Here is a 57,163-nt window from a genome sequence, read left to right as displayed (position 1 = left end):
GTGGGTCCGGTCGTCGGGACCGAGCACGAGGCCGAGCCGGGCCGGGGCCCGGAGGAGGGCCGGCCCACGGGCGAGGCGCTCACCGGTGAGGAGCTGGCCGAGGCGATCGGTGAGGACACCTTCCGGGTGTCGGCACAGGAGAGCGAGGAGGCCCGGCGGGAGCGCTTCGAGCGCGACGCCCTGGGCTACCTGGATCCGATGTACTCGGCGGCGCTGCGCATGACGCGCAACCCCGCGGACGCGGAGGACCTGCTCCAGGAGGCGTTCGCCAAGGCGTACGCGTCCTTCCACCAGTTCCGCGAGGGCACCAACCTCAAGGCCTGGCTGTACCGCATCCTCACCAACACGTTCATCAACTCGTACCGCAAGAAGCAGCGCGAGCCCCAGCGCACGGCGGCGGAGGAGATCGAGGACTGGCAGCTGGCCCGCGCCGAGTCGCACATGTCGACCGGTCTGCGCTCGGCCGAGACCCAGGCGCTCGACCACCTCCCCGACAGCGATGTGAAGGACGCGCTCCAGGCCATTCCGGAGGAATTCCGGATCGCCGTGTACCTCGCGGACGTAGAAGGCTTTGCGTACAAGGAGATCGCGGACATCATGGGTACTCCCATCGGCACGGTGATGTCCCGGCTGCACCGCGGCCGCCGTCAGCTGCGCGGCATGCTGGAGGATTACGCCCGTGAGCGCGGGCTCGTCCCGGCCGGCAGCGGGGCAGGGCAGGAAGCGAAGGGCTCGGGCTCATGAGCTGCGGCGATCCGCACGACACGGAGTGTGGCGAGGTCCTCGACCACCTCTACGAATTCCTCGACAACGAGATGGCCGAGGGCGACTGCGCCAAGCTGCGGGTGCACTTCGAGGAGTGCTCGCCCTGCCTGAAGCAGTACGGGCTGGAGCAGGCGATCAAGGCGCTGATCAAGCGCTCCTGCGGCTGCGACGACACCCCGGCCGACCTGCGCAGCAAGGTGCTGGCCAGGATCGACTCGATCCGGGCGGGGCAGCGTTCGGGCGAGCAGGTGGTGGTCGCCGTCGACACCACGGTCGAGTTGCACGTCGAGACGGACCGGCCGGCGCCGGGCGCCGGCGAGGCCCCGGAGGAGCCGACGGTTCGCGGTGCCGCCGTCGAGGCGGGTGCCCCGGCGGAGTAGCCGGGCGGCCGTTCGACGGCCGTTCAACAGCCGGGCGGAGCAAGCGGACGGGCCTGCCGGCGAGGGCGGGCCGAGCGGTCCGGACACGGAGTCAGACGGCCCCGGGGGCGTGCGCTCCCGGGGCCGCTCCCTTTGTGCTTGCATGCGCCCCTCACTCGTTCGAGTGAGTTGGCGGTGCGCCAGCAGCGTCGTCGCGCCATCATGCGTCCCTGCGCCCGGGTGGCGGCCTATCCTCCTGACGGACGCTCACCGCCGTTCCACCCGGCGAGCTGAGGCAACGCGGGCCCGGACGTCGGGGAGGTCGAGATCGCTGTCGACGGCGAAGACGCGGCCCTGCCGGAGGGGGCGATGCGCTACCTGGTGGCCGTCCCGGTGGCGGCGCTGTGCTGCCTGCTGCCGCTGCTGCCGACGGGTGTGCCGCCCGCGGTCCCGCGCTGGCTCGGCGCCCCGGTGGACTGGCCCAAGGTCGGGCTGCTGGCCTTCCTGCACGGCTGCTGGGAGTCGCTGGCCCAGGGCCTGCCGACGCCCTGCCTGCGTCTGGTCCGCCGGCTGCTGCGCCGCCCGCCGCCGCCCGAGCGGGCGCTCTCCCGCCCCGGGGTCAACGCCTTCTTCCCGGTGCTGTTCGCCGGCGTGCTGATGCTGCCGCCGGCCGCCGCCGCGCTGGTCGCGGTGCCCGCCGCGGTGCTCGGCGGCCCGGCCGGGCGCGACTGCCGGACCCGCCGGCTGTGGAACGGCTCCCAGCTCGCGCTGTGCGCCTTCGCCTCCGCGGCCGCCTTCCACCTGCTGCACGGGCCGCAACTGCTGCTCGGCTCCCGCTTCCCGGCCGCGCTGCTGCCCGGCTTCGCCGCCGTCGTCACGTTCTGCCTGGTCAACGGGGTGCTGGTGGGCGCGATGCTGATGCTCGCGGAGGACCGCCGGCCCGTCGTGCTGCTGCGCGGGGCGGTCGCGGTGTGCGGGCTGCCGGTGCTGGTGCACGCGGCCGGCGGGCTGATGGTGGCCGTGCTCTGGCAGGGCCCGTACGGGGCGTTCGCGGCGCTGCTGGCGCTGCTGCCGCTGTCGATCTCGGCCTGGGTGTTCGCCCAGGGGCAGCGCGAGCGGGACGCCCACCAGGCCACCGTGCAGTCGCTGGTGCAGGCCGTGGAGATCAAGGACTCGTACACCCGCGGGCACAGCGAACGGGTCGGCCGGGCATCGGTGCTGATCGCCGGTCAGCTCGGGATGGAGGCCGAGCGGCTGCGCACCCTGCGCTTCGCGGGGATCCTGCACGACGTCGGCAAGCTGGGCGTGGCCACCGAGTTGCTGCGCAGAAACGGTCCCCTCAGCGAGGCGGAGCGGCGGGCCGTCGAGATCCACCCCGTGTACGGGTACGAGCTGGTGCGCGGGATCGCCTTCCTCGGCGAGGCGCACGCCGGGATCCTGCACCACCACGAGCGGATGGACGGCCGGGGTTACCCGAGCGGGCTGGTCGGCGAGCAGATCCCCGAGTTCGCCCGGATCATCTCGGTCGCCGACGCCTTCGACTCGATGACCTCCACCCGCTCCTACCGGCGCGGCCGCCCGGTCGCCGAGGCCGTGGCGGAGCTGGAGCGCTGCTCGGGCAGCCAGTTCGACCCGGTGATGGTCCGGGCGCTGATCGACGCGCTGGCCGGGCACGACTGGCAGCCGGTGCTGCCGCCGCCCGGGGACGGCATCCGGGCCGTCCCCGACATTCCGCTCGGGGTGCCCGAGCCGGCCCGGGCGGCGCCCGGCCGGGTGCCCGCGCAGGGCGGGAGCGTCCCCACGGCCGGGCAGCCGTGACCGCGGTCGGCCGGGAGGCCCGCGTGGTGCACGCGGCGGCGGCCGCGCTGCTGGTGTTCGCGGTGGGCGCGGTCGCGCTGCGCGGGGTGGCCGGGGCGCGGGTCGCGCTGGCGTTCACGGCGCTGATCGCGCTCGGCGAGTGCGTGCGGATCACCCTTCCGGGCGACCGCGAGCAGGCGCCGATCGGCGCGGCCGGCGCCCTGGCGTACGCCCTGCTCGGGCCGCTGCGCGGGGTGCCCACCGCGCACGGGATGCTCCAGGTGGTCGCGGTGACCGGCGTCGGCCTGCTGCTGGCCTGGCTGCCCGGCCTCGCGCTGCCCTGGCTCAGGGCGTGCCGCCCGGGCCGGGGTCGGCCGGGCCCGGTCCGGCGGGCCCGCACCGGCCGCTCGCACCGGCGCCCGCCCTGGGCCGACCCGGCCCGGCGGGACAGCGCCGCCCGCCGGCTGCTCGGGGTCGGCTTCGCCGCCGCCGTCTTCCAGCCGCTCTACAACGGCGGACTGGTCGACCGCTTCTCGCCCGAGGGCCCGGCGTACGGGGCGTTCCTGACCGCCGTCGCCGCGCTGGCCGCGCTCTGCGACGCGACCCTGGCGGCGCTGCTGCGCCGGTCGGCGGCGGGTCTGGAGGGCGGGCTGCGGTTCCCGGCGGCGCTGGAGGACGAGCTGCGCTCGCTGTTCGGGATCGGCTCGGCGATCGTCGCCACCGGGATGCTGGTCAGCCTGGCGGCCGGCGAGGTCGGGCTGTGGGCGCTGCCGCTGTTCTGCACCCCGCTGCTGCTCGCCCAGGTGTCCTTCCGGCGGGCCGCGGCCGTGCGGGCCACCACCGGGCAGACCATCGCCAGCCTGGCCCGGGCCACCGAGGTGGCCGGCTACACCCCGCACGGGCACGCCCGCCGGGTCGCGGACACGGCGTGCGCGCTGGGGCGCGAGCTGGGGCTGGGCACCCGGGAACTCGCCCTGCTGGAGTACGCGGCGCTGATGCACGACGTGGGCCAGCTGTCGCTGGTCGAGCCGGTGCCGGACGGCGCGACCGCGCTGCTGCCCTGCGCCGAGCAGCAGCGGATCGCCCGGCTGGGCAGCGAGGTGATCCGCCGCACCGGGGTGCCCCGGCAGGTCGCCGAGCAGGTCGCCCGGCTGGCCGATCCGGTGCTCGGCACGGCCGGCGGGGACGGCGCGGTGCCGCTGGCGGCCCGGATCATCCGGGTGGCCAACGCCCACGACGACCTGCTGACGGCGGCCCGCGGCCGCGGGGTCGGCGAGGCGGCGGGCCGGCTGGAGGCGCTGGAGGTGCTGCGGCTGGGGCGCGGCCGGCTGTACGACGCCCGGGTGGTGGACGCGCTGGCCCGGGTGGGCGGCTAGGGCTAGGGCTCGGGCGGGTGCGGGCGCGGGCTTGAGTCCGGGGGCTGACCCGGGCTCCGGCGGAGCGCCGCCGACCGGCGGGCCTGCGCCGGGGTTGAGGCGGGGCGGCCGGGCGGGCAGGCTGGGTAGGGGCGGCCCCAACCTCGGCGGTGGGGAGCGCGGGCGGGGGCGGGCGTGGTTGGATGCGGTCGTAGCGTGGAACACCGACCCGGGGCACCGTGCCCCGGACCCCCGCGGAAGTGGATCCGGACGCGGCGGTACGGGACTTGAGCGGACGACGACGGCAGGGACGAACGTGAGGATCTTCCACCGGGCACGGCACCGGCCGTCCGCCACCTGGCGGCAGACGACCGACCGGGCCTTCACGCTGATCGGCGACGGCCGCTACGAGGACGCCGGCGCGCTGCTGGTGATGGCCGCCGACCTGGAGCCCTGGCTGTCCGACTCCTGGTTCAACCTCGCCCTGCTGCACAAGTTCCGCCGGGACTGGGAGCAGGCCCGCTCGGCCGGACTGCGGGCCGTCGCCCTGCTGGACCGCGAGCACGGCGCCCCCGACTGGTGGAACCTCGGCATCACCGCGACCGCCCTGCAGGACTGGCCGCTGGCCCGCCGCGCCTGGCAGGCGTACGGGCTGAAGCTGCCCGGCGGCCCGGGCGGGCAGCAGGACGGCCCGGTCAGCCTGGACCTCGGCACCACCCCGGTGCGGCTCTCCCCGGACGGCGAGTCCGAGGTGGTGTGGGGCCGCCGGCTGGACCCGGCCCGGATCGAGGTGCTGTCCATCCCGCTGCCGTCCTCCGGCCGCCGCTGGGGCGAGGTGGTGCTGCACGACGGCGCCCCGCACGGCGAGCGGGTCACCGACGGGGTCGCCTACCCGGTGTTCGACGAGATCGAGCTGTGGGCGCCGTCCCCGGTGCCGACCTACGTGGTGCTGCTCCAGGCCGCCACGGCGGGGGACCGGGACGCGCTGGAGCGGGTGGTCGCGGACGCCGGCTACGCGGCGGAGGACTGGACGTCCTCGGTGCGGCTGCTCTGCCGGGCCTGCTCGGAGAGCCGGATGGCCACGGACGACGGGAACACCGCCCACCACGACCCGCACGACGACGGCGACGCCGCGCACCCCGGACACCTCAGCCACCTCAGCCAGGGCGGGGACGCCGGGATGTCCTGGTTGGTGGAGCGGGAGTGCGGGATCGCCGCGCCCGCGCTGCTGGTCCGCTCGCTGCTGGACCGCTGGGCCGCGGCCTCGCCCGGCACGCGGGCGTACCGCGATCTGGAAGAAGTCTGTTGAGCGCGCCGCTTACCCTTGAGCGGTGTACCCGGCGAGAGCCGAATACCTGGACCATTCTCGGAAGCGGAAGCGGATAAGCAGCGATGGCGGAGCAGCAGGACCACCAGCACGACCACGACCATGACCAGGAGTCGGCGGCCGACGAGGCCCCGCTGAAGGTGGTCGGCGAGCAGCCGGACCTCTCCAAGGGCACCGCCCGCCCGATCACCGTGGTGGGCAACCCGGTCCTGCACCGCGAGGTCAAGGACGTCACCGCGTTCGACGGTGAGCTGTCCGCGTTGATCGACGACATGTTCCAGTCGATGTACGCGGCCGAGGGCGTGGGCCTGGCGGCCAATCAGATCGGCGTGGACCTGAAGGTCTTCGTCTACGACTGCCCGGACGACGAGGGCGTGCGCCACATCGGCCACGTGATCAACCCGAAGCTGGAGGAGTACCCGGCGGACCGCCGGCGGGTGCTGGACGACAGCAACGAGGGCTGCCTGTCGGTGCCGGGCGCGTACGCCGAGCTGCCCCGCCCGGAGTACGCGGCGGTGACCGGCGTGGACAAGGACGGCCGGCCGATCCGGGTCGAGGGCACCGGCTTCTTCGCCCGCTGCCTGCAGCACGAGACCGACCACCTGTTCGGCACCCTCTACATCGACAAGCTGTCGAAGCGGGACCGCAAGGACGCGCTGAAGCAGATGGCCGAGGGCACCGCGCGGTACGCGACCGTGGCGAACGACTGACGGACCGCCGAGGGCCGGGGCGCGACGGGCGTCCCGGCCCTTGTCGTTCCCGCTCTTGAGTCCCCGTCGGGTGCGCTCCCGCTCCTGACGCCGCCGGTCGCGCTCGGCCGGTCGTGGCCCGTCAGCCGGGTGCCCGGCCGGTGGACTCGCGGGCGACCAGCTCCGGAGTGAACAGGTAGTCCCGGGCCTGCCCGCCGTGTCCCTCCAGCTGGCGCCACAGGGCCTCGGCGACCGCCGCGCCCATCTCCTGGATCGGCTGGCGCACGGTGGTCAGCGGCGGGTTGCTGTGGGCGGCCAGGTAGCAGTCGTCGTAGCCGACCACGGAGAGGTCGCCGGGCACCGAGCGGCCCGCCTCGCGGGCGGCCTGGGCGACGCCGAGGGCCATCAGGTCGCTGCCGGCGATGACCGCGGTGACGCCCGCGTCGAGCAGCTGGCGGGCGGCCGCGGCGCCGCCGGCGATCGAGTACGAGGACTCGGCGTACCAGTCGGCGGGGGCGTCCTCGCCGAGCAGTTCGCGCATCGCCCGCCGGTAGCCGTCCAGCCGGTTGAGGGAGGGGCGCAGGTAGCCCTGGCCGCCGGCCAGGCCGATCCGGCGGTGGCCGAGTTCGCGCAGGTGGGCGACGGCGATCCGGGCGCCGATCGCCTCGTCGGTGGCGACCGTGGGCACGGCCAGGCCCTCGACCTTGCCGCTGACCAGCACCATCGGGATGCCGCGCTCGTGCAGCAGCCGGTAGAAGCCGTGGTCGGCGTGCGGGTTGGCGTGCCGGCCGGAGACCAGGACCAGTCCGGACACGCCCTTGCGGAGCAGGACGTCGATGTAGCCCAGCTCGGCGGTGCCCTGCCGGGTGGAGGTGCCGACCACGGCGGTCAGGCCGTGCTTGGCGAGCTGCACCTCGATGGCGGAGGCGAGCAGCGGGAAGACCGGGTTGTCGAGCTCGGGGACGACGATGCCGATCAGTGCGCCCTGGTGCGGGTCGTAGCCCTGGTCGGGCTGCCAGCCGAGTTCGCGCATGGCCTCGGCGACCTTGAGGCGGGTGTCGTCGGAGACGCCCGGCCGGTCGTTGATCACCCTGCTCACCGAGGCGGCGCTGACGCCTGCCCGGGCGGCGATGTCCCGTAGTGACGGGCCGCTCAATTGGTCCTCCCGACCTGGTCGAGCCTGCATCTTACAAATCCCCGGACGTGGGCCGACGAGGCCGATGAAACAATCTTAGCAACGTATTGCGCAACGGTTTCATCGCCGTTACGGTTCCCTCGTCGGCCCCGGTAAGCGGAACGCCGCCCTCCATCAGCCTGTTCACCCGACCGAGGAGCTCCATGGACACGGCCCGCAGCCACCGCCTCGCCGCCCGCCACCAGCCGCACCACGACGGCTCCGCGCGGTACGTCGGCGACCTCGCCCCCCGGCTCGGGCAGCAGGTCGACCTGCTGGTCCGGATCCCGGCCGGACAGGAGGTGGAACGGGTCTTCCTGCGCTCCGTCCCCGACGGCGAACCGCACTTCGAGGCCGCCGTACCGGTGCCCGGGCGCGCCGACGCCGACGCGACCTGGTGGCGGGCCCGCCTGACGATGGTCAACCCGGAGATGAACTACCGGTTCTGGCTGCACACCCCCGACGGCGGGCGCTGGCTCACCGCCGCCGGCCTGCACGACCACGACCTGCCCGACGCCACCGACTTCCGCCTCACCACCCACCCGGCCCCGCCCGCCTGGACCGCCGACGCCGTGGTCTACCAGATCTTCCCGGACCGCTACGCCCGCGCCGGCGACGCACCCCTCGCCGCCTGGGCCCGCCCCGCCGACTGGGACACCCCGCTGCACACCGGCGACGCCGCCGCCCTCCAGCAGATGTACGGCGGCGACCTCTGGGGCGTGGCCCGCAGGATCGACCACATCCAGCGCCTCGGCGCCACCGTCATCTACCTCACCCCCTTCTTCGAGGGCCGCTCCAACCACCGCTACGACGCCGTCTCCTTCGACCGCGTCGACCCCGCGCTCGGCGGCGACGAGGCGCTCGTCGCGCTCACCGCCGAGGCCCACCGGCGCGGCATCAAGGTCATCGGCGACATCACGCTCAACCACTCCGGCAGCGATCACGACTGGTTCCGCACCGCGCAGCAGGACCCGCACAGCCCCGAGGCCGGCTTCTACTTCTTCGGCGAAGGCGGCCCGGACGACTACGCCACCTTCCTCGGCGTGCGCACCCTGCCGACCTTCGACCACCGCTCGCCCGAACTGCGCCGCCGCCTCTACGAGGGCCCCGACTCGGTGATCGCCAAGTACCTCAAGGCGCCGTTCCACCTGGACGGCTGGCGGGTCGACGTGGCGCAGATGGCCGGCCGGCGCGGCGAGGTGGAGCTCAACCAGCAGGTCGCCACCACCACCGCGGCCACCGTCCGGGCCGCCAACCCCGACGCCGTCCTGCTCGCCGAGCACCAGCACGACGCCTCGCTCACCCTCAAGGGCGACGGCTGGCAGGGCACCATGAGCTACGCGGGCTTCACCCGCCCGGTGTGGTCCTGGCTCGCCGAGCGGCACGACCAGAAGGACTTCTGGGCGGTGCCCGGGCCGATCCCCGACTACGGCGGCGCCCAGGTGCGGGCCGTGATGACGGCGTTCGGCGCCGCCCTGCCCTGGCGCAGCCGGGTGCACAACCTCACCCTGCTGGACTCGCACGACACCGCCAGGTTCCGCAGCTTCGCCGGCCCCGAGCGCCAACTGCTGGGCGCGGCCCTGCTGTTCACCCTGCCCGGCACCCCGATGGTGTTCTCCGGCGACGAGGTCGGCGTCGAGGGCGAGGGCCTGGAGGAGGGCCGCAAGCCGTTCCCCTGGGACGAGTCCGCCTGGGACCGGCACACCTACCGCACCTACCGCGAGCTGATCCGGCTGCGCCGCAGCCACAGCGCGCTCAGCGGTGGCGGGCTGCGCTGGCTGCTCGCCGAGCGCGACGTCCTGCTGTTCGAGCGCGAGGACGAGCGGGAGCGGATCCTGGTGCAGATCAGCCGGGCCGACCACCCGCCGGTGGCCGGCGAGTGGCACGCCACCCACCTGCTCGGCGGGCCCCAGCTCGTCCCCGGCCGCGACCTGCCCGCCGAGGGCCCGGCCGTGCACGTCTGGTCGGTGGCCCGATGAGCGCCGTGCGCACCACGGGGACCGCCGGGGCCGCCGTGCGCCGCGGCCGGATCGAGCGCATCCCCGGCTTCCGCTCCGAACCGCTCGGCAACGAGCGCGAGTTGCTCGTCCACCTGCCGCCCGGCTACGACGACGACCCGGACGCCGACTACCCGGTGCTCTACCTCCAGGACGGCCAGCAGGTCTTCGACCAGGGGCAGCGGCCCACCTGGGCGCTGGACCGGACGCTGGAGCAGCTGTACGCCGAGGGCCTGATCCCCGAGCTGATCGCGGTCGGCGTGCCCAACGCCGGCGTCGAGCGCGGCACCGAGTACTCGCACGTCGCCGAGTACTGGCGCACGCCCGGCACCCCGCTCAAGGGGCACCGCTACGAGGCGTTCCTCGCCGACGAGGTCAAGCCGTTCGTCGACGCCCGCTACCGGACCAGGACCGGGCCCGAGCACACCGCGGTGATGGGCTCCTCGATGGGCGGCCTGGTCGCCTACCACATGGCCTTCCGCCGCCCCGAGGTCTTCGGCCTGGCCGCCGTCCTCTCGCCGTTCCTCACCCACGTCGACCCGGCCGACCTCGGCGAGAAGGTCGTCCACGAGCGCTACCGGCGACGCGGCCCGCGCCGGCTCTGGCTGGACATCGGCGGCCGGGAGGGCCTGATCATGGCCAGGCCCGCCCGCGAGCTGGCCGTCCAGTTGCTCGACGAGGCCGGCTACACCTCCGGCGCCGACCTCCTCTACTACGAGGACCCGGCCGCGCCGCACCACGAGGACGCCTGGCGACCCCGCTCCCGGCACGCGCTGCTGCACCTGTTCGGCGCCCCCTCGCCGGTCGTCTCGCTCAGCGCCGCCGAGCGGCTGCGGCTCGCCCCCGACGAGACCTGGAGCGCCGTCAACCCGGTCGCCGTCCGGGCCGACGGCGTGCGGTACACCGCCCTGGAGGCCGGCTACCGGGTGGAGCGGCCCGAGGTCGCGGCCGTCTCGCCGCACGGGCTGCTGCGCCCGCTGGCCACCGGGCGCACCGCGCTGACCGTCCGGGCGCACGGCCTGGCCGCGCACTCCGAGATCGAGGTGGCGCCCGAACTGCCCGCGCGGCCCGTCCTGGAGGTGGTCGTCACCGTCCCGGACGGCACCCCGGGTGACGCGCCGGTGATGTTCGGCCCGCTGCCCTGCCGCCCCGACGGCCCCGGGCGCTTCCGCGGCCGGATCGCCGTCCCGCGCGGCACCGGCTTCGACGGCGGCATCTCGCGCGGCTGGGGCCTGGACGCCGTCGACGAGGACGGCCTGCGGGTGATGCACCCGCTGACGGTCGAGCGCGACACCCGTCTCGACCTCACCGTCGACCGCTGGCACCGGCCGGTGGACGGCATCTGACCCGCCGCCCCTCCTCGGGGCCCCGGCCCTTCCCGGGGCTCCGGCCCCTCCCCTCCCAGACGAAGGAGTCTCGGACGATGCGCCACCGCAGACACGCCGCTCTCGGCGTCCTCGCCCTGCTGGTCACGGCCTGCGGCGGCACCTCGCCCGCCGGCGCCCCGCCCGCCGCCGCCCCGTCCGGGAGCGGGGCGGCGGCGGGGGACTCGATGACCGCCCCGCCGATCGCCGGCCCGGAGGGTGACCTGGTGATCTGGGCGCAGACCCAGCAGGCCGCCGCCCTGCAGCCGCTCGCCGACCGGTTCGGCAAGGAGCACGGCGTCAAGGTCACCGTCGCCCCGCAGTCCGTCAACACCCAGCAGGCCTACGTCTCGGCCACCAACGCGGGCAAGGGGCCGGACCTGGTGGTCGGCGCCTCCGACTGGCTGGGCAACCTGGTGCAGAACGGCGTCGTCGCGCCCGTGCCGCTGACGCAGGCGCAGAAGGCCCGGTTCCAGCCCGCCGCGATGGAGGCCGTCAGCTACGACGGCCGGCCGTACGGGCTGCCGTACGCGACCGAGAACCTGGTGCTGTTCCGCAACACCGAGCTCGCGCCGGACGCCCCCGGCACCTTCGAGGACCTGGCCGCCACCGGGCAGGACGCCGTCAAGGCCGGGAAGAGCGACATCCCGCTCGCCCTGCCGATCGGCCAGCAGGGCAACGCGTACGCCCTGCAGCCGCTGTTCACCTCGGCCGGCGGCTACCTGTTCGGCGCCAAGGCGGACGGCGGCTACGACACCGCCGACCTCGGGGTCGGCGGCCCCGGCTCGATCGCGGCCGGCGAACTCTTCAAGCAGTACGGCGAGAAGGGTGCCGGGCTGTTCAACCGTTCGGTGGACACCAACGCCATCGCGCTGTTCACCGGGCGCAGGACGCCGTTCCTGGTGGCCGGACCGTGGGCGCTCGGCCAGCTCAAGCAGGCCGGGGTGCCCTACGCGATCTCGGCCGTGCCCGGGTGGGCGGGCAAGGGCCCGGCCCGCCCGTTCATCGGGGTGCAGAGCTTCTACCTCTCCGCCAAGGCCAGGAACCTGCCGCTGGCCCAGGAGTTCCTGCTGCGCGAGATCGGCGGCGAGGAGGGCCAGCTGGCGCTCTACCGGGCCTCGCCGGAGCCGCCCGCGCTGACCTCCGCACTCGCCGAGGCGTCCGCGAACGACCCGGACATCGGCTCCTTCGCGGCGGCCGGGGCGGGCGGCCAGCCGCTGCCGACGATCCCCGCGATGAACGCGATCTGGGGGCCGCTCGGCCAGGCCGAGGCCAGCATCGTGGCCGGTGCCGACCCGGCCGCGACCATGCGGCAGGCCGGCGACGCGATCCGCGCCGCCCTCGGCCCCGCGCACTGAACACCCGTCGGGCCCGCCCGCCGGGCCCTCGCGTGCCGACCCCCCCGCACGCGCCGACACCCGGACGGCCACCACCGCCGGGCGCCCTCCGGACCAGGGACCCACCCATGACCTCCCCCACCCTTCAGGACAGCAGGCGCCCGGCCGACCGGTCCGCCGGTGCCCCGGACCGCCCTCCCGCCCGCCCGCCCCGCCGGGCGGGCGCCGCCACCGCGCAGCTGGTGAAGATCGCCCTGCTGGCCGGCGTCGCCGCCCTCGCCCTCTACGCGGCGCCCAGGCTCTACGACGACGGGCAGTGGGCCGCGCTCGGCGTACTGGCCGCGGCCGTCGGCGCGACGTTCTGGATCTACCTGTCGCCGCGCCGGCTGCCCGCCAAGTACCTGCTGCCCGCCACCGCGCTCTTCCTGGCCTTCGTGGCCTACCCCGTGCTGTACATCGTCGCGGTCTCCTTCACCGACTACGGCGACGGCCACCTGCTCACCAAGGACCAGGCGGTGCGCAGCCTCGTCGAGCACTCCGTCGAGCCCGCTCCCGGCAGCCCCTCGTACGCGCTCACCATCGCCACCGGCCCGGACGGCGGCTCGCTGGTGCTGCTGCTCACCGACCCGGACACCGGGCAGGTCTCGGCCGGCACCGCGCGCGGCCTGGCCCCCGCCCCCGCCGGGACGGTGACCGGGCCGGACGGCCGGGTGAAGACCGCCCCCGGGCTGAAGCTGCTCACCTTCGGCCAGGTCAACGGCCGGTCCGGCGAGCTGACGGACCTCCGGGTGCCGGTGGACGGCGGGTTCATCGTCAGCCAGGGCCTCTCGATGGCCACCGCGGCACGGCCCACCCTGGTGTACGACCGGCAGGCCGACACCCTGACCGACACCCGAGACCACACCGTCTACCAGCCCCGCGGCGGCCGGTTCACCGCCGCCGACGACTCCGGGCGGACCCTGCCCACCGGCTGGCACCGCACCGTCGGCTTCGCCAACTTCACCGCCGTGCTCACCAGCCCCGCCATCCGCGGGCCCTTCCTCGGCGTCCTCGCCTGGACCTTCGGCTTCGCCCTGCTCTCCACCGGCGCGTCCTTCGCCCTCGGCCTCGGCCTCGCGCTCACCCTGCACCACCCGCGGCTGCGCGGGCAGCGGGTCTACCGCTCGCTGATGCTGCTGCCGTACGCGATGCCCGCGTTCATCGGCATCCTGATCTGGCAGAGCATGTACAACCGGGACTTCGGGCTGCTCAACCAACTGCTGCACGCCAGGGTCGACTGGCTGGGCGACGCCTGGAACGCCCGGTTCGCGGTGCTGCTCACCAGCCTCTGGCTCGGGTTCCCCAACATGCTGCTGATCTGTACGGGCGTGCTGCAGGCGATGCCCGCCGAACTCAACGAGGCCGCCCGGATCGACGGCGCCGGGCCGTGGACGGCGTTCCGGGCGGTCACCTTCCCGCTGCTGCTGGTCGCCGCCGCGCCGGTGCTGATCTCGTCCTTCGCCTTCAACTTCAACAACTTCAACGCGATCCAACTGCTCACCGGCGGTGGGCCGTTCGACGGCGCGGGTGGCACGGCCGGATCCACCGACATCCTGATCAGCTACACCTACCGGCTGGCCTTCGGCGGGCAGGGCGCGCAGTACGGCTTCGCCGCCGCGCTGTCCATCGTCATCTTCCTGCTGGTCGGCCTGATCACGCTGGTGGGCTTCCGCCGCACCCGCGCCCTGGAGGAGCTGAACGCATGACCGCCACCACTGCCCCCGTTGCCCGCGCTGTCGTCCGCTGGCTGCGCCGTTTCGGCTGGCGGCACCTGATCGCCGTGCTCGCCGTCTGCTTCGCGCTGTTCCCGCTGCTGTTCGTGCTGTCCGCGGCGCTGAACCCGCTCGGCACGCTCCAGTCGTCCACGCTGCTGCCCCGGCACGCCTCGCTCGCCAACTTCACCGCGCTGTTCACCAGCGGGCAGTACCCCTTCGCCCGGTGGCTGGGGAACACGGCGCTGGTCTGCGGCACCTTCGCGGTGCTGAACGTGCTGCTCGGGGTGCTGGCCGCGTACGCCTTCTCGCGGTTCCGCTTCCGGGGCCGGCGGATCGGGCTGATGGCGGTCTTCCTGGTGCAGATGTTCCCGCAGTTCCTCGCGGTGATCTCGCTCTACCTGATGTTCGCCAAGATCGGGGACGTCCTGCCGGCGATCGGCCTGGACACCCCGTGGGGCCTGGTGCTGGTCTACCTCGGCGGCGCGATGGGGGTGAACACCTGGCTGATGAAGGGCTACCTGGACACCATCCCGCGCGAGATCGACGAGGCCGCCAAGGTGGACGGCGCCGGGCACGCGCAGATCTTCTTCCGGCTGATCCTGCCGCTCGCCGCGCCGATGCTGGTGGTCATCTCGATCCTGTCGCTGACCGCCGCGCTCAACGACGTGATCCTGGCGAACATCTTCCTGACCTCGAACGACTCCAAGACCGTCGCGGTCGGCCTCTACGGGATCATCTCCGGCCAGCAGGACCAGAACTACGGGCTGTTCGCGGCCGGGGCGCTGGTGACCTCGCTGCCGGTGATCGTCGTCTACCAGTTCCTCCAGCGCTACCTGGCCCAGGGCCTGACCGCCGGGTCGGTCAAGGGCTGATCGGCCGGCCGCCGCCGCCCCGTACGGGAGTTCCGTGCGGGGCGTCGTCGCCGGACGGGGGTGGGGCCGCGGGTTTGTATCCGCCCGGGTATCAGGGGGGCGCGCGGCCTGACGTCGATGTGGGCGAGGAGGCCGATGCGTCCGGTATCTGCCGTATCGCGCCCTTGTCCGTCGCCGCCGCTGACTGCCACCGCCCGCCGGAAACCAACAGCGTCGAAACCCCGACGGGCCCCCGCAGACGGGGCGGCAGCGTCAGCCCGAGACCGGTGGTCGAGCGGTGTGCCGGGTCGGGCACGGGATGTCCGGCCTGGTCTTGTGGGGGCATGCGATCACGTAGTGGCCCGACCAGCGGCTGTCGGACACCCAGTGGGACCACACCACGTCTGCGGCACCCTCCAATTGCTCGACCGCGCGGAGTCGCCGCGCCTCGGTGGGAAGCCGAGGGTCGCCGCCCGGCGCGTGTTCCTCGTATCGTGCCGCAAGCCAGTCGGCCGCGTCGGCCGCCGTCTCCCAGGTGCCCCGGATCTGGGCGGCCGGGCGCAGCAGCCACCAGCCGGTCATCATCGGCGGCAGCTCCGAGAGCCTGAAGCCCGAGCCCTCGACCGGCCGCCGCTCCGACTCCTTCGCCAGCAGCCGGCCGTCACCGGTCCACTCGTAGCCGTGGAAGTGCAACTGTGCTTCTCCTCGGTGGCGTTGGTGCCCCGGCCGCCCGCACGGGACTGCGGGTGGCCGGGGCGGGCTGGGCGGGCTGGGCGGGCGGAGGGTCAGGCCGAGAGCCCGAACCGCGCCGGGTCGATCCCGGCGGCGCTTAGCTCCTCGGCGGTGAACAGCAGGGGCTCGCGGTCGGGACGCTTGCTGTCGCCCAGGGCGTAGACGCCGTGCTCGACCAGGCCGAGGGTCACGCACGACTCGCCGTCGTCGTCGCCGCCCTGGTTGCCGCCGCGCGCGCGGCTGAACTCGATCTGGGAGAGGTCGAGTTCGTACAGGTTGTGGTCAGTCATCGCCTGCACCTTCCGGTATCGCTTCGGGGCGCGGAACGGCCCCGCCCCGCCCAGGACTTGGGCGGAAGAATGAGGGGGAAGCCGCTCCGTCAGCGCCAGAGGCCGATGCGGGTGGTGAGCAGGTCGGCGGGCACCTGGCGCGGCGGCGCATCCGGCTCGAACAGCGGCCGGACGAGGGCGCTGCCGTCCTGTGCGCCCACGATTTCGGCCAGACTTCCGGTCGTCAGGTCCTTTCGGACCGGGTTGTTGTCGATCCGCTCCATGAGTTCCGCGTGCGTACGGCGACGCTTCGGAGGCCGACTCGTGTCGCTCGGTCGTGCGGAATTCGCAGCGGACATGGAAACGCTCCCACGGCTCTCGGATCGTTGTGGCGAGTCACCAAATTACGGGGGAGCTCCGGTGATTTCTGCACGCTTTCCTGTTCCTGAAAGAACTCCTCTGCGGTCCCTTCGGCCGGTGTGTGAATTCGCCTTCCGCGTCAGCTCATGCGCAGGAAGTCGGACCGGCCGACTTCCTGCGCATGAGGGTCTGGCCGGAGTGGGGTTTCTGATGGGGGCATTCGGCCACCGGCAGAGGCACTGGGACGCTCACCGATGGCGGGAAGCCCACTCCTTGAGCCTGGCCCGAGCGTCCCCGCCCCAGAGCGAGTACCCCTCAAAGGTCTGAAACGTGTCCAGATGGGTCCGGACGTCATGGGAGTCACGGAACACGAGCACGCCCGTGGCCACTTCAACGGTGGCCAGGGACGCGTCGTAGACGGTGAAGACGTTCATCGGAGCCTTCGGCATGTGGCCTGCCAGTGGGATGACTCCGAGCCGGACGTTCGGCAGACGGGAGAGCGAGGCCAAGTGGTCGAGCTGCGTCGCCATGGCCTGCGCTGGTACCCGCGGCCAAAGACAGGCCTGCTCCGTCAGGACGAAAGTGAAGCTCTTGGTGGCTTCGCGCAGTAGGGCCTGCCGTTCGAGCTTCTTGGCGATGGCTGCCGAGTGATCGCCGGGGATCAGAGCCAGACTGGCGTCGACGTACTCCGGCGTCGCGATCTGTTCACTTGCCGTGCTCGGCCCACCACTGGGTGAACGGGACGGAGTTCGCCATCGCGACATCGCGGTAGGACTTGAACTGGGCGATCCGGCTGCCGCTGAGGAATTCGGGTCGCAGGTACTTCCCGTTGCCGTCATAGATCATCTCGGCAACTGTCTCGTCATCAAAGAGCCAGAAGTCCGGTGCCTTGGGAACGGGATTTTCCCGGTCTGTGGTGTCGAGGATGAAGAATTCCTCACCAGCCGCCATGTTCCGGTGGTACCCCCAGGCGAGCTCGAACCGGAGATAGTCCGTGAGTGGGCGCGAGAGGACGTGTACGCGGTACATCCGCTTACCGGCCCGAGTGGCATCGGCCACGCTGTTGATCCAGTCGGCGGTCTTGAAGTCGTCCGGCTGCTCCTCGCCCGCGAGGAAGGCGTGATAGGCGCCCACTCCGCCGGACTGGCCGTAGTCGTCCAGCGTTTCCAGCCGGAATGCCTGTCGATTGAACTCCGAGAACCAGTCCCCGAGGGTCCTAGATGTAGTTGTCACGGATGGCCTTTCGGATGAGCTCGATGGGAATTTCGACCAGGGACTCGTGCGCCGGAATCTGAAGAGCATGCTCGGTTAGATGCTCGCCCTGGACGGCGAGGGTGCCTCGATCCGTCAGGTAGAGCGTCGGGCAATCGCCATCTTCACAGGAACCCAAAAGCCGTGTCAGCTCACGTTGCCTCCTCACTAGGTCTCCCTACGATGCTCCCGAGTCGGGCCGGGCGTAGGCAAGAGGTTCACGTTTCCGATACTGGAAATCAGCCCAAATTCGAACAGGCGAGCGCAGGGTTTTTCCCAAGTGGCCCGTTCAAGCTGCCGAGTACTCCCCGAAGGGGACGGCGTGCGCGAGGGCGATGTCTCGGTACCGCTGGATGGGGTGGGCGGTCCAGCTGGTCATCTCGCCGATGTAGCGGGTGACGCTCCAGCGGCCGCCGCGGGCGAGGCAGTAGGCGATGCCCTCGCCGCCGCCGGGCCCGATGCAGAGGCGGATGAAGTCCCGGTGGGCCGCGTGGATCGGGAGTTCGCGGACGCGCTCCCAGAGGACGGGCAACGCGTGGTCGAGGCTCGGGAAGACGGCGGGCAGCATGATGCCGGTGATCCGGGCCCGGATGGCGATCACGCGGCGGTCGCCTCGGGGGAGATGTGACACCAGACGAACTTGCCGATACCGCCGGCGCGCGGGCAGCAGCCCCACTGTGCGGCCAACTCCTCCAAAACAGAGGTGCCCCGCGCGGCCACGGGCCGTGCGGGGCACCTCTGTCAAAAGCCGGTGGCTTAGAAGTCGTCGTCGAAGGCGACGGAGCCCTCGACGGCGACCTGGTACGCCGACACGCGGCGCTCGAAGAAGTTGGTCAGCTCCTGGACGTTCTGGAGCTCCATGAAGCCGAACGGGTTGGTGGACCCGTAGCGGATCGGCAGGCCGAGGCGGGCGAGGCGCTGGTCGGCCACGGCCTCCAGGTACTGGCGCATGGAGTCGGTGTTCATGCCGGCGAGGCCGTCGCCGCACAGGTCCTGGGCGAACTGGAGCTCGGCCTCGACGGCCTCTTCCAGCATCTCGGTGACCTGCTTGGCCATCTCGTCGTCGAAGAGGTCGGGCTCCTCCTCGCGAACCGTGTCGACGACCGACATCGCGAAGTCCATGTGCATGGACTCGTCGCGGAACACCCAGTTGGTGCCGGTGGCCAGGCCGTGCAGCAGGCCGCGCGAGCGGAACCAGTACACGTACGCGAACGCGCCGTAGAAGAAGAGGCCCTCGACGCACGCCGCGAAGCAGATCAGGTTCAGGAGGAACGCGCGGCGGTCCTCCTTGGTCTGCAGCGAGTCGATGTGGTCGACGGCGTTCATGTACTTGAAGCAGAACTGCGCCTTCTGGCGGATGGAGGGGATGTTCTCCACCGCGGCGAAGGCCGCGTTGCGGTCCTCGGGGTCCGGCAGGTAGGTGTCGAGCAGCGTCAGGTAGAACTGGACGTGCACGGCCTCCTCGAACAGCTGGCGCGACAGGTACAGCCGCGCCTCCGGGGAGTTGATGTGCTTGTAGAGGCTCAGCACCACGTTGTTGGAGACGATCGAGTCCCCGGTGGCGAAGAAGGCGACCAGGCGGCCGATGAGGTGGCGCTCGCCCTCGCTGAGCTTGGCCAGGTCGGCGACGTCGGAGTGCAGGTCCACCTCCTCGACGGTCCAGGTGTTCTTGATCGCGTCCCGGTACCGGTCGTAGAACGACGGGTAGCGCATCGGGCGCAGGGTCAGCTCGAAGCCGGGGTCGAGCAGCATCTTCTCGCGGTCGGGGGTGCTCACTGGCAGGCCTCGCAGGACTCGGGGTTCTCCAGGGAGCAGGCCAGTGCGGCCTCCTCCTCCGGGGTGAGGGTCGGGGTGTTCACCGGCACGGGCGCGGGCGCGGCGGCGCGGGCGGTGCCGGAGGCGGCCTGGGCGATCCGGGTCGCCGGGCGCGAGCGCAGGTAGTAGGTGGTCTTGAGACCGACCTTCCACGCGTAGGAGTACATCGAGCTGAGCTTGCCGATGGTCGGCGCCGCCATGAACAGGTTCAGCGACTGGCTCTGGTCGAGGTACGGCATGCGGGCCGCGGCCAGGTCGATCAGCGCGCGCTGGGGCAGCTCCCAGGCGGTGCGGTAGAGCGAGCGGACCTCGGCGGGCAGCCAGCCCAGCTCCTGGACGGAGCCGTTGGCCTCGCGCAGGGCGTCGCGGGTCTGCTGGTCCCAGACGCCGAGCTCCTTGAGCTCGCGCACCAGGTACGGGTTGACCTGGAGGAACTCGCCGGACAGCGTCTCGCGCTTGAACAGGTTGGAGACCTGCGGCTCGATGCACTCGTAGACGCCGGCGATGGACGCGATGGTCGCGGTCGGCGCGATGGCCAGCAGCAGCGAGTTGCGCAGGCCGGTCTCGGCGATGCGGGCGCGCAGCGCGGTCCAGCGGTCGGCCCACTGCGGGGCGGCCGTCGGGAAGTGGTCGATGTGCAGCTCGCCGCGGGCGGCGCGGGTCTCGCCGTAGGCCTCGTGGCGGCCCAGCTGCTCGGCCAGGTCGGCGGAGCGCTCGTACGCGGTGAGCATGATGCGCTCGGCGATGAGGGTGGACAGCCGCGCGGCCTCGGCGGAGTCGAAGTCGATCCGCAGCTTGAAGAAGACGTCCTGGAGGCCCATCACGCCGAGGCCGACCGGGCGCCAGCGGGAGTTGGAGGTGCCGGCCTCGGTGGTCGGGTAGAAGTTGATGTCCACCACGCGGTCGAGGAACGTCACGGCGGTGCGGACGGTGGCGTCGAGGCGCTCCCAGTCCATGGCGCCGAGCAGGTCGTCGACGGAGGCCCCGGGGGCGACGTGGGCGCCGAGGTTGACCGAGCCGAGGTTGCAGACGGCGGTCTCGGAGTCGTCCGTGACCTCCAGGATCTCGGTGCACAGGTTCGAGGAGTGCACCGTGCGGCCGGGCAGCGCGGTCTGGTTGGCGGCGCGGTTGGAGGCGTCCTTGAAGGTCATCCAGCCGTTGCCGGTCTGCGCGAGGGTGCGCATCATCCGGGCGTACAGGGTCTGCGCGGGGATGGTGCGCACGGCCTTGCCGGCCAGCTCGGCCTTGCGGTAGGCCTCGTCGAAGTCGGAGCCCCACAGGTCGACGAGCTCGGGAACGTCGGCGGGGGAGAACAGCGACCAGTCCTCGTTGGCGTTGACCCGGCGCATGAACTCGTCCGGGATCCAGTGCGCCAGGTTGAGGTTGTGGGTGCGCCGCGCCTCTTCGCCGGTGTTGTCGCGGAGCTCCAGGAACTCCTCGATGTCGGCGTGCCAGGTCTCCAGGTAGACGCAGGCCGCGCCCTTGCGGCGGCCGCCCTGGTTGACGGCGGCGACCGAGGAGTCGAGGGTGCGCAGGAACGGGACGATGCCGTTGGACTTGCCGTTGGTGCCGCGGATCAGGCTGCCGCGCGAGCGGATGCGCGAGTAGGACAGGCCGATGCCGCCGGCGTGCTTGGACAGCCGGGCGATCTGCGCGTAGCGGTTGTAGATCGAGTCCAGGTTGTCCAGCGGGGAGTCGAGCAGGTAGCAGCTCGACATCTGCGGGTGCCGGGTGCCGGAGTTGAACAGGGTCGGCGAGGAGGTCAGGTACTCCAGCCGGCTCATCAGGCCGTACAGCTCGGCGACCTCGCGCACGGACTGCTCGCTGTCGCCGACCGCCAGGCCGCAGGCGACGCGGAGCAGGAAGTGCTGCGGGGTCTCGATGACCTTGCGGGTGATCGGGTGGCGCAGCAGGTAGCGGGACTGCACGGTGCGCAGGCCGAAGTACTCGAAGCGGTCGTCGCCGTGCGCGTCGATCAGCGCGTCCAGGGCGGCGGCGTGCTTGGCGACGAAGGCGGCGGTGGTGTCGCCGATCAGGCCCTCGTCGTGGCCGACGGCGATCGAGGCGGCGAAGGAGCGCGAGCCCTGGCTGTTCGCCTCGTCGACGATCTCCAGGGCGAGCAGCCGGGCGGCCAGCTTCGAGTACTGGGGGTCCTCGGCGATCATCGACGCGGCGGCGTCCACGGCCAGCCCGCGCAGCTCGGCGAAGTCCGAGCCGGCGTGGCGGCCGCGCAGCGCGGCGGCGGCGACATGGCCGGGGTCCACCTGGGGGAGATCGACGCTGCGGTCGGTGAGCAGCCGAAGGAGCGCGCCACCGGGGTCGGAGACCGTCGGGTCGGTGGGGGCGGGGCCGGTGCCCTGGGCGGGCAGGGTGGCTGAGGCAGCGGTGGTCAAGGCGCTCTCTCCTGGCGGCGATCGGCGGTGGTGCTCGGGGGGTACCGGGCCGTTCGGGGCAGGGGAGCACGGCACGTACGCAGGAAGCGTCGCGCGACAGTGGCGTCCCCGGCCCGCCCGCGAGGCCCGGAAGGTGGTTCTCGTGCTGGCGCGGCCTCTGCGGGAGGGCCGGTGCGCACACCGTCGGCAGGTACTCGGACTCGCGGGGCGACTGCTGGAGCCGCCCGCTCACCGCTGCGGGGCAGTCCCGGATTCGCACCGGGTTCCCCTGCGTCGACAGCAAGATTGAGCATACATCTAGTGGTGTCTCTCTGATGCGACCCCACATGTAGTGCGGCACGGTGTGTCGGAGCGATAACCGGGGGTGCCGGGAGGGGGCGGCTCGTGGCCTTGGGGCGCCTCGGGTCCGGGCTTCCGGGGCCCTGATTCCGGGCCCCGGCGCCCTGGTTTCGATACGGAACGGTCACCGGGCGGACCGGTCGCCGGGGGCATGCCCTACGATCTGGGCGCATGAGCGAGCGAAGCGCCGAGGGGCGCGTTTCGCGAAGCGATCATCGAGCGAAGCGAGGGGGCGCGTGAGCGACGGAACAGGCGCACCCGGGCAGGGTCCGCAGGGAACGCCTCCCACCGGGCCGGGGGGCGGGCACGGTCAGCCGCCGCCGGTGGTGCCCGGTCCGGTGTTGCCGCCGAGCGGGGGCTTCGGGCCGCCGCCGGCCTCGTACGGGCCCCCGGTGTCGCCCGCGCAGCCGGTGGCCCAGCCGGTGGCGCAGCCGGGACCGCCGGGGCAGCAGGTGCCGCCGCAGTGGCAGCCGAACCCCCAGCCGTATCCCCAGGCACATCCCCAGCCGCACCCCCAGACGCAGCCGTACCCGCAGCCCCAGCCGTACCCGCAGCCCCAGGCGCCGCAGCGCGCCGAGCCGAACTGGGAGGCACTGGCGGACCGCAACGCGGCGGACGGCAAGCGCCGCCGCCGGCTGCGGGCCCTCGGCGTGGCGGTCGGGGTCGTCCTGGTCGGCGGCCTGATCGCGGGCGGGGCGGTGCTGCTGACGAAGGACGGCGGCGACAAGCCGGTCGCCGGGCCGGTCGCCTCGGCCTCCGACCGGCCGTCCTCCGCCGCATCGGGTGCCGCCCAGAGTGCCGCGCCGGGTGCCGCCGCAACCCCGGGTGGGAACCCGTCCGGCACCCCGGGCGGCGCGCCGGACGACCCGTCTAAGCCGATCTGGGAGGCTGCCACCGACCCGGCGCCGCAGGACGCGGGGGCACTGTTCTCCGCGCTCCAGGTGACGGTCAACGGCGCCACCTGGAACCGGACCTTCGTCTCGCTGGACTCGCCCTGCTGGGACGGGAACTCGACGACCGGCGGGCTCGGCAAGGTCCTCGGTGACCAGGGCTGCCAGAAGGTGCTCCGGGCGACCTACGTCTCCGGTGACAGCGCGGTGACCGTCGGCGTCGCGGTCTTCGACCACAAGATCCAGGCCGAGACCTCGATGAAGAGCTACACCGGCCACCTCAAGGGCGCCGTCGCGCCGGGCGCGCCGGCCTTCTGCGCCACTCCGGGCTGCACCAACACGCACAACACCCTGGGCCGGTACGCCTACTTCACGGTCGAGGGCTCGGCGAAGGGCGGCGACACCGCCGACGCCACCGCCACCGCGGCGGCCGCCGGCTTCGGCGAGCACGTGAAGGGCCAGCTGCTCCAGCGCGCCAAGGCCGCGGCCGCGCCGGGTGCGCCGGAGGCCGCCGCGGCCGGCTGATCCGCCGTGAGACCCCGGCCCCGGCGGGTTCGCTCGCCGGGGCCGGGGGAGTGTGGCAGGCTCTCGGGGCAGTCATTCGCACGAGTGTTCCGGTTGTGTCCGCCTGGGCCGGTGCCGGCGACCAACCGGAGGAGCGGTCCGTGGCCCTGCCCAGAGCCCTGCGCGGCAAGCCCGCCGCCCTGGCCGCGGCCGGGGTCGTGGTCGCCGCGGGCGCCGTGGCGCTGTTGCAGCGCGACGGCCGGGCCGACGGCGAACAGCCCGCCCGCGCCCCGGTGACGGTCGGCCTCCCCGGCCGCACCCTGCCGCCGGAGGTCGGCCGTGACCTGCTCGCCCGGGACCCGCAGGCCTCGCCGAACGCCCGGGCCGTCCAGCAGCTGCTCGCCGACCTGGAGGGCCAGGCCCGCACCGGGCAGAGCGGCGGGACGGTGATCGGCCAGCACGTCGAGGCGCACAACGAGCGCAACAACCCCGAGTACGGGGACTACCGCGGCACCAAGCAGGTCGGCTACTACTACAAGAAGGCCGCCGACCTCACCGGCAAGCTGCCCGGCTTCGTCGAGACCGACCTCGGCCCCGGCTACGGCCAGACCGGCTGGGGCGTCGGCGACCCGCGCTCCTACTCGGCCGGCCGGTGGCCCACCTGCCGGGCCGGCTGGCAGTACACCGACGACGCCGTCGACCTGCTCTCCGCCGTCTGGGCCGGCCACCCGCGCGCCGACGACGGCAGCTACGGCACGGCCGGCGTCCAGCACAACTGCGACGGCACCACCACCGAACTGCCCGACAACGGCGGGGGACCGGCCGGGATCGTCGGCATGTCCTTCCACCAGCCCTACCCCGGTTCGGACGTCAAGTCCTTCGAGCAGGTGCTCTGTTCGAACTCCCCGGCCGCCAAGGACAAGAGCTGGTTCGGCCGGGTCGTCGACAGCGCGCACGACACCCCCGAGTACCGCGCGCTGATGACCGACCTGTCCTACCTGGCCGACCACCTGGAGTACCTGGCCGCCCACGACGTGCCGGTGCTACTGCGCCCGTACCACGAGATGAACGTGCAGGACTGCTCCCGCAGGTTCTGGTGGTCGGGCCAGAAGCCGGCCGACTACCAGGCGCTGTGGCGGATCACCTACCGCTACCTGGTGGAGACCAGGGGCCTGCACAACCTGCTGTTCGTCTGGACGCCGGTGTCCTGGGACGGAGCCCCCGGCGCGGATCCGTGGGACTACTACCCGGGCTCGCAGTACGTCGACGTGGTCGGGGTGGACGACTACAGCGGCAGCCCCGCGCACCCGATCGGCACCGGCGAGGTGTGGACCAAGCGGTACTACGACGGGCTCGCCGCCTACGGCAAGCCGCGGATCCTGGCCGAGTCCTTCGCCGTCCCGGTCAACTCCCGCCAGCCGGACACGCTGCGGCGCACGCCCTGGACGATCTGGACGGTCTGGGGGCAGTCGCTCACCTCGGACAACCTGACGCCGGACCAGCCGCGCAACTCCGGCGCCGACGTCAACGCCACCTACCACAGCCCGCTGGCGCTCACCGGTGGCGCCGGACCGTTCGGCGCGAACGTCGACTGGGGCGGCCTGCACGTTCGTTGAGCCGGTCCGCACGTCCGCCGAGCCGCCCCCGCACGTCCGTCGAGCCGGTCGCCGTGAGGTGCGCTATACCGCCGAATTCCGTTGAACGGCCGGAATACCGTGTCCGTTGTGCCGTGTGGCATCCTGTGGCGGCGAAGCCGAGGGCTGAGGCCGGGACGGGCCCGGCGGGGCGGGGGTGCGGGATGGGACAGGCGCGTGCGATGCGCGCGGCCGGCGGCATCGCCGTCGGCTGGGGCGTGCTGCTGCTCGCTTGGGCGGCGTACAACTGCTTCGGCCAGGTCGGGTTCGCGACCTACGTCAAAGGCATCTTCTACTACGGCGGCACCTCGGTGGACGCCGAGACCGGCAGCCTCAACTACGGCCTGATCTACCTGCTTTCGGGAATCCTGCTGCTGCGCGGGCGCACCTGGGCGCTCGGGGTGGCGGCCGGCGTCGCACTGGTCGAGGGGTACAACCGGGTGCGCAGCCTGACCGGCGCGCTCCTGGACAAGCCGCAGCGGGAGTGGTTCACCAGCACCACCGAGGGCGGGCTCAAGCTCGCGACCTTCGCGCTCGGCGTGGTCGTCACCGCGGCGCTGATCCTGCTGCTGGTCCGGCTGAAGTGGCGGGAGCAGGGGGCGCCGGAAGCCGCCGCGGCGTCGGGCGGCCAGGTGCACTGGTCGCTGCTGCAGACGATCCCCGCCGAGCCGGCCCCGGGCCCGCAGCCGTACCAGCAGCAGCAGTTCCAGCCCCAGCCCCAGCCCCAGCCCGCCTGGCCCCAGCAGCCGCAGGCCGCCTGGCCGGCGCAGCCGCCGTTCCAGCAGCCGCCGCAGCCCGGGTGGCCGCAGCAGCCCCCGGCCCCGCAGCAGCCGCAGTCGCAGCCCGCTGCCTGGCCGCAGCCGGCCCAGCCGTCGCAGCCGGTGCCGTACGCGCAGCAGCCCGTCCAGCCGGCCCCGCACCCGTCGCCGCTCGCGCAGCAGCCGTGGCCCGCCGCACCGGCGGTGACGCCCGGTCCGGTGACGCCCGGTCCGGTCGCCCCCGGCCCGGTCGTGTCCCCGGCCGACCGCCCGCCGACGGACCACCCGCCGACGGACCGCCCGCCGCAGACCTGAACCTCCGAAGCCCTGGACCGCCTACGAACGATCCGGCTCCCGCACGGGATCGGCCCGACACCAGACGAGGAGCGACTTTCGCCATGCCATCGACAGCCCCCGCACGGACGGTGCTCACCACGTCCCGCGAGGCCGCCCGGCTCGCCGAGCGACAGATGTCGTGGAAGCCCCGGGTCCTCCCGTTCTACTTCTCCTTCACGGTCATCTTCGCCTTCTCGGTCTGGGCCTACGTGCCCAACCCCACCCCGCTCGGCTGGACGATCACCATCCTGTGGGGGATGCCGGTGTTCGGCGTCCTGATCGGCTTCCAGGGCGTGCTGATGGTCCGCCGCCGGCTGCGCCAGGTGAGCCGGATGACGCCGGCCGTGCCGGTCGAGGACGACTTCCTGATCGTGCTGGTGCCGACCATCGGCCGCCACGACACCTATCCGGCGCTGGAGCGCTCGGTGCTCTCGTACGTCGAGCACCTGCCGGCCTACTTCCCGTGGATGCGGGTGGACGTCCTCACCGAGGAGGGCTGCGCGGCCGCCGAGAAGATCGACGATCTGGCCGCCCGCAACCCGCTGATCCGGGTGGTGACCGTGCCGAAGGCCTACGAGACGGCCAACGGCACCAAGTTCAAGGCCCGCGCCAACCACTACTCGCACGAGCTGCGGATCGAGGAGGGCGAGGCCGAGGACGACGTCTGGGTGCTGCACATGGACGACGACACCGGCGTCGGCCCGGACACCGCCGCCGCCGTCGCGCAGTTCGTCAACCGGCAGCGCCGGGCCGGGGACGACGCCAAGCACATGGCGCAGGGCATCCTGACGTACCCGCGGGAGAACGCCGTCTCCACCTTCACGTGGCTCGCCGACGCGATCCGCCCGGCCGACGACATCGCCCGCTTCCGCGCGATGACCGGCACCGGCACCCCGATCGCCGGCGTGCACGGCGAACTGCTCCTGATGCGCTCCTCGGTGGAGGCGACCATCGGCTGGGACTTCGGCCCCAAGACCATCGTCGAGGACGCCCAGATGGCGCTGAACTTCTGCCAGCGCTACCCGGGCCGCAGCGACTGGTTCAACGGGCGCTGCTACGGTGCCTCGCCGGCCGGGATCAAGGACTTCCTCAAGCAGCGCGAGCGCTGGGCCTGGGGCCTGGTCGCGCTCTGCTTCAACCGGACGATCCCGCTGCGGTACCGGCTGTTCATCGGGATGGGCATGGTCAGCTGGGTGCTCGGCCCGCTCCAGCACGTCGGCCTGGTGCTGCTGGTCGCCTGGTTCACCGGCACCTGGAACACCTCCCCGGTCACCCAGTCCGTGGTGCTGGTCTGGTCGATCAACTTCGCCTACGTCATCTGGACGTACTGGGAGGGCCTGCGCCTGAACGTGGTCGCCTCGGCGAACCACCGGCGCAAGTGGTGGGAGCCGATCGTCGTGGTGGCGGCCATCCCGCTGTTCTCGTTCCTGGAGGGCTGGGGCGGCCTGCGCGGGCTGATCAAGTTCCTCAAGGGCGAGGAGAACAAGTTCGTCGTCATCGCCAAGCCGGCCTGATCGGAGGTCACCGCTGTGAAGCGCCCCGCCATCTTCATCCTGCCGACCGTGGTGGTCGCCGTCACCGTCGCCGTCCCGGTGGTCTGGGGGGACCACCCGCTCAAGTTCGTCCACCAGCGCCCGACCGCCGTGCACTGGGCCGGCTCCGCGACCGAGCAGGGCCGGGTCTGGGGCTTCGGCAAGGACGCGCCGCCGGCCGAGGACACCGGCCCCAAGGTGGCCCGCCCGTGGGCCGAGGGCAGCCCCGAGTGGGGCGTGCAGGTGTACTGGCTGGACGATCCGGCGGACCCGGACAACTTCGTCCAGGGCAAGGTCGACCGCATCGTCAAGTACGTGGTCGGGCTGAACGCCAACTCCCTGTCGGTGACCTTCCCGTACTACACGACGGGCACCAGGTCGAACGCCGTGGCCGCCCGGCCGACCACCCCCACCCCGGAGCGGCTGGCCCTGCTGCTGGACGCCGCCCACCGGGCGGGCCTGCGCACCACCATCCGTCCGATCATGGACGAGGACGTCTTCGACTACCTCAACACCCTCAAGTGGCGCGGCAACATCGCGCCGACCGACCGGGACGCCTGGTTCGCCAGCTACGCCGCCTTCCTGGCGCCCTACCTGAAGACCGCCCAGGAGCACTCGGTGGCCGAGGTCACCATCGGCACCGAGTTCAACTCGCTGGAGGGCGACCCGCGGTGGCCCGGTCTCATCGACCAGGCGCGGAAGGCCTTCCACGGCGAGCTGGTGTACGACGCGAACTTCGACAACTGGTCCAAGGGCCCGATAGCGGTCCCGGCGGACGGCACGGGTGTGGACGCCTACCCGCCGGCCAGGTCGGCCGGTGACGACGCCCCGGTCGCCGACCTGAAGGCCAGCTGGAACGCCTGGCTCGACAAGCGCGGCAGCGGTCCGCAGCCGACCACCAAGCTCACCGAGGTGGGCATCCCGGCGCAGAAGGGCGCCTACAAGACGCCCGGCGAGTACTACAAGAAGACCGAGCTGAACGAGGTCGTCCAGGCGACCTGGTTCACCGCGGTCTGCCAGGTGGCGCAGGAGCGCAAGCTGCGCGGGCTGTACTTCTGGTCGCTGTACTTCGGCATCGACCCGAACCTGCCGACCAACCAGGACACCCCGCGGATGGACTACGCCGGGCGGCCGGCCTCCGAGCGGGCGATCCGCGACTGCTTCGCGCAGACCTACGAACTGCCGCCCTCCCGGGCTCCGGGCTAGGCCCTAGGGAGTGGGCCGGCCGGGCTTGGTCGAACTCGGTTGGCCCGTGGGCTTGGTGGCCGTCGGAGTCGGCGTGGGGGTGGGCGTGGGCGTCGGTGTAGGTGTCGGTGTCGAGGCCGGCGTCGGGGCGGCCGTGGGCGGCCCCGCCGGCGGTCCGGTCAGTCCGTCCGCGATCTGCTGCTCCAGCCACGGCGTCACGAACCGCATGCCGGCCGGAGTGAGGTGCACCCCGTCGTTGGCGGGGGTGACCCAGTGGCCGTCGCGGTCCTTCCACGCGCAGGTCTCGTACGGGCAGAAGAAGGTGTCGAGGTCGACCAGCCGGACGGCGCCGGCGGTGGTCTTCACGTAGGCGGCGACCTGCTGGTCGTAGCAGGTGCCCCAGCCCTTGTTGATGGCGCCGTTCTCGACCCGTTCGTTCATCAGCAGGACCCGGGCGCCGGGCGCGCGGCGACGGACCTGGTCCACGGCCTGGGTGAGCTGGGCGGTGTAGCGGCTCCGGTAGTCCTCCTCGCAGGGGCTGAGCCAGGTGCCGTCGAGGTACTGCTCGGCGGCGTCCCAGCCGAGGTGGATCACGACGGCCTGCGGGGCGGCGCCGGTGAGCTGCCGGTCCCACGCGGCGGCCCGGTCGCGGCACTCCCGGCTGGTGTCGAACTCCTCGCCGGAGGTGGTGCGCACCTTGTCCGGATCGAACACGCCGCAGCCGCTGATCCCGCCGTCGACCACCCGGTAGCGGTCGCCGTGCCGGTAGAGGCCGGTGGCGAGGTCCTGGGCGAAGGAGTCGCCGAGGACGAGGACCGCGGGCTTGCCGCTCGGCCCGGACCGCATGTCGTACTGGACCCAGGCGGGCAGGTACCAGGCGCCGGTGGTGGCCACCGCCGTGGCGACGGCCAGCAGCGGGACGGCCGGGAAGGCCCGCCAGCGCAGCACCCGCAGCTTCTCGGTGCCGGTGTGCATCAGCCAGGCCAGCACCCAGGAGAGCGGTGCGCCGACGGCGAGCAGCAGTTGCGGCGAGATGTCGTCGACGTAGTGCTGGAGCAGCCAGTACACCGGCAGGTGGAGCAGGTAGAGGCTGTAGGAGATGGTGCCGGTGAGCCGCAGCGGGGGCAGCGACAGCAGCCGGACCAGCGGGCCCCGGTGGTGGCAGAGCGAGGCGGCCAGGACGGCGGCGAGCGCCGCGACCACGGCCAGCCCGCCCTGGTAGAGCAGCGGCTCGTGGTAGCCGCTGACGGACAGGCTGGCCCAGACCAGGCCGCCGAGGGCCGCCGTCCCGAGCAGGGCGGGCGCCAGGCCGCCGGCCGCCGCGGAGCGGTCGAGCAGGCGCCGCCGGGAGCGGGTGGCGCCGCCGTCGGGGGCCGCCGCGCGGACCTGGCGGCGCAGCCGCAGGTAGACGGCGAAGGCGGCGGTGGCGCCGGCTGCGAAGCCGACCGCGCGGGTCTCGGTGCCGAGGTAGAGGCGGTCGCTGTTGTCGCCGTTCCACATCAGCGGGGCGGCGAGCGCGGCGACGGCGAACAGCCCGGCGGTGACGACGCCGGTCGCGCGCAGCGAGCGGCGGCAGAGGCCGAAGACCGCGAGCAGCAGCAGCGGCCAGAGCGCGTAGAACTGCTCGGTGATGCTGAGCGACCACATGGCCGCGAGCGGGTCGATGGAGGCGAAGTGCTGCCAGTAGGCGTCGCCGCGGGCCAGCTGGGCCCAGTTGGCGACCTGGCCGAGCGCGGCGAGTGCCTGCGGGCGGAGGTCCCTGACGTCCCGTAGCGGGCTGACCAGTGCGGACAGCGCGACGACGAGGAGGACGGTGGCGAGCAGTCCGGGCAGCAGCCGCTTGGCCCGGCGGCGGTAGAAGACGCCGAGCCGGATGCCGTCGGTGCGGTCCAGTTCGCGGATCAGCACCAGGGTGACCAGGAAGCCGGAGAGGACGAAGAAGACGTCCACGCCGAACAGGCCGTTCTGGAACCAGTTGGTGTGGTAGAGCAGGACGGAGGCGATGGCGAGGCCGCGCAGCCCGTCGACCGCCGGGAAGCGGACGGAGGGCGGCAGCGGCCCGCGCGGCCGGGGCACGGGTGCGGGGATCGCGTAGCGGCTGGTGGCCGGCGGCTCGATGCCCCGGGACGTGCGCATGTCCTGGAGCGTGGGGCCGCTCGCGGGCGTGCCGAGGCCGGGCCCGTCCTCCATGTGGTGCGTCCCCCCGGGATCGGTCGGCCGCCGCCGCGACGTGGCATCGGACGTGATCTGTGGTTTATATCAAAAGACGTCCGTTGATCGTCTGTCATCACCGGGGAGGAGCGGGGCCGACGACGCCCCGGCCGGGCTCAGAACGCCAGGCTGTAGACCATCAGGTCCATGCCCGGGTACGGGGACCAGTCGCGCTCGGGGGTGCGGCGGAAGCCGGTCCGCTCGTAGACGCGGTGGGCGGCGGTCATCTGCGGGCGGGTGGAGAAGGCCATGCCGTCCAGGCCGAGTTCGCGGCTGCGGGCGATGGTGGCGCGGACCAGGGCCTCGCCGACGCCGCGGCCGCGGGCGGCCGCGGCGGTGGCGAGCATCCGGATCTCGCCCTCGCGCGGGCCGGCTATGTCGGCCCACTCGGTGCCGCCGACGGCGTAGGTCACGCAGCCGAGGACCCGTCCTTCGGCCTGGTCGACCGCGACCAGGAGCTCGGCCTCCCGGGCCCGGCGGGCGGTGTCGCGCAGGAGCTCGACGTAGCTGCTCTCGGGCGAGGTGTGGCCGTCGCCGACGAAGGCCTCGACGGTGATGCGGCCGGCGTCGTCGAGGTCCTCCGGAAGGGCCTGGCGGATGAGGATGTCCATCCCGTCAGTGTGCCGGAACCGTCCGGGGTGATGATCTCCGGGGTGGCCCGGACCGGGAGGGTGGCCGGGTCGGCGGAGGGGCGCAGCGAGGCGGCGGGCATGGTGCCGTACAGCCGGTCCAGGCGTTCCGGGCCGGCCGGGTAGCCGCCCGGGCGGTGCCAGTTGTCGCGGCCGGCGGCGGCGCCGCGGGCGACCTCCCGGCCGATCAGGGTGCCGAGCAGGCCGAAGCCTGCGACGGCCCCGACCAGGGCGATTGCGCTTGCGAGAGTCCCGGTGTCCATGGCTCCACTCTGGCCGGGCGGCGCGGCGGCCACGAGTGGCAGGAATGACTGATCTCCTCGAAAAACTGCCACCCGGCCCTTCCACCGCCGGGGCCCGCCGGGGCATCCTGGGCGGCATGCTGAAGAACGTGGTCGCGGTGGTGCTGGAGGAGATCCACCCCTTCGAGCTCGGTGTCGCCTGCGAGGTCTTCGGCCTCGACCGCACGGCCGACGGCCTGCCCGGGTACGACTTCGCGATCGCCGGCGCCCGCCCCGGGCCGCACACGACGCACTCCGGGTTCGCGGTGGACGTCCCGCACGGCCCCGAGCGGCTGGCCGGGGCCGACCTGGTGGTGGTCACCGCGACGACGATCCGCCCGGAGTACCCGGAGCCGCTGCTGGCGGGGCTGCGCTCGGTGGTGGCGGACGGCGGCAGGGTGCTGTCGATCTGCAGCGGCGCCTTCGTACTCGGCGCGGCCGGGCTGCTGGACGACCGCCGTTCCACCACCCACTGGCGGCACAGCGAGGACCTGGCCCGGCGCTTCCCGCGGACCGTCGTCGAGCCGGACGTGCTGTACGTGGACGACGACCCGGTGATCACCTCGGCCGGGACGGCCGCCGGCATCGACGCCTGCCTGCACCTGGTGCGCAAGGCGCAGGGCGCCGAGGTGGCCCGGGGGATCGCCCGCCGGATGGTGGTGGCGCCGCACCGGGAGGGCGGGCAGGCCCAGTTCGTGAGCCGCCCGCTGCCCGGCGGCGACGGCGACTCGCTGGCGCCGCTGCTCGACTGGATGCGCCACCACCTGGACCGGGACTGCACCGTCGAGCAGTTGGCCGCCAGGGTCCACATGTCCCCGCGCACCTTCGCCCGCCGCTTCCAGCAGGAGACCGGTACGACGCCGCACCGCTGGCTGACCGGACAGCGGGTGCTGCTCGCCCAGCGGCTGCTGGAGTCCACCGCCGAGCCGGTGGACGCGATCGCCGCCCGCTGCGGCTTCGGCAACGCGGCCGCGCTGCGGCACCACTTCGGGCGCCGGCTGGGGACCACGCCGCTGGCCTACCGGCGCTGCTTCGCCGGCCCGGACGAGGGGGCGTGACCGGACGAGGGGGCGTGGCCGGACGAGCAGGCGTGGCCGGACGAGCAGGCGTGGCCGGACGAGCAGGCGGGCCGGACGCGGGGGTGCGGCGGCTCGTCAGTTTCCCGGGGCGAGGTGGTCGACGCTGTTCCAGCGGTCCGGGTGCAGCCGCCCGTCCTGGGCGCGCCACAGGCTGGTGGAACAGTTGCGCACCGGCGCGAGCGCGGTGAGCCGTTCCTCGGTGAGCCGCTCCAGCACGTAGCGCAGCATCAGCACCGTGCAGTCGTGCGCGACCAGCAGGACGGCCCGCCCGGCCTCCTCCTCGCAGACGTCCCGCAGCAGGCTGCGCACCCGCAGCGCGACGTCGGCCCAGGACTCGCCGCCGGGCGGCCGGTAGTACAGCTCGCCCATCTTGCGCCGCCGGGCGGACTCCTCCGGGTGCTTGGCCTCGATCGCGGCCCGCGTCAGCATCTCCAGGACGCCCAGTTCGCGGTCGCGCAGCCGTTCGTCGTGGCGCACGGCGAGGGTGACCGGGACGGCGCCGAGCCCGGCGGCCTGGGCGAGCGCGATCCGGGCGGTCTCGGTGGTGCGCACGTACGGCGAGCACCAGACGCTGCGCGGGCGGTCGGCGCTGGGCAGGGCGGCCCACCAGCGGCCGAGCGCCTGGGCCTGCTGCTGGCCGTGCGGCGACAGCGGGATGTCGGCGTCCCGGCAGCTGATCGGGACGCTGAGCGCGCCGGCGGCCTCGGCCAGCTGGAACTCGACGTTGGCGGTGGACTCGCCGTGCCGGGTGGCGATCAGCACGGACGGCAGCCGGGTGGCCGACGCCGGGCGGTGGGTGGTGAGGTGGTGCGGGCTCTGGGTGGACTGGTGCTGGCCGTTGAGGGTGGTGCCGAGTTCTGCCATGGCCGCGTGCTCCCCGTGGGTCGATCAGTTGCCGGCCGGTCGCCGGTCCGGTCTGGTGGTGCCCTGCGAAGGCGGCTGTTCATACATATGATCGCGCCGCCTTCTCCAGTGTTCACGGAGAGGGCGGCGCGATCACAGGGCGCGTGCGGCGCGAATCAGTGCGCCGCTACGGGCTCCGGCGCGTTCTTCGGCTCCTCGTCGCCGGCCTCGGCGCTGTAGTCGGCGGGCCTGGTCTCGTCCGGGCCCTCGGGCGCCTTGACCGCGCGCAGCACCAGGGTGAGCGCCACGGCGACGATCAGGTTGAGCGCGAAGGCGGTCAGGCCGATGTAGCCGATCTCGCCGATGCCGGGGATCGCGGCCGCGTTGCCGCCGAAGTGCTTGGTGGCGGGGCTCGCGATGCCGTAGGCCTTCCAGGTGCCGTAGGCCATGCCGGCCGCCCAGCCGGCGAACAGCGCCCAGTGGTGGAACCAGCGGGTGAACAGGCCGCCGACGATCGCCACGAAGGTCTGCAGGATCCACAGGCCGCCGAGCAGCTGGAGGTTGATCGCGGCCTGCTTGTCCATGCCGAGCACGAAGACCAGCGCGCCGACCTTCACCAGCAGCGAGACCAGCTTGGCGATCCGGGTCTCGTCGGCCGGGGTGGCGGCGGGCTTCAGCCACTCCTTGTAGACGTTGCGGGTGAACAGGTTGGCCGCCGCGATCGACATGATGGCGGCCGGCACCAGCGCGCCGATCCCGATCGCCGCGAAGGCCACGCCGGTGAACCAGTCCGGGAACATGTCGGCGAACAGCTGCGGCACGGACAGCTGGGCGTTGAACTTCTTGTCGCCCTTGCCGACGCCCGCCGCGATGGCCATGAAGCCGAGCAGCGCCAGCAGGCCCAGCATCAGTGAGTACGCGGGCATGATCGCCATGTTGCGGCGCACCGTGCCGCGGGATTTGGAGGCCAGCACGCCGGTCACCGAGTGCGGGTACATGAACAGCGCCATCGCCGAGCCCAGCGCCAGCGTCGCGTACGTCCACTGCTTGTCGCCCGGGAGGGTCAGCGAGCCGGCGGACTTGGGGGCGCTGAACTTGTGCGCGGCCGCGTCGAAGATGTGCCCGTAGCCGCCGAGCCGGATCGGGATGTAGATCACCGCGACGATGATCACGATGTAGATCAGGGCGTCCTTGACGAAGGCGATCAGCGCCGGGGCGCGCAGCCCGGAGGAGTAGGTGTACGCGGCCAGCACGCCGAAGGCGAGGAACAGCGGCAGGTCCTTGACGAACCAGTTGGCGTTCTCGCCGCCGCCGACGCCCAGCACGTCCAGCACCGCCTGGATGCCGACGAGTTGGAGCGCGATGTACGGCATGGTGGCCAGGATCCCGGTCAGCGCGACGACCAGGGAGAGCGGCCGCGAGCCGTACCGGCCGCGGACGAAGTCGGCGGGGGTGACGTACCCGTGCACCCGGGAGACCGACCACAGCCGGGGCAGGAAGAGGAAGACCAGCGGGTAGGCGACGATCGTGTACGGCACCGCGAAGAAGCCCGCCGCACCGGTCGCGTAGACCGCGGCCGGGACGGCGACGAAGGTGTACGCGGTGTAGAGGTCGCCGCCGAGCAGGAACCAGGTGACCCAGGTCCCGAAGCTGCGGCCGCCCAGGCCCCACTCGTCCAGGTGCGCCGCGTCGTCCGCGCGCCGCCAGCGGGCGGCGAGGAAGCCCATCACGGTGACCAGGACGAAGAACAGCACGAAGACCGTGAGGGCCGGCACGTTGACGTGGCTCATCGCGCGCCACCCGCCTTCCGCGCCGCCTTGCGGGCCTTCTCGTCCCGGTTGATCAGCAGGTACGCGGCCACGGTGAACACCGCCGACACCGGCACCCAGAGCAGCTGGTACCAGTAGAAGAACGGCACCCCGCCGACGCCGGGGTCGGTCTTGTCGTACGAGGACACCCACAGCATCGCGACGATCGGCACGAGCAGGGCGAGCCCGGCCAGCACCCGTTCGGGGGTCACGGCGGGCACCCGGTCCCCGGGTGGCTCGGGCATGACAGGTTCGACGGTATCGGGATCAGACGGCATCTTCGGCTCCGCTCCGGAGGGTTCTCCCCGTCGGCGCCGCAGCCCGCGGGGCACCGCACGCCCCCGCGAACCCGCCGAGCAGCACCATCGGTGATCGACAGTCAGTACGGCTGCGCAATCTAGGGCATGGAGTGATCCATGTCACCGGGGTCGGTGCAACTTCCCGCCATCCGGACGGCATCCGGTCGCATTCGACCGGTACTGCCCCTCCCGTGACGCGAACGGGCACCGGCGCGCGGGTCGCGCGCGCCGGTGCCCGTGGTGCGCGGGGGGAGTGCCCCGCCCGGACTGCCTCGCCCGGACTGCTCCGCCCCGCCCTGCTCCGCCCGGACTACTCGGGGCGCTTGAGCCGGGTGATGAACTTGTAGCGGTCGCCGCGGTAGATCGAGCGGACCCACTCCACCGGGTCGCCGTCGGCGTCGAAGGAGTGCCGGGAGAGCTGGAGCATCGGCAGCCCGAGGTCGGAGCCGAGCAGGCCGGCCTCGCGCGGGTTGGCGAGGGTGGTCTCGATGGTCTCCTCGGCCTCGGCCACGGTGACCCCGTACACCTCGCGCAGCGCCGCGTACAGCGAGTTGTGCTTGGCGAGGTTGCGCCGCAGCGCGGGGAAGCGCTTGGCGGACAGGTGGGCGACCTCGATGGCCATCGGGTCGCCGTTGGCCAGCCGCAGGCGCTCGATCCGCAGCACCCGGCCGCCGGGCTTGATGTCGAGCAGCGGGGCGAGCCGGTCGTCGGCGGTGATGTAGCCGATCTCGATCAGCCGCGAGGCGGGCTCCAGGCCCTGGGCCCGCATGTCCTCGGTGTAGGAGGTGAGCTGGAGGGCCTGGGCGACCTTGGGCTTGGCGACGAAGGTGCCCTTGCCCTGGATGCGCTCCAGCCGGCCCTCGACGACCAGTTCCTGCAGCGCCTGGCGCACGGTGGTGCGGGAGGTGTCGAACTGGGCGGCCAGCGCGCGCTCGGGCGGGACGGGGGTGCCGGCGGGCTGGGTCTCGGTGAGCTGGAGCAGGTGGCGCTTGAGACCGTAGTACTTGGGGACGCGTGCGGTCGGGTCGGCGCCGGCCTGCGTCGGGAGGTTTTTCACCTCGGGGTCGTTGACCTGGGCGGTGGTTCCCCCGTCGCTGCTCATCGGACCTGTTCTCCCGCTTCTCGCGGCGCCTTTACGGGCCCCGCCACATAGTTAACGGGTGACATCGTTGCATGTATGGCTACGGAACGAATACCTCATCACGCGATGAACGATGTGCGGTGTCGGCTTGATAACGGGTGGTCCGGATCGGTCGAACAGCCGTTGACAGGCCCATTGGTCTAGGCCAAGCTCCAGGCATCTGGTCTACACCACTAGGCCGGACACTATGAATCCCCCCACCCGCTCGAAGGGGTCCGCGGCACCTTTCCCCCCGCTTTACGTGGGTCTGCCGCTGCCGCCCGACGGGGGTAACCCAGGCATCCCTCAGGAGGATGGCGTGAAGCGTCAGCTCATCGCGGCGGTCGGCGTCGCAGCAATGGTCGTCGGCCTGGCGGCCTGTGGCTCGGACGGCAAGAGCAAGGACAACGCCGGTTCGAACTCGTCGTCCGCGGCGGGCGCCAAGAACTACAGCGGCAAGACGCTGAAGGTGTGGCTGATGACCGGCTCCGCCCCGAAGGGCTGGACCGACGCGGTCAAGAGCGAGTTCGAGACCACCTACCCGGGCTCCAAGGTCGACTTCCAGATCCAGGAGTGGGACGGCATCGGTCAGAAGGTGACCGCCGCGCTGTCCGAGGGCTCGGTCGACGTCGTCGAGCTCGGCAACACCCAGACCTCCGGCTACGCCGCCTCGGGCGGCCTGCTCGACATCACCAAGGACAAGTCCGCCCTGGGCGGCGACGGTTGGAACGCCAACCAGAACGAGGCCGCCCAGCTGGACGGCAAGCAGTTCGCCGCCCCGTGGTGGGTCTCCAACCGCGTCGTCGCCTACAACAAGGACCTCTGGGCCAAGGCCCAGCTGACCGACGCGCCGAAGACCCTGGACGAGTTCTACGCCGACCTGGACAAGCTGAAGGCCACCGAGGGCGTCGTCGACCCGATCTACCTGCCGGGTCAGGAGTGGTACACCTACTTCGGCCTGCTCACCGGTGAGGGCGGCAAGATCGCCAAGAAGGACGGCGACAAGTGGGTCGGCGGCCTGTCCTCGCCCGAGGCGCAGAAGGCCTTCGAGACCTACAAGAAGCTGCAGGGCTACTCGGCCACCGGTCCGAAGGACAAGGACGAGGCCACCCCGCAGCAGAAGGACGTCTTCGGCAAGGGCAACGTCGGCACCATGATCGCCCTCGGCTGGGAGCTCCCGGCGGAGAAGGACATGGCGAAGGACAAGATCGGCTTCTTCCCGCTCCCGGGCAAGACCGCTGACAAGCCCTCCGGCGTCTTCCTCGGCGGCTCGAACCTGGCGATCGGTGCGCAGAGCAAGAACACCGACATGGCCAAGGACTTCCTGAAGATCGCCCTCAACGACAAGAACGAGGGCGCGGTCGCCGCCGCCGGCAACATCCCGAACAAGGCGGCGCTGAACAGCCAGCTCACCGGCGACTTCGCGAAGGCCGCCCAGTCCGCCTCGGCGGTCGGCGCGGTCACCCCGATCACCCCGAACTGGGCGAGCGTCGAGGACAAGCCGAACCCGATCAAGGAGTTCCTGACCGCCGCCCTCCAGGGTGGCGACTACGCGGCCACCGCGAAGAAGTACGACGACGAGATCGCGAAGCGGCTCAACCAGAAGCAGTAGGCACCGAGCGGCGTCGCTCACCGACCCCCGGCGGGGGGTCGGTGAGCGACGCCTGTCCGTCGTGGTTCGGGTTGTGAGGAAGTGAGAACGATGGCTGTGCATTCGGAGCGGGTGCAGACGCAGTCCCCGGATTCAGGGAAGGCTGCCGTGGCCGGAATTGAGACGAGTGCCGCCGGTGGTGGCGCCAACGGCACCCCCCGCAAGGGCGCCAGACCCGCGGGCGGGCCGAGCCTCGGCGCACGCCTGGCACCGTACCTGCTGCTGCTGCCCGCCACTGTGGCGACCGTCGCCCTGCTCGGCTGGCCGCTGGTGAAGACGGTCCTGCTGTCGTTCCAGAACCTCAACAAGCGCCAGTTCGTCCAGCACCTGACCGAGTGGAACGGCTTCGACAACTACAAGGATCAGCTGACCGACCCGGACTTCTGGGCGGTCACCGGGCGCACCGTCGTCTTCACCCTGGTCAACGTCGTGCTGATCATGGTCGGCGGCACCCTGATCGGCCTGCTGCTCAACCGCCTCGGCAAGCGGATGCGGCTGCTCCTCTCGGTCGGGCTGCTGATGGCCTGGGCGATGCCCGTGGTCGCCGCGACCACCGTCTACACCTGGCTGTTCGACCAGCAGTGGGGTGTCGTCAACTGGTTCCTGGACAAGCTGGGTTGGCACGCGATGGCCGACTACAACTGGATGAGCGACCAGTACTCGACCTTCTTCGTGGTGATCCTGCTGATCGTCTGGCAGTCGGTCCCCTTCGTGGCGTTCAACATGTACGCCGGACTGACCACCATCCCCAAGGAGCTCTACGAGGCCGCCCGGATGGACGGCGCCGGCGCGTCCAAGATCTTCGGCTCGGTGATCTTCCCCAACCTGAAGCCGTTCTTCCTGGCCACGACGTTCCTGGAGATCATCTGGGTCTTCAAGGCCTTCACCCAGGTGTACGCGATCAACGGCGGCGGCCCCGAGAACCTGACCCGCACCCTGCCCGTGCACGCCTTCCTGGAGGGTTCGTCCGGGCAGCACTACGGCATCGGCTCCGCGATCGCGGTGCTCACCATCCTGATGCTGGGCGCGATGATGGCGTACTACTTCCGCATCATGATCAAGCAGGAGGACGAGCTGTGAGGCGCTCGCTCATCGGACGTACCTGGCCGAACGTGATCGCGGTCGTCCTCTTCGTCTTCTTCATCTTCCCCGTCTACTGGATGATCGCGACTGCCTTCAAGCAGGACAACGACATCATCAGCAAGACGCCGGTCTTCATCCCGTTCAACGGGACCCTCGACCACTTCACCACCGCGATCAACGCGCCCAACTTCTGGACGTACGTCACCAACAGCCTCATCGCCACCATCGGCGCGGTGCTGATCTCGCTGGTGATCGCGACCCTCGCGGCCTTCGCCATCGCCCGGATGAAGTTCCGCGGCCGCAAGGCCTTCGTGCTGGTCGTCATGGTCGCGCAGATGGCGCCGTGGGAGGTCATGACCATCGCGGTCTACATGATCTCGCGCGACAACGAGATGCTGAACAGCCTCGTGCCGCTGACCTTCTTCTACATGATGATGGTGCTGCCCTTCACCATCTGGACGCTGCGCAGCTTCATCGCGGCGGTGCCGAAGGAGCTGGAGGAGTCGGCCATGGTGGACGGCTGCACCCGCTCCCAGGCCTTCGTGAAGGTGATCTTCCCGCTGCTGGCCCCCGGTCTGATGTCGACCTCGCTGTTCGGCTTCATCACCGCGTGGAACGAGTTCCCGCTCGTCCTGATCCTCAACAAGGAGGAGGGCAAGACCCTCCCGCTGTGGCTGTCGTCCTTCAAGACCGCCTTCGGCAACGACTGGGGCGCCACCATGGCGGCGTCCACGATGTTCGCCATCCCCGTGCTGATCCTGTTCGTCTTCCTGCAGCGCAAGGCGGTCGGTGGACTGACCGACGGCGCCGTGAAGGGCTGAGAAACGTGAGCATCCTCGTCCCCACCGCCCCGGTCAGCGACCAGCTGCACCGCGACGCCCTGACCGTCCTGCAGCCCGGCTTCGTCGGCACCGAGCCGCCGCAGTGGCTGCGCCGCCACCTCGCCGCCGGGCTCGGCTCGGTCGCGCTGTTCGACCGCAACGTGGTCGACCTCGACCAGCTCGCCAAGCTCACCAAGGCGCTGCGCGAGGAGAACCCCGACCTCCTGATCGCCATCGACGAGGAGAGCGGCGACGTCACCCGGCTGGAGGCGGGCTCCGGCTCGTCCTGGCCCGGCAACCTCGCGCTCGGCGCGATCGACGACCCGGCGCTGACCCGGGACGTCGCCCGCGAGCTGGGCCGGGCGCTGGCCGCGGCCGGCGTCAACTACAACTGGGCGCCCACCGCGGACGTCAACTCCAACCCGCGCAACCCGGTCATCGGCGTCCGCTCCTTCGGCGCCGACCCGGAGCTGTGCGCCCGGCACACCGCCGCCTGGGTGGAGGGTCTCCAGTCGGCCGGCGTGGCCGCCTGCTCCAAGCACTTCCCCGGCCACGGCGACACCGCCGTCGACTCGCACCACGGGCTGCCGGTCATCGACGTCGACCTGGACGTGCTGCGCTCGCGCGACCTGATCCCGTTCCAGGCGGCGATCGCGGCCGGCACCAAGGCCGTGATGACCGCCCACATCATGATCCCGGCGCTCGACCCGAAGCTGCCGGCCACCCTCAGCCCGCTCGTGCTGCGCGACCTGCTGCGCGCGGCCCCGGCCGACGGCGGCCTCGGCTACCAGGGCCTGATCGTCAGCGACGCGATCGAGATGGGTGCCATCGCCGACACCTTCGGGATGGGCGACGGCACCGTGCTGGCCCTGGCGGCCGGCGCGGACGCGATCTGCGTCGGCGGCGGGCTGGCCGACGAGGAGACCGTGCTGATGCTGCGCGACGCCATCGTGGCGGGCGTGCGGGCCGGCGTGCTCTCCGAGGAGCGGCTGGCGGACGCCGCCGCCCGGGTCCGCTCGCTCGGCAGCTGGGGCCGGATCTCGGCCCAGGGCGAGCGGCCGGAGCCGGACCTCGCGGTCGGCCTGCGGGCCGCCCGCCGGGCGCTGAAGGTGGTCCGGGAGCCGGGCCACGAGCCGCAGCCGGTGTCCGAGCGTCCGTTCGTGGCCTCGTTCTCGGACGAGCCGAACATCGCCGTCGGCGACGTCACCCCGTGGGGCGTGGCCGGCATGCTGGCCGACCGCTTCCCCGGCACCCGCACCCGCGCGGTCTCGGCGGCCGAGGCCGCCCCCGAGCTGCTGGACGCCCTGGTCGCCGAGCTGGTGGCCGGCGCCGAGGGCCGCCGCCTGGTGCTGGTGGTCCGGGACGCGCACCGGCACGCCTGGATGTCCGCCGCGCTGGGCCGCCTGGTGGCGGCCCGGCCGGACGCCGCGGTGGTCGAGATGGGGCTGCCGCAGTCCGAGCCGGTCGGCGCGCTCTACATCGCCACCCACGGCGCCGCCCGGGTCTGCGGGCTGGCGGCCGTGGAGGTGCTCACCGGGCAGCCGGGAGCCATCGGCTGAGACCGAGGGGGGCGTCACCGGGAGTGTCCGGGAGGCGTCGGCCGACGGGCCCGTCATGCGCATGTCGCATGGCGGGCCCGTTCCGTTTCCCCGCCGTTGACCTGCGGATTCACCAGGTGACCGTGCTCCCTCAAGTGGGCCTTAAATCCACCTTAAGTCCCACTTAGGGTGACGGTACGGCGACTGATCGCCACGGGGTACAACAGCTCTGCAACGGCCGTGGCGACGAGGCCATTTGGCCGTTGACACCACCTATGGTCTAGGCCAGAGTCCAGTCATCCGGTTCGAAATTCAACCTCACCGGATGTGGTATCGGCCCTCCCCGAAGCTCTTCGCCCCTGCCCGGACCCTCCGTTGCGGGCGCCATCACGCTGGCGGCGGGCAACACGGCTCTAGCACCCTCGGAGGATGGCGTGAAGAAGCGTCAGCTCATGTCGACGTTCGGAATCACTGCGCTGGCGATCGGGCTGACGGCCTGTTCATCGGCCGGTACGGCGTCGAAGGACGGCAAGAGCCCCGGCGCCGACCCGAAGGCCGCGAGCGGCACCGTCACCGTCTGGCTGATGGACGACGCCCAGAAGAACTGGCCCGACCTGGTGCAGCAGGTCAACGACCAGTTCGCGGCGAAGTACCCGAACGTCACCCTCAAGCTCGCCTACCAGGGTTGGGCCGACAAGGTGACCAAGCTCGACAAGGCGATCGCCGACGGCTCCGCGCCCGACGTGGTCGAGCTCGGCAACACCGAGACCATGAAGTACGTGCTCTCCGGCGCGCTGGCCCCGGTCGACCGGACCACCTTCGACAACTCCGACAGCTGGATCAAGGCGCTCGCCAACACCTGTACGTACCAGGACAAGCTCTGGTGCGTGCCCTACTACGCCGGCGCCCGGGTCGCCATCTACAACGCCTCGACCTTCCAGCAGGCCACCGGCAGCGCCGAGTTCCCCAAGACCGAGGCCGACCTGACGGCGGCCCTGGACAAGGTCGCCGACAAGAACAAGGCCGACAAGAGCTACTCCGCGCTCTACCTGCCCGGCCCGTACTGGTACGCCGCGATGAGCTACGTGGCCGCGTACGGCGGCAGCATCGCCAAGTTCGACAGCTCCGGCAACTGGCACGGCACCCTGCACGACGCCAAGTCCCAGCAGGGCATCAGCCACTTCGTCGACCTGGTCCGCAAGTACACCAAGGGCGACCTGACGGTGAACGAGCAGAACCAGTTCGAGTCGATGGCCCGCGGGCGCGCCGGGTCCTTCTACGGCAACGGCTACGAGGCGGCCAGCGTCGTCGCGCCGGGCACCGGCGACCCGAGCCTCAAGGACACCGTCAAGATGGCCACCATGCCCGGCCCGGACGGCAAGCCGCTGCCCACCTTCATCGGCGGCTCCGACCTCGCGGTCACCGCCAAGTCCGCGCAGGTCGAGCTGGCCAGCGACTGGGTGCGGATGTTCACCAGCACCAAGTCCCAGCAGACGCTGGCCGACAAGGACATCCTGCCGAACAACCTCACCCAGCTGAACCCGCTGAAGAACAAGCCGACCACCGCCGCGGCGGCCAACGCGGTGCCGGACGCCTGGTTCACCCCGCTGGCCCCCGGCTGGGGCGCGATCGAGAAGCAGAAGATCCTGCCCGACATGCTGACCGGCATCCTCAAGGGCAAGTCGGTGGACCAGGCCACCAAGGAGGCCGACGCCGCGATCGACCAGCTGATCAACAAGGCGTCCTGACCCCGCGCCGCCGTCGAAGTCCCGTCCCGTCCGGGGCGGGCCTTCGGGTGTGCCCGCCGGGGGCGGCCCCCGTAGGATTGCGGCAGGAAACCACCGCAGCGAGTGTGCGGACTCGCCGCCGTAGAGGTCCCCGCCGGGCAACCTGCCCGGAGGGGTCGAACCATCTCATCGGAGGCACATCCTGATGTCCGACCCGCAGACTGTTTCCGTTCCCGGCCGGATCATGGCGGCGGAGATGGCCGAGCAGCCGGCCGTCCTCCAGCGCATCCTCGACGAGGGTGCCCCGAAGATCCGCCAGATCGCGGCCGAGATCGCCGCCCGCAGCCCTCGCTTCGTCCTGCTGACCGCGCGCGGCACGTCCGACAACGCGGCGCTGTACGCCAAGTACCTGATCGAGATCCTGCTCGGCAAGCCGGCCGGCCTGACCTCGATGTCCACCACCACCGCGTACGGCGCCAAGCCGGACCTCACCGACGTCCTGGTCGTCACCGTCAGCCAGTCCGGCGGCTCGCCCGACCTGGTGGCCTCCACCAAGGCCGCCCGCGAGGCCGGCGCGATCACCCTCGCCGTCACCAACAACGCGTCCTCGCCGCTGGCCGAGGTCTCCGAGTTCCACATCGACGTGCTGGCCGGCCCGGAGAAGGCACTGCCCGCCACCAAGACCTACACCGCCGAGCTGCTGGCGCTCTACCTGCTGGTCGAGGGCCTGCGCGGCGGCGACGGTGCGGCGGCCAAGGACCTGCCCGGCCTGGCCGCCGGCGTCCTGGCCCGCCACGCCGAGGTGAGGGCGCTGGCCGAGCGGTACCGCTTCGCCCAGCGCCTGGTCATCACCTCGCGCGGCTACGGCTACCCGACCGCCCGCGAGGCGGCGCTGAAGCTGATGGAGACCACCTACATCCCGGCCTCCCCGTTCTCCGGCGCCGACCTGCTGCACGGCCCGCTGGCCATGGTGGACAACGTCTCGCCGGTCATCGCGATCGTCCCGGACGGCAAGGGCGGCGAGGCCCTGCAGCCGGTGCTGGACCGCCTGCGCGGTCGCGGCGCGGACCTGGTCGTGGTCGGCCAGCAGGCGCAGGTGGACGCCGCCTCGGCCGGCTTCGCGCTGCCGGCCGGCGTGCCGGAGGAGGTCCAGCCGATCCTGGAGATCCTCCCGCTGCAGCTGCTGGCCTACGAGGTCACCATCGCCCGCGGCCAGGACCCGGACGCCCCGCGCGCCCTGGCCAAGGTCACCGAGACGCACTGAGGCGCGGCGCCACGCGATCGGGCCCCCGTCCACAGCCTGTGGACGGGGGCCCGACTCGTCGAGCGGCGGAACATGGCTTCGGCGGGGGAGCGCCCGGAACGCGTCGCGCCCCCGGAACGCGTCGCACCCAGCGCTCGGCGCACCCGGAAAGCACTACGGGCCACGGCGCCGACACGGGACCCTCAACCCATGCGGCACCGCAGCCCGGAGCTGTCGTCGGTCGCCGGAGTCGATCGAGAACTGTGCGGGGTCCTCGTTCGGCGGCGTCCGACCGAGGAAAGGCCTCGCGCGGTCAGGGCAGTTGCGCGGTGGGCCTCTCCTTGGTGCCCTTTCATTGTGGACTAGACCAATCTGGGTTGTCCAGGCCGCTCCGCAAATTGGTCTGGACAACTTCGGGCAGTGGGCTCCGCCGCAGGCCCGGCGCGTGATCCGTTCCCCGGTCCGCCGCGCCCCGCCCCGACCGGCGGCGCTACCCTCGCCATGTGCCCTCGCTGAACGAACTCGTCCGCCGCCACACCACCCTGACCGGGGCCGATGTGGAATGGCTCCACATGCTGGTCTCGGAGTGGCAGCTCCTCTCCGACCTCTCCTTCGCCGACCTGGTCCTGTGGATCCCCACCTGGGACGGCATCCGCTACGTCTCGGTGGCGCAGATGCGGCCCAACACCGGCCCCACCTCGTACCAGGACGACATGGTCGGCCACCTCGTCCCGCGCGGGCGCCGACCGCTGCTGGACGCCGCCTTCGACGAGGGCCGGATCGTGCGCGAGGGCGACCCGGAGTGGCGCGAGGAGGTGCCGGTCCGGGTCGAGTCCATCCCGGTCCGGCGCGAGGGCAAGGTGCTCGGGGTGATCGCCCGCAACACCAACCTGCTGACCGTCCGCACCCCCAGCCGGCTGGAGCTCACCTACCTGCAGAGCGCCTCCGACCTGGCCCAGATGATCGCCGCCGGCAGCTTCCCCTTCCACGGCGTCGAGCAGATCGACATGGACGCCGCCCCCCGGGTCGGCGACGGCCTGATCCGGCTCGACGCGGACGGCATCGTCACCTACGCCAGCCCCAACGCCCTGTCCGCCTACCACCGCCTCGGCCTCACCACCGACCTGGTCGGCAGCCACCTGGGCCGGGCCACCGCCGAACTGGTCCCGCCCTCACGGGCGGCCGTGCACGAGGCGCTGGTGAAGCTGGCGAGCGGCTGGGCGCCGCGGCAGACCGAGGTCGAGGTGCAGGGCGGGGTGGTGACCCTGCGGGCCATCCCGCTCAAGCCCAAGGGCACGCTGACCGGTTCGCTGGTGCTCTGCCGGGACGTCACCGAACTGCGCCGCCGCGACCGCGAGCTGATGACCAAGGACGCCACCATCCGGGAGATCCACCACCGGGTGAAGAACAACCTGCAGACCGTCGCCGCCCTGCTGCGGCTGCAGTCCCGCCGGATGGAGTCGGAGGCCGGCCGGGCCGCGCTGGACGAGGCGGTGCGCCGGGTCGGCTCGATCGCGATCGTGCACGAGACGCTGTCCCAGGCGCTGGACGAGCAGGTGGCCTTCGACGAGATCGCCGACCGGGTGCTGGCGATGGTGATGGAGCTGTCCCAGGACGGCCGGGTGGCGACCCGCCGCAGCGGCAGCTTCGGCATCCTGTCCGCCGAGGTGGCCACCCCGCTGTCGATGGTGCTGACCGAACTGCTGCAGAACGCGCTGGAGCACGCCTTCGGCCCGTCCGCCTCCGGGAACCTGGAGGTCAGCGCGCTGCGCGGGCGGGCCCCGGCGACCGGGGCGGGCTGGTCGGACAGCTGGAACGGCGGTGCCCGGCCGGAGGAGTTCCTGCTGATCACGGTGCAGGACGACGGCCGCGGCATGCCCGAGGGGTTCGACCCGCAGACGGCCGGCAACCTCGGTCTGCAGATCGTCCGCACGCTGGCCACCGGGGAGTTGGGCGGCACCTTCGACATGGTGGCCGGTCCGGACGGCGGCACCAAGGTGGTCCTGGAGATCCCGGTCCGCTGATCCGCCGACCGCCCGGTCCGTGGTGCGGTCCGTGTGCGGTCCGCGGAAAGGTGCATCGAGGCGCGCGGTGGGGGCGCGCGTTCGGAGAAGACGCCGGGTGCCCACCTCGCGAGCCCGGCGCGGGCCGGCCCGCGCGAGGGCGTGCCAGGGTGTGTGCGCGCCGGGGCGCGCACACAAACCGGGGCGCGAAAACAGAAACGAGGCCCTGTCGACCGGGGGGGGGTGGGTCGACAGGGCCTCTCAACCCGTTCCGGCCGTCGGGGGGAGTCGGCCGGAACGGGGGCTCTGGGTGGTGCGACACCTCGCCCGTGCGTTGCACACGGTGAGCGCCACAGCTCCACGATATTGCTCTAAGTGAACAGTATCAAGTGGCTGGACGGTCCGGTGTCGCGGGACCTCGCCAGGCAAGGCCCTTTGTGCGGAAGGCTTCACCAGGAGGTGCAGGGAAGCCTTTGATCATGTGTTGATCGGTGTTTCGGTTACTGCTGGTGTTACGGCGTGTGATCAGGCGGTGCGGGCGCGGTTGCGGGCGGCACGGCGCTTCATCGCGCGACGCTCGTCCTCGCTCATACCGCCCCAGACGCCGGCATCCTGGCCGGTCTCAAGAGCCCACTGCAGGCACTGCTCCATGACCGGACAGCGGCGGCACACGGCCTTGGCTTCCTCGATCTGCAGCAGAGCAGGACCGGTGTTCCCGATCGGGAAGAACAGCTCCGGGTCCTCTTCGCGGCAGACAGCGCGGTGGCGCCAGTCCATGGTCGTCCAACTCCTCCTGCCGGCGGGGGTCACCCGGTCGGCATAATCGATGGCTTGTGAATGTGGCTTGTGAATGTGAACGCTTTCACGAATCCCGCAACAGCAAAAGAGACCAAAGGCCCGCCGGGGCCCGGGTGGTCTGTGCTAGGGAGGGATTCGGCGATTCGAGGGACGCCCCGCGGTCGACACCCGCCAGGTTCTGAGGTTGCCGTCGCTGCGATGCGTCCCGATCGCCATGTAGAGGTTCGCAAACCTCGGGCCCGGATACAACCCCCTTCAGGGAGGAATTTTTGATTCTTCGGTGTCGCCTAGCTCACAGCCAGTACTTCTATGGAGTGAAGGGGGCTTGTGCGTTCGAGAAGAAGGGTGAAACCCCCTTCCGGTCACACAATCACACGCAGTGCCCGCCGTACGCCTGTGAAACTGACGCGACTCCTGTCTCCAAGGTGGTCCCCGTCAACCTGGAACGGGGCCGGTTCCTCTGAAACCAAGGTGAAGTGTCTGACGTCGTGATAGGAGACGACGTGCTTGCCGGACGGGCCGGCCGGCGGGGCGCCTTCGCTCGAAGAGGCGTACGACCGCAGGATCTGACGGATCGTTCGGACGGTGCCGAACGCCGTCATCCGGGTGATCCCGAAGACGTCGAGATCGGTGTCGAAGGAGGCGAGCGGTGAGGGGTACACCGGGCGGTTGCCGAGGAACGTCCACGGCGAGGTGTTGCTGACTATGGCCAGGGCCAGGCCCGGCACGCCCTCGCGGCCCGGTAGTTCCAGGGCCACCGGGCCGGAACGACGCTGCTCACGCTGGGTGACGTAGTGCCGCAGCGCCTGCCCCACGTAGAGCGCGTGGGTGGACTTGCGCCCCAACCGGCGCTGTTCCTCGACCCGGCCGACCACCCCGGCGTCGAAGCCCAGGCCGGCGGTGAAGGTGAACCAGCGGTCCGGCAGTCCGTCGGTCATCGCCTTGCCCAGGCCGACCGGCCGCTCGCTCCCGTGCTCCAGCGCGTACAGCAGGGCGCCGGTGGCCTCCACCGGGTCGTTGGGCAGGCCCAGCGCGCGGGCGAACACGTTGGTCGAACCGCCCGGCACCACGGCCAGTCGCGGGACCTTCTCGCCCGGGCCGTGCGTGAGCAGCCCGTTCACCACCTCGTTCACGGTGCCGTCGCCGCCGAGCGCCACCACCAGGTCGACCGTGCCGTCCTCCGAGGCCTCGCGGGCCAGGTCGCGGGCGTGGCCCCGGTACTGCGTCTCGGCCACCTCCAGCTTGAGGTCGCTGCGCAGCGCGTGGATCAGTACGTCCCTGGTGCGGCCACTGGTGGTGGTGGCCTTGTGGTTCACGACCAGGAGAGCGCGCATGGGGAAAGCCTACGGGTCGGTACGGACCAACCGGCGGCTACCCTGCTGGAGTGACCGCAGAATCCTCCGCACCTGTACCCACGGCGGCCCCGGCCCGCCCCCTGCCGCTGACCGTGGGCGCCGCCATCACCGCCCTGGAGGGCGCCGCGCTGGCCGTCGTCGGCGTCTGGGACATGGTGTCCGCGCTGTCCGGCCAGTCCAAGCAGCTCGCCCTGAACGAGTTCGGCGGCCTGGTCATCGTGCTGCTCGGCGTGCTGCCGGTGCTGGCCGCCCGCGCGCTGCTCAAGGAGCGCCGCTGGGGCCGCAGCCCGGCCGTGCTCACCAACTCGATCTGCCTGCCGATCGGGTACTACATGCTGCAGAGCGGCGGCGCGATGATCGGCGTCGGCGTGCTGGTCGGCCTGCTCGGGCTGGTCGGCATCGGCGCGCTGCTGAGCCCGAAGTCGACGGAGGCCCTGTACGCGTCGCACGAGGGCTGAGCGCACAGGGCCTCCGGGGGCCGGCCGCCGGCTGGGCGGCCGTCAGTCCTACTCCTCCACCAGGAGCTTCTCCCGCAGCTGGGCCAAGGTCCGGGCCAGCAGGCGGGACACGTGCATCTGGGAGATCCCCACCTCGGCGGCGATCTGCGACTGGGTCATGTTCCGGAAGAACCGCAGCACCAGGATCTTCTGCTCCCGGGGCGGCAGTTGGGCCAGCAGCGGCTTGAGCGACTCGCGGTACTCGACGCCCTCCAGCGCCTCGTCGGTGGCGCCGAGGGTGTCCGCCACGGCCGGCGACTCGTCGTCGCTGTCCGGGACGTCCAGGGACAGCGTGGAGTACGCGTTGGCGGACTCCAGGCCCTCCAGGACGTCCTCCTCGGAGATCCCCAGGTGCTCGGCGAGCTCGTGCACCGTGGGGGAGCGCCCGTGCCGCTGGGAGAGCTCGCTGGTCGCCGTGGTGAGCGACAGCCGCAGCTCCTGGAGGCGGCGCGGCACCCGGACCGCCCAGCCCTTGTCGCGGAAGTGCCGTTTGATCTCGCCGACGATGGTCGGCGTGGCGTAGGTGGAGAACTCGACCCCGCGCTCGTGGTCGAAGCGGTCCACCGACTTGATCAGGCCGATGGTGGCGACCTGGGTCAGGTCGTCCAGCGGCTCGCCCCGGTTGCGGAACCGCCGGGCCAGGTGCTCGACCAGCGGGATGTGCATCCGCACCAGCTGGTTGCGCAGTTCGACGCGCTCCGGGGAGCCGTCGGGCAGCGCGGACAGCCGGACGAACAGCGCGCGGGCCGCCTCGCGGTCCGGCGCGCCCGAGCGGTGCGGGGCCGGGGCCGGCGCCTGGACGGGCACCGCGGTGCGCAGGTCCGCGGCCTCGTCCGCCGGATCGGACGGGGGCGGGGATGCGGGCGACGGTTCAGACGTCGGCTCGGTCGGGTGGCTCATCCGGTGGGCGTCCTTCGGGTGCGCATCGTCGTTGGCGGCGAGGCCAGGAACGCTCGCCTGGGTCGGTACGGCAGGTCCCGCCGTCGCGAGGCCGGTACGGTCCAGATCACTCACGGCCATTCCCCCGTTCCGTTCCGGGAGCACCGGGGCCCTCGGGCCCCGGCATCGTCTCGTTGGTCGTACCGCGTGGGGGGCGGTACCGGGCGCCGCCCGCCCGGCCCCTGATCGGGGACCCGGCGGACGGCCCTTGTGCGGTGCTGGTCGACGCCCCGGCTAGTGGGCGACGGGGCCGCCGCGCTTCTTGTGCAGGCTGATCGACACGGTCTTGTCCTCGCCGACCGAGGAGTCGACCTCGCCGGCCAGGGCGGAGAGCACCGTCCAGGCGAAGGTGTCCCGTTCGGGCGCCTTCCCGTCGGTGGTGGGGGCGGCGACGGTCACCTTCAGCGAGTCGCCGACCAGCCGGAACTCGCAGGTCAGGACGGAACCGGGCACCGCCTGCTGGAGCAGGATGGCGCAGGCCTCGTCGACCGCGATCCGCAGGTCCTCGATCTCGTCGAGGGTGAAGTCGAGCCGTGCCGCCAGGCCGGCCGTCGCTGTTCGCAGGACCGAGAGGTAGGCACCCGCCGCGGGCAGCCGGACCTCCACGAAGTCCTGCACTCCGGGCTCGCCGTCGATCTGGGACACCCTCACCTCCTGGGTGACGCGCTGTGCTTCCGGGCCGGTGGCCGCGGCACTGTCTGTTGCTTGGCTCAACTGCTTCGCCCCAACTGTCCAGAGGGGTGGTGCGGTACGTACCGGTCATACCCTTCGCGGGGCGACCGGACGCCGCGTATCCGCCTGAGACCTTACCGCCTTCCACACGCCGGCCGGGGCTCGGGAGTCACTCATGGTAAGTCATCGCGACGCAGGGTGGCAGGGGTTCGGGCGGTCCGTTCAGTGACCGCCGCCGGCGGCGGCGAGCGCCTCGCCGGTGAGCCGGAAGACGGTCCAGCCGTCCATCGGCACCGCGCCGAGGGACTTGTAGAAGTCGATCGAGGGCGTGTTCCAGTCGAGCACCGACCACTCCACCCGCGCGTAGCCGCGTTCGACGGCGATCCGCGCCAGTTCCAGCAGCAGCGCCTTGCCGTGGCCGCCGCCGCGGGACTGCGGGCGGACGTACAGGTCCTCCAGGTAGATCCCGTGGGTGCCGCGCCAGGTCGAGAAGTTGAGGAACCAGACCGCGAAGCCGACCGGCTCGCCGGTGGCGTCGTCCTCGGCGATCAGGCCGAACAGCGCCGGGTCGGCGCCGAACAGGGCGTCGCGCAGCTGCTCCTCGGTGGCCACGGCCTCCTGCGGGGCCTGCTCGTACTCCGCGAGCTCGCGGATCAGGGCGAGGATGACGGGAACGTCGGTCACGACGGCGGTGCGGATCATGCCGCGAGCCTACTGCGCGCCCCCGGTCCCGGCCCAGGCCCGAGCGGGGCCGGGCCGGGACCGGGCGGGTCGGCAGTCGGGCGGGTCAGCGGGCGGGGACGGTGCGCAGGTAGTCGGCCAGCGCGGTGATCGCGGCCGGGTTGCGCGGGCTCTCCACCAGGTCGACGTAGTCCAGGACGAAGATCCGGTCGTTCCTGACCGCCGAGACGCCGGCCAGGGGCGGGAAGGACTTCAGGAAGGCGCGCTTGGCGTCGGCGCCGGTCTCGCCGTAGTTGTTGATCAGGATCACCTCGGGGTCGCGCTGCACCACGCTCTCCCAGCCGACGGTGACCCAGGTGTCCGCGAGGTCGCCCATCACGTTGGTCCCGCCGGCCTTGGCGATGATCTCGTCGGCCGCGGCGAACTTCCCGGCGGTGTACGGCTTGTCCTGCCCGCTGTCGTACAGGAACACGGACGGCCGGCGCTCGGGCTGCGGGGCGGCGGCGACCTGAGCCTTGAACCCGGCGACCAGCCTGTCCGCCCGGTCGCGGACGTCGAAGATCTCGCCGAGATTGGCCAGGTCGGTGTAGAGCGCGTCCAGCGGGGACATCACGCCGCGCTCGGTGCCCTTGCCGCTGCGGCAGGACTCGCTGAGCACGTACGAGGGAATGCCGAGGTCCTTGAGCGCCTGCGGGGTGAAGCCGCGGCCCTCGTCGAAGCCGTAGTGCCAGCCGGCGAAGACCAGGTCGGCCTTGGCGCCCAGCACGGTCTCCTTGGTGATCTCCTTCTTGGAGAGCCACGCGGTCTGCTGGTAGCCGTCCTTCCAGGCGACCTGGTCGACCCGGCCCTTGTCGTCGGGCATCACGTAGCCGGCCATCCGGTCGGCCAGGCCGAGGGCGAGCATCAGCTCGGTGATGCCGACGTCGTTGGTCACCGTCCGGGCGGGCTTCTGCGGGAAGGTGAGCTTGGTGCCGCAGTTCTCCACGGTCACCGGGTAGTGGGCGGAGGCGGCGGTGGCGTCGCCGCTCGGGGCGATCTCGGCGCCGCAGGCGGTGAGCCCGAGGGTGAGCAGGGCGGTGATGGCAACGGCCTTGGTGCGCACGGGGGTTCCTTCGGGGGGTGGGTCAGATCCGGTCGAAGAGCAGTTGGACGGCGCCGGTCGCCGGGTGCCGGACGGGGGTGGCCCGGACGCCGAACACCTCGGCCAGCAGGGCGGGTCGGAGCACCTCGGCGGGCGGCCCCGAGGCGACGATCCGGCCGGCCCGCAGCACGTACAGCAGGTCGCAGTGGCCGGCCGCCAGGTTGAGGTCGTGCAGCGCGGTGAGCACCGTCGGGCCGGCCTCCCGGACCAGCGCCAGCACGTCCAGCTGGTGGCCGATGTCCAGGTGGTTGGTGGGCTCGTCCAGCACCAGCAGCCGGGGCTCCTGGACCAGCGCGCGGGCGATCAGCACCCGCTGCTTCTCGCCGCCGGACAGGCTCAGGAAGCCCCGCCCGGCCAGCTGCTCGGCGCCGACCTTGCGCAGCGCCTCGGTGCAGCGCGCGTGGTCGTCCGCGCCCGGGCCGCCCAGGCCGCGCCGGTGCGGCAGCCGGCCCATGGCGACCACCTCGGCCACCGTGAAGTCGAACTCGGCGGAGTGCTCCTGGGGGAGTGCGGCCACCCGCCTGGCGGCCTCGCGCGCGGTCAGCGCGTGCAGGTCCGCGCCGTCCAGCCGGACGGCCCCGGCGGCCGGCCGCAGCGCCCGGTAGACGCAGCGCAGCAGCGTCGACTTGCCGCTGCCATTGGGCCCGACCAGCCCGACCACCTGCCCGGCGGCGGCGTCCAGGGCGACGTCGTGGACCAGCCGGGCGCCGGCCAGCTCGACCGAGACGGAGTCCAGGGCGAGATCCATCAGCGGCCTCCGAAGGAATAGCCGCGACGGCGCATCAGCAGCAGGAAACAGGGCACCCCGAGGACCGCGGTGACCACCCCGACCGGCAGTTCGGCGGGCGCCAGCAGGGTGCGCGAGACGATGTCCACCCAGACCAGCAGCAGCGCCCCGGCGAGCGGCGCGACCAGCAGCACCCGGCGGTGCCCGGCGCCGACCAGCATCCGGGCCAGGTGCGGCACCATCAGCCCGACGAAGCCGATCGCCCCGCTGACGGCCACCACCGTGCCGGTGACGGCGGCGGTCACCACGAACAGCTCGCGGCGCAGCCGGTCCGGGTCCACGCCCAGCGAGGCGGCCGTCTCGTCGCCCATGGCGAGCGCGTCCAGCCGGCCGGCGGAGCAGGCCAGATACGCCAGGCCGGCCAGCACGGTGGCGGCGGCGATCGGCACCGAGCCCCAGGTGGCGCCGCCGAGGCTGCCGAGCAGCCACATCATGGCGTCCCGGGCGGCCTCGCCGCGGGCGGCCGCGAAGACCATCAGCGCGGTGACGGCGGAGAAGCCGTAGGAGAGCGCGGTGCCGGTGAGCACCAGCCGCAGCGGGGTGAGCCCGTAGGCCGTCCGCGCCGCGAGGTAGACCAGCACCATGGCGACCAGCGCCGAGCCGAACGCGGAGGCCGAGATCGCCCACACCCCGAGCGAGGCGAAGGCGCCGAGCAGCAGCACGGCGTTGGCGCCGACGGCCGCGCCGGAGGAGATGCCGAGCACGAACGGGTCGGCCAGCGCGTTGCGCACCAGGGCCTGGACGGCGACGCCGGTGGCTGCCAGCCCGGCGCCGACCACGGCGGCCAGTACGGTGCGCGGCAGCCGGATCTCCCAGACGATCGCGTAGGCGGCGGCCTCGTCCGCCTCCAGCCGTCCGCCCGTCAGCCCGGCGGCCAGCAGCCGCAGGGCGCGGGGCAGGCCGATCCCGGAGGCGCCCAGCGCCACGCCGCAGAGCAGCGAGAGCAGCAGGGCGGCGGCCAGGCCGACGGCGAGCGGGAGGGCGGGTATTCGGCGGGCGGGCGGGCTCGTTGCGCCACTGCCCGCGGCTGCGGTGCTGCTCACGGTGCGCCTTGCCTCGGGCCGCGGGTGCGCGGGGGCGGCACCGGTCGGGTGCGGGCCCGGGCGCCATCCCCTCGCAGTCCACGGCGAGTTGTCGGGAGTTCAGCGGCCGGGGGCGATCGGGCTGGCACGGCCCCGGGGCCGTGCTCACCGTTGCGGGTCAGCGCCGGATTCACACCGGACTTCCCCCTCGGACGCCCTGGCAGCATAACAGCCACTCAGGCTAGGCAACCCTTACCGGGCCCGGGTGGGGCGTGGACGCACGACCGCCCCCGTCCGGGCTCGCGGACGGGGGCGGTCGGGTGGCGACGCGTCAGGCTCAGGCCTGCTTGGTCTCCCAGAAGATCTTGTCGACCTCGGCGATCAGGTCCAGCAGGGCCTGGCCGGTGGCGGGGTCGGTGGACGCCTTGGCGGCCGAGGCGGCCTTCAGGGTGTCGTTGATCAGCTGGTGCAGCTGCGGGTACTTCTCGAAGTGCGGGGCCTTGAAGTAGTCGCTCCACAGCACCGAGATGTGGTGCTTGACGGCCTCGGCACGCTGCTCCTTGATGATCAGGGCGCGGGTGCGGAAAGCCGGGTCCTCGTTGGCCTGGTACTTCTCCTGGGTGCCCTTGACCGACTCGGCCTCGATCCGGGCCTGCGCCGGGTCGTACACGCCGCAGGGCAGGTCACAGTGGGCGTGGGCGGTGGCGCGCGGTGCAAACAGACGAGAGAACATGGGAGTCCTTCCTTAGATCGTCTTCCCGCGCCCGAGATTACCCTTCCGCACCCGGGGTTTCGCGATCGGGCGGTGGGCCTAGGGCAAAAGGCGGACCCGGAACCGGGGTAATCCGGACACCGAACGGATCGAACGGGGTGACGGTCCGTACGGCAGACTGGGACCGGGCGGTCCGGGAGGAGGAGTCGTGGCGCGGAGCACGGAACCGGCGGGCACGGAACCCCGGGGGCGGGGCGGCGGCGCGGTGCCGTTCGGGCTGGTCGACGTGGCGGGCCCGTCGATGGTCCCGACCCTGCGCGAGGGCGACCAACTGCTGGTGCGCTACGGCGCGCCGATCCGGCCCGGTGCGGTGGTGCTCTTCCGGCACCCCTTCCAGCAGGACCTGCTGGTGGTGAAGCGGGCCGCCGAGCGGCGCCCGAGGGGCTGGTGGCTGCTGTCCGACAACCGGCCGGTGGACAGCGACAGCCGCAGCTACGGCCCGGTCCCGGACGAGCTGGTGCTCGGCCGGGTGCTGCTGCGGCTGCGCCCGCGCCCGGCCTGGCTGGCGCCGGGGCGGCGGCTGGAGCGGCTGCTGCTGAGCACCCGCCTGGCCCGGGTGCCGGGCCTGGCCCGCCGCCTGGGCGTCTGGGCGGAGCGACTCTGACCCCCTGAGCCCGGACAGGGCCTAGCCGGCGGCGCCGAGTGCCGCGGCCTCGGCCTCCTGGCGCTTGCGGGCCCGGTACGCGGCGACGTTGGCGCGGGTCGCGCAGCGGTCCGAGCAGTAGCGGCGGGAGCGGTTGGTCGAGGTGTCCAGGTAGGCGTTGCGGCAGGGTGCGGCCTGGCAGATGCCGAGCCGGTCGGCGCCCAGCTCGGTCAGGTGGACGGCCAGGCCCATGCAGGCGACCGCGCTGAAGTGCGCGGTGGCGGTCGGCGAGTTGTCGGCCAGGTGCAGGTGCCAGCGCGGCCGGCCGGCGTCGTCGAGGTAGTCGTGCCCGGAGACCAGCGGGCTGACCGGGTACTCCATCAGCAGGCTGTTCAGCAGGTCGACGCCCCGGATCTCGTCGCCCTCGGCGGCGGCCTCGAAGACCCCGCGCAGCCTGGTCCGGACCGCCCGCAGCCGGGGCAGGTCGGACTCGTCGGCCTGGGTGGCGGCCCGTGAGGAGTCGGAGAACAGGCCGCGCACCGCGTCCACGGACGTCAGCGTGTCGGTGCCGCGCTCGGGCTCCTCGGTGTTCACCAGCCGAACGGCGAGATCGGCGTACGAGGCGAGCTCCACGGAGGTCCTTCCAGAAGGTCGGTAACGGGCTGACTGCGTCCAGCCTATTACCTGAGTGGGGAAAACGTCGGCGCCCGGCAGGAGCATCCTGCCGGGCGCCGGTCGGTACGGTTCTACAGCACCTTGGAGAGGAAGGCGCGGGTGCGCTCGTGCCGGGGGTCGGTGAGCACCTCGCGCGGG

Annotated in this window: 53 protein-coding genes and 1 riboswitch (1 of these 54 only partly in view); of the genes, 26 read left to right on the top strand and 27 right to left on the bottom strand. The window is 72.3% G+C overall.

The window, feature by feature from the left end:
- From ABT015_RS16315 to def, 6 genes are all read left to right on the top strand, one after another.
- Positions 1–744 (top strand): sigma-70 family RNA polymerase sigma factor, encoded by a 744-nt coding sequence (locus ABT015_RS16315; protein WP_350879692.1) that lies wholly within the window; start codon positions 1–3, stop codon positions 742–744.
- Positions 741–1,145 carry a mycothiol system anti-sigma-R factor gene (gene rsrA / locus ABT015_RS16310; protein ID WP_350879691.1) on the top strand — a complete coding sequence of 135 codons (405 nt, stop codon included), beginning with the start codon at positions 741–743 and terminating at the stop codon, positions 1,143–1,145. The genes ABT015_RS16315 and rsrA overlap by 4 nt, the downstream gene beginning before the upstream one ends.
- Positions 1,146–1,493: 348 nt before the next feature.
- Positions 1,494–2,942, top strand: coding sequence for an HD-GYP domain-containing protein (locus tag ABT015_RS16305; protein WP_350879690.1), 1,449 nt, complete (start codon positions 1,494–1,496; stop codon positions 2,940–2,942).
- Positions 2,939–4,297, top strand: a complete 1,359-nt coding sequence (locus tag ABT015_RS16300; protein WP_350879689.1) for an HD-GYP domain-containing protein — start codon at positions 2,939–2,941, stop codon at positions 4,295–4,297. Before ABT015_RS16305 ends, ABT015_RS16300 begins: the two co-directional genes overlap by 4 nt.
- Before the next feature lie 295 nt (positions 4,298–4,592).
- Positions 4,593–5,585 (top strand): tetratricopeptide repeat protein, encoded by a 993-nt coding sequence (locus ABT015_RS16295; RefSeq protein WP_350879688.1) that lies wholly within the window; start codon positions 4,593–4,595, stop codon positions 5,583–5,585.
- Between the two features lie 83 nt (positions 5,586–5,668).
- Complete coding sequence (def, locus tag ABT015_RS16290) at positions 5,669–6,313, top strand: peptide deformylase (protein ID WP_350879687.1); 645 nt, start codon at positions 5,669–5,671, stop codon at positions 6,311–6,313.
- 121 nt (positions 6,314–6,434) lie between these two features.
- On the opposite strand, the gene ABT015_RS16285 is transcribed toward def, so the two are convergent.
- Positions 6,435–7,448, bottom strand: coding sequence for a LacI family DNA-binding transcriptional regulator (locus ABT015_RS16285; protein WP_350879686.1), 1,014 nt, complete (start codon positions 7,446–7,448; stop codon positions 6,435–6,437).
- A 182-nt stretch (positions 7,449–7,630) separates the two neighbouring features.
- On the opposite strand from ABT015_RS16285, the gene ABT015_RS16280 reads away from it, so the two are divergent.
- The 5 genes from ABT015_RS16280 (at position 7,631) to ABT015_RS16260 (ending at position 14,790) form a co-directional block, all read left to right on the top strand.
- Positions 7,631–9,445 (top strand): glycoside hydrolase family 13 protein, encoded by a 1,815-nt coding sequence (locus ABT015_RS16280; protein ID WP_350879685.1) that lies wholly within the window; start codon positions 7,631–7,633, stop codon positions 9,443–9,445.
- A gap of 5 nt (positions 9,446–9,450) precedes the next feature.
- A complete protein-coding gene (locus ABT015_RS16275; RefSeq protein WP_350879684.1) occupies positions 9,451–10,809 on the top strand; it encodes an alpha/beta hydrolase in 1,359 nt (452 codons plus the stop codon).
- A gap of 77 nt (positions 10,810–10,886) precedes the next feature.
- On the top strand, positions 10,887–12,185 hold the full coding sequence (locus ABT015_RS16270) for a sugar ABC transporter substrate-binding protein (RefSeq protein ID WP_350879683.1): 1,299 nt from the start codon (positions 10,887–10,889) through the stop codon (positions 12,183–12,185).
- 107 nt (positions 12,186–12,292) lie between these two features.
- Complete coding sequence (locus ABT015_RS16265; RefSeq protein ID WP_350879682.1) at positions 12,293–13,909, top strand: ABC transporter permease subunit; 1,617 nt, start codon at positions 12,293–12,295, stop codon at positions 13,907–13,909.
- Positions 13,906–14,790 (top strand): sugar ABC transporter permease, encoded by an 885-nt coding sequence (locus ABT015_RS16260; protein WP_350879681.1) that lies wholly within the window; start codon positions 13,906–13,908, stop codon positions 14,788–14,790. The genes ABT015_RS16265 and ABT015_RS16260 overlap by 4 nt, the downstream gene beginning before the upstream one ends.
- Before the next feature lie 252 nt (positions 14,791–15,042).
- Here ABT015_RS16260 and ABT015_RS16255 read toward each other — a convergent pair whose 3' ends face one another.
- The 9 genes from ABT015_RS16255 to ABT015_RS16215 all read right to left on the bottom strand — a co-directional run bounded on the left by ABT015_RS16255 (position 15,043) and on the right by ABT015_RS16215 (position 21,565).
- Positions 15,043–15,462 carry a hypothetical protein gene (locus tag ABT015_RS16255; RefSeq protein ID WP_350879680.1) on the bottom strand — a complete coding sequence of 140 codons (420 nt, stop codon included), beginning with the start codon at positions 15,460–15,462 and terminating at the stop codon, positions 15,043–15,045.
- 92 nt (positions 15,463–15,554) lie between these two features.
- Positions 15,555–15,791, bottom strand: coding sequence for a DUF397 domain-containing protein (locus ABT015_RS16250; RefSeq protein ID WP_350879679.1), 237 nt, complete (start codon positions 15,789–15,791; stop codon positions 15,555–15,557).
- A gap of 89 nt (positions 15,792–15,880) precedes the next feature.
- Positions 15,881–16,054 (bottom strand): hypothetical protein, encoded by a 174-nt coding sequence (locus ABT015_RS16245; protein ID WP_350879678.1) that lies wholly within the window; start codon positions 16,052–16,054, stop codon positions 15,881–15,883.
- Between the two features lie 324 nt (positions 16,055–16,378).
- On the bottom strand, positions 16,379–16,894 hold the full coding sequence (locus ABT015_RS16240) for a Scr1 family TA system antitoxin-like transcriptional regulator (RefSeq protein ID WP_350879677.1): 516 nt from the start codon (positions 16,892–16,894) through the stop codon (positions 16,379–16,381).
- Positions 16,836–17,363 (bottom strand): DUF6879 family protein, encoded by a 528-nt coding sequence (locus ABT015_RS16235; RefSeq protein WP_350879676.1) that lies wholly within the window; start codon positions 17,361–17,363, stop codon positions 16,836–16,838. Before ABT015_RS16235 ends, ABT015_RS16240 begins: the two co-directional genes overlap by 59 nt.
- Positions 17,347–17,532 carry a hypothetical protein gene (locus tag ABT015_RS16230; RefSeq protein ID WP_402452860.1) on the bottom strand — a complete coding sequence of 62 codons (186 nt, stop codon included), beginning with the start codon at positions 17,530–17,532 and terminating at the stop codon, positions 17,347–17,349. Before ABT015_RS16230 ends, ABT015_RS16235 begins: the two co-directional genes overlap by 17 nt.
- A gap of 138 nt (positions 17,533–17,670) precedes the next feature.
- On the bottom strand, positions 17,671–17,982 hold the full coding sequence (locus ABT015_RS16225) for a hypothetical protein (protein WP_350879674.1): 312 nt from the start codon (positions 17,980–17,982) through the stop codon (positions 17,671–17,673).
- Between the two features lie 155 nt (positions 17,983–18,137).
- Positions 18,138–19,133 carry a ribonucleotide-diphosphate reductase subunit beta gene (locus ABT015_RS16220; protein WP_079136257.1) on the bottom strand — a complete coding sequence of 332 codons (996 nt, stop codon included), beginning with the start codon at positions 19,131–19,133 and terminating at the stop codon, positions 18,138–18,140.
- Between the two features lie 20 nt (positions 19,134–19,153).
- Positions 19,154–21,565, bottom strand: coding sequence for a ribonucleoside-diphosphate reductase subunit alpha (locus ABT015_RS16215; RefSeq protein ID WP_350879716.1), 2,412 nt, complete (start codon positions 21,563–21,565; stop codon positions 19,154–19,156).
- 192 nt (positions 21,566–21,757) lie between these two features.
- Positions 21,758–21,882, bottom strand: a riboswitch (cobalamin riboswitch).
- Between the two features lie 438 nt (positions 21,883–22,320).
- Between ABT015_RS16215 and ABT015_RS16210 the strand changes: the two genes are divergently transcribed.
- From ABT015_RS16210 to ABT015_RS16190, 5 genes are all read left to right on the top strand, one after another.
- Positions 22,321–23,343 carry a hypothetical protein gene (locus ABT015_RS16210; protein ID WP_350879673.1) on the top strand — a complete coding sequence of 341 codons (1,023 nt, stop codon included), beginning with the start codon at positions 22,321–22,323 and terminating at the stop codon, positions 23,341–23,343.
- A 140-nt stretch (positions 23,344–23,483) separates the two neighbouring features.
- Positions 23,484–24,938 carry a glycoside hydrolase family 26 protein gene (locus tag ABT015_RS16205; RefSeq protein WP_350879672.1) on the top strand — a complete coding sequence of 485 codons (1,455 nt, stop codon included), beginning with the start codon at positions 23,484–23,486 and terminating at the stop codon, positions 24,936–24,938.
- Positions 24,939–25,120: 182 nt separating this feature from the next.
- Positions 25,121–26,029 carry a hypothetical protein gene (locus ABT015_RS16200; RefSeq protein WP_350879671.1) on the top strand — a complete coding sequence of 303 codons (909 nt, stop codon included), beginning with the start codon at positions 25,121–25,123 and terminating at the stop codon, positions 26,027–26,029.
- A gap of 83 nt (positions 26,030–26,112) precedes the next feature.
- Positions 26,113–27,564, top strand: coding sequence for a glycosyltransferase family 2 protein (locus ABT015_RS16195; RefSeq protein WP_350879670.1), 1,452 nt, complete (start codon positions 26,113–26,115; stop codon positions 27,562–27,564).
- 15 nt (positions 27,565–27,579) lie between these two features.
- Positions 27,580–28,788, top strand: coding sequence for a glycoside hydrolase family 113 (locus ABT015_RS16190; RefSeq protein ID WP_350879669.1), 1,209 nt, complete (start codon positions 27,580–27,582; stop codon positions 28,786–28,788).
- A gap of 3 nt (positions 28,789–28,791) precedes the next feature.
- On the opposite strand, the gene ABT015_RS16185 is transcribed toward ABT015_RS16190, so the two are convergent.
- Positions 28,792–30,903, bottom strand: a complete 2,112-nt coding sequence (locus ABT015_RS16185; RefSeq protein ID WP_350879668.1) for an SGNH/GDSL hydrolase family protein — start codon at positions 30,901–30,903, stop codon at positions 28,792–28,794.
- Between the two features lie 191 nt (positions 30,904–31,094).
- The gene (locus tag ABT015_RS16180) at positions 31,095–31,589 is read right to left on the bottom strand and encodes a GNAT family N-acetyltransferase (RefSeq protein WP_350879667.1); all 495 of its coding nucleotides are present in this window, start codon (positions 31,587–31,589) and stop codon (positions 31,095–31,097) included.
- Between the two features lie 397 nt (positions 31,590–31,986).
- Here ABT015_RS16180 and ABT015_RS16175 point away from each other — a divergent pair, with 397 nt between their 5' ends.
- Positions 31,987–32,946: a helix-turn-helix domain-containing protein gene (locus ABT015_RS16175; RefSeq protein ID WP_350879666.1), complete on the top strand. Its 960-nt coding sequence runs from the start codon at positions 31,987–31,989 to the stop codon at positions 32,944–32,946.
- Positions 32,947–33,042: 96 nt separating this feature from the next.
- On the opposite strand, the gene ABT015_RS16170 is transcribed toward ABT015_RS16175, so the two are convergent.
- From ABT015_RS16170 to ABT015_RS16155, 4 genes are all read right to left on the bottom strand, one after another.
- A complete protein-coding gene (locus ABT015_RS16170) occupies positions 33,043–33,831 on the bottom strand; it encodes a histidine phosphatase family protein (RefSeq protein WP_350879665.1) in 789 nt (262 codons plus the stop codon).
- 155 nt (positions 33,832–33,986) lie between these two features.
- Positions 33,987–35,600, bottom strand: coding sequence for a monocarboxylate uptake permease MctP (gene mctP / locus ABT015_RS16165; protein ID WP_350879664.1), 1,614 nt, complete (start codon positions 35,598–35,600; stop codon positions 33,987–33,989).
- Complete coding sequence (locus tag ABT015_RS16160; protein ID WP_350879663.1) at positions 35,597–35,863, bottom strand: DUF3311 domain-containing protein; 267 nt, start codon at positions 35,861–35,863, stop codon at positions 35,597–35,599. The genes mctP and ABT015_RS16160 overlap by 4 nt, the downstream gene beginning before the upstream one ends.
- Before the next feature lie 364 nt (positions 35,864–36,227).
- Positions 36,228–37,019: a GntR family transcriptional regulator gene (locus ABT015_RS16155; protein WP_244293370.1), complete on the bottom strand. Its 792-nt coding sequence runs from the start codon at positions 37,017–37,019 to the stop codon at positions 36,228–36,230.
- 337 nt (positions 37,020–37,356) lie between these two features.
- Between ABT015_RS16155 and ABT015_RS16150 the strand changes: the two genes are divergently transcribed.
- From ABT015_RS16150 to ABT015_RS16120, 7 genes are all read left to right on the top strand, one after another.
- Positions 37,357–38,649, top strand: coding sequence for an extracellular solute-binding protein (locus ABT015_RS16150; RefSeq protein WP_350879662.1), 1,293 nt, complete (start codon positions 37,357–37,359; stop codon positions 38,647–38,649).
- Between the two features lie 90 nt (positions 38,650–38,739).
- Entirely contained in the window at positions 38,740–39,768 is a 1,029-nt protein-coding gene (locus ABT015_RS16145) for a carbohydrate ABC transporter permease (RefSeq protein ID WP_350879661.1), read from the top strand.
- Positions 39,765–40,592, top strand: coding sequence for a carbohydrate ABC transporter permease (locus tag ABT015_RS16140; protein ID WP_350879660.1), 828 nt, complete (start codon positions 39,765–39,767; stop codon positions 40,590–40,592). Before ABT015_RS16145 ends, ABT015_RS16140 begins: the two co-directional genes overlap by 4 nt.
- Positions 40,593–40,597: 5 nt before the next feature.
- Entirely contained in the window at positions 40,598–42,151 is a 1,554-nt protein-coding gene (locus ABT015_RS16135) for a glycoside hydrolase family 3 protein (protein WP_350879659.1), read from the top strand.
- A gap of 431 nt (positions 42,152–42,582) precedes the next feature.
- On the top strand, positions 42,583–43,878 hold the full coding sequence (locus ABT015_RS16130) for an extracellular solute-binding protein (RefSeq protein ID WP_350879658.1): 1,296 nt from the start codon (positions 42,583–42,585) through the stop codon (positions 43,876–43,878).
- 184 nt (positions 43,879–44,062) lie between these two features.
- Positions 44,063–45,121: an SIS domain-containing protein gene (locus tag ABT015_RS16125; protein WP_350879657.1), complete on the top strand. Its 1,059-nt coding sequence runs from the start codon at positions 44,063–44,065 to the stop codon at positions 45,119–45,121.
- A 482-nt stretch (positions 45,122–45,603) separates the two neighbouring features.
- Complete coding sequence (locus tag ABT015_RS16120; RefSeq protein ID WP_350879656.1) at positions 45,604–47,124, top strand: sensor histidine kinase; 1,521 nt, start codon at positions 45,604–45,606, stop codon at positions 47,122–47,124.
- Between the two features lie 504 nt (positions 47,125–47,628).
- Here the strand turns inward: ABT015_RS16120 and ABT015_RS16115 are convergent.
- The gene (locus tag ABT015_RS16115) at positions 47,629–47,880 is read right to left on the bottom strand and encodes a WhiB family transcriptional regulator (protein WP_014138019.1); all 252 of its coding nucleotides are present in this window, start codon (positions 47,878–47,880) and stop codon (positions 47,629–47,631) included.
- 383 nt (positions 47,881–48,263) lie between these two features.
- Complete coding sequence (locus tag ABT015_RS16110; protein ID WP_063347858.1) at positions 48,264–49,235, bottom strand: diacylglycerol/lipid kinase family protein; 972 nt, start codon at positions 49,233–49,235, stop codon at positions 48,264–48,266.
- Between the two features lie 50 nt (positions 49,236–49,285).
- Here ABT015_RS16110 and ABT015_RS16105 point away from each other — a divergent pair, with 50 nt between their 5' ends.
- A complete protein-coding gene (locus tag ABT015_RS16105; protein ID WP_350879655.1) occupies positions 49,286–49,714 on the top strand; it encodes a hypothetical protein in 429 nt (142 codons plus the stop codon).
- Positions 49,715–49,762: 48 nt separating this feature from the next.
- Here ABT015_RS16105 and ABT015_RS16100 read toward each other — a convergent pair whose 3' ends face one another.
- The 7 genes from ABT015_RS16100 to sodN all read right to left on the bottom strand — a co-directional run bounded on the left by ABT015_RS16100 (position 49,763) and on the right by sodN (position 55,728).
- Positions 49,763–50,767: an RNA polymerase sigma factor SigF gene (locus ABT015_RS16100; protein ID WP_350879654.1), complete on the bottom strand. Its 1,005-nt coding sequence runs from the start codon at positions 50,765–50,767 to the stop codon at positions 49,763–49,765.
- A gap of 159 nt (positions 50,768–50,926) precedes the next feature.
- Complete coding sequence (locus tag ABT015_RS16095; protein WP_350879653.1) at positions 50,927–51,337, bottom strand: ATP-binding protein; 411 nt, start codon at positions 51,335–51,337, stop codon at positions 50,927–50,929.
- 249 nt (positions 51,338–51,586) lie between these two features.
- Positions 51,587–52,066 carry a GNAT family N-acetyltransferase gene (locus ABT015_RS16090; RefSeq protein WP_350879652.1) on the bottom strand — a complete coding sequence of 160 codons (480 nt, stop codon included), beginning with the start codon at positions 52,064–52,066 and terminating at the stop codon, positions 51,587–51,589.
- Positions 52,067–52,151: 85 nt separating this feature from the next.
- Positions 52,152–53,147, bottom strand: a complete 996-nt coding sequence (locus ABT015_RS16085; RefSeq protein ID WP_350879651.1) for an ABC transporter substrate-binding protein — start codon at positions 53,145–53,147, stop codon at positions 52,152–52,154.
- A gap of 22 nt (positions 53,148–53,169) precedes the next feature.
- The gene (locus ABT015_RS16080) at positions 53,170–53,934 is read right to left on the bottom strand and encodes an ABC transporter ATP-binding protein (protein WP_350879650.1); all 765 of its coding nucleotides are present in this window, start codon (positions 53,932–53,934) and stop codon (positions 53,170–53,172) included.
- Positions 53,934–55,016 (bottom strand): FecCD family ABC transporter permease, encoded by a 1,083-nt coding sequence (locus ABT015_RS16075; protein ID WP_350879649.1) that lies wholly within the window; start codon positions 55,014–55,016, stop codon positions 53,934–53,936. The genes ABT015_RS16080 and ABT015_RS16075 overlap by 1 nt, the downstream gene beginning before the upstream one ends.
- 316 nt (positions 55,017–55,332) lie before the next feature.
- Entirely contained in the window at positions 55,333–55,728 is a 396-nt protein-coding gene (sodN, locus tag ABT015_RS16070) for a superoxide dismutase, Ni (protein ID WP_063347853.1), read from the bottom strand.
- Between the two features lie 187 nt (positions 55,729–55,915).
- Between sodN and sodX the strand changes: the two genes are divergently transcribed.
- On the top strand, positions 55,916–56,371 hold the full coding sequence (gene sodX / locus ABT015_RS16065; protein WP_502897327.1) for a nickel-type superoxide dismutase maturation protease: 456 nt from the start codon (positions 55,916–55,918) through the stop codon (positions 56,369–56,371).
- Between the two features lie 21 nt (positions 56,372–56,392).
- Here sodX and ABT015_RS16060 read toward each other — a convergent pair whose 3' ends face one another.
- Entirely contained in the window at positions 56,393–56,983 is a 591-nt protein-coding gene (locus tag ABT015_RS16060; protein ID WP_350879648.1) for a CGNR zinc finger domain-containing protein, read from the bottom strand.
- 113 nt (positions 56,984–57,096) lie between these two features.
- Positions 57,097–57,163, bottom strand: partial view of an amino acid ABC transporter ATP-binding protein gene (locus ABT015_RS16055; protein WP_502897329.1) — the final stretch only. Its footprint extends 686 nt past the window's final position; 67 of the gene's 753 nt are visible here — the last part of the coding sequence; the start codon falls outside the window, past its right edge — the gene reads right to left on this strand; the stop codon is at positions 57,097–57,099.

It is taken from the genome of Kitasatospora sp. NPDC094016 (assembly GCF_040304045.1).
GTDB lineage: Bacteria > Actinomycetota > Actinomycetes > Streptomycetales > Streptomycetaceae > Kitasatospora.
The sequence above is the reverse complement of the archived record's forward strand: the minus strand, read 5'-3'. Positions and strand labels throughout refer to the sequence as shown.

Excerpts from the sequence above, each read along its gene's own strand:
- rsrA (WP_350879691.1), top strand. The coding sequence starts at position 741 with ATGAGCTGCGGCGATCCGCACGACACGGAGTGTGGCGAGGTCCTCGAC.
- ABT015_RS16305 (WP_350879690.1), top strand. The coding sequence starts at position 1,494 with ATGCGCTACCTGGTGGCCGTCCCGGTGGCGGCGCTGTGCTGCCTGCTG.
- def (WP_350879687.1), top strand. The coding sequence starts at position 5,669 with ATGGCGGAGCAGCAGGACCACCAGCACGACCACGACCATGACCAGGAG.
- ABT015_RS16280 (WP_350879685.1), top strand. The coding sequence starts at position 7,631 with ATGGACACGGCCCGCAGCCACCGCCTCGCCGCCCGCCACCAGCCGCAC.
- ABT015_RS16270 (WP_350879683.1), top strand. The coding sequence starts at position 10,887 with ATGCGCCACCGCAGACACGCCGCTCTCGGCGTCCTCGCCCTGCTGGTC.
- ABT015_RS16265 (WP_350879682.1), top strand. The coding sequence starts at position 12,293 with ATGACCTCCCCCACCCTTCAGGACAGCAGGCGCCCGGCCGACCGGTCC.
- ABT015_RS16260 (WP_350879681.1), top strand. The coding sequence starts at position 13,906 with ATGACCGCCACCACTGCCCCCGTTGCCCGCGCTGTCGTCCGCTGGCTG.
- ABT015_RS16250 (WP_350879679.1), bottom strand. The coding sequence starts at position 15,791 with ATGACTGACCACAACCTGTACGAACTCGACCTCTCCCAGATCGAGTTC.
- ABT015_RS16245 (WP_350879678.1), bottom strand. The coding sequence starts at position 16,054 with ATGGAGCGGATCGACAACAACCCGGTCCGAAAGGACCTGACGACCGGA.
- ABT015_RS16240 (WP_350879677.1), bottom strand. The coding sequence starts at position 16,894 with ATGTCGCGATGGCGAACTCCGTCCCGTTCACCCAGTGGTGGGCCGAGC.
- ABT015_RS16220 (WP_079136257.1), bottom strand. The coding sequence starts at position 19,133 with ATGCTGCTCGACCCCGGCTTCGAGCTGACCCTGCGCCCGATGCGCTAC.
- ABT015_RS16200 (WP_350879671.1), top strand. The coding sequence starts at position 25,121 with ATGGGACAGGCGCGTGCGATGCGCGCGGCCGGCGGCATCGCCGTCGGC.
- ABT015_RS16195 (WP_350879670.1), top strand. The coding sequence starts at position 26,113 with ATGCCATCGACAGCCCCCGCACGGACGGTGCTCACCACGTCCCGCGAG.
- ABT015_RS16185 (WP_350879668.1), bottom strand. The coding sequence starts at position 30,903 with ATGCGCACGTCCCGGGGCATCGAGCCGCCGGCCACCAGCCGCTACGCG.
- ABT015_RS16180 (WP_350879667.1), bottom strand. The coding sequence starts at position 31,589 with ATGGACATCCTCATCCGCCAGGCCCTTCCGGAGGACCTCGACGACGCC.
- ABT015_RS16175 (WP_350879666.1), top strand. The coding sequence starts at position 31,987 with ATGCTGAAGAACGTGGTCGCGGTGGTGCTGGAGGAGATCCACCCCTTC.
- ABT015_RS16170 (WP_350879665.1), bottom strand. The coding sequence starts at position 33,831 with ATGGCAGAACTCGGCACCACCCTCAACGGCCAGCACCAGTCCACCCAG.
- mctP (WP_350879664.1), bottom strand. The coding sequence starts at position 35,600 with ATGAGCCACGTCAACGTGCCGGCCCTCACGGTCTTCGTGCTGTTCTTC.
- ABT015_RS16160 (WP_350879663.1), bottom strand. The coding sequence starts at position 35,863 with ATGCCCGAGCCACCCGGGGACCGGGTGCCCGCCGTGACCCCCGAACGG.
- ABT015_RS16155 (WP_244293370.1), bottom strand. The coding sequence starts at position 37,019 with ATGAGCAGCGACGGGGGAACCACCGCCCAGGTCAACGACCCCGAGGTG.
- ABT015_RS16145 (WP_350879661.1), top strand. The coding sequence starts at position 38,740 with ATGGCTGTGCATTCGGAGCGGGTGCAGACGCAGTCCCCGGATTCAGGG.
- ABT015_RS16130 (WP_350879658.1), top strand. The coding sequence starts at position 42,583 with ATGTCGACGTTCGGAATCACTGCGCTGGCGATCGGGCTGACGGCCTGT.
- ABT015_RS16125 (WP_350879657.1), top strand. The coding sequence starts at position 44,063 with ATGTCCGACCCGCAGACTGTTTCCGTTCCCGGCCGGATCATGGCGGCG.
- ABT015_RS16115 (WP_014138019.1), bottom strand. The coding sequence starts at position 47,880 with ATGGACTGGCGCCACCGCGCTGTCTGCCGCGAAGAGGACCCGGAGCTG.
- ABT015_RS16110 (WP_063347858.1), bottom strand. The coding sequence starts at position 49,235 with ATGCGCGCTCTCCTGGTCGTGAACCACAAGGCCACCACCACCAGTGGC.
- ABT015_RS16090 (WP_350879652.1), bottom strand. The coding sequence starts at position 52,066 with ATGATCCGCACCGCCGTCGTGACCGACGTTCCCGTCATCCTCGCCCTG.
- ABT015_RS16080 (WP_350879650.1), bottom strand. The coding sequence starts at position 53,934 with ATGGATCTCGCCCTGGACTCCGTCTCGGTCGAGCTGGCCGGCGCCCGG.
- sodN (WP_063347853.1), bottom strand. The coding sequence starts at position 55,728 with ATGTTCTCTCGTCTGTTTGCACCGCGCGCCACCGCCCACGCCCACTGT.